General features: G+C 73.8%; 38 protein-coding genes, 1 tRNA gene and 1 riboswitch (2 of these 40 cut by a window edge). Of the genes, 19 read left to right on the top strand and 20 right to left on the bottom strand.

Going from position 1 to position 57,671, the window contains the following annotated elements; translation table 11 throughout:
- Positions 1-2,518, bottom strand: partial view of an FtsX-like permease family protein gene (locus tag ACZ5Y0_RS07665; RefSeq protein WP_469127703.1) — the 5' portion only. Its footprint begins 53 nt before the window's first position; only the first 2,518 of its 2,571 coding nucleotides appear in the window; the start codon lies at positions 2,516-2,518; its stop codon lies beyond the left edge, outside the window.
- Positions 2,518-3,297 carry an ABC transporter ATP-binding protein gene (locus ACZ5Y0_RS07660; protein ID WP_469127702.1) on the bottom strand — a complete coding sequence of 260 codons (780 nt, stop codon included), beginning with the start codon at positions 3,295-3,297 and terminating at the stop codon, positions 2,518-2,520. Before ACZ5Y0_RS07660 ends, ACZ5Y0_RS07665 begins: the two co-directional genes overlap by 1 nt.
- Before the next feature lie 270 nt (positions 3,298-3,567).
- Here ACZ5Y0_RS07660 and ACZ5Y0_RS07655 point away from each other — a divergent pair, with 270 nt between their 5' ends.
- The 3 genes from ACZ5Y0_RS07655 (at position 3,568) to ACZ5Y0_RS07645 (ending at position 7,299) form a co-directional block, all read left to right on the top strand.
- The gene (locus ACZ5Y0_RS07655) at positions 3,568-4,860 is read left to right on the top strand and encodes a sensor histidine kinase (RefSeq protein WP_469127701.1); all 1,293 of its coding nucleotides are present in this window, start codon (positions 3,568-3,570) and stop codon (positions 4,858-4,860) included.
- Positions 4,847-5,524 carry a response regulator gene (locus ACZ5Y0_RS07650; protein WP_469127700.1) on the top strand — a complete coding sequence of 226 codons (678 nt, stop codon included), beginning with the start codon at positions 4,847-4,849 and terminating at the stop codon, positions 5,522-5,524. Before ACZ5Y0_RS07655 ends, ACZ5Y0_RS07650 begins: the two co-directional genes overlap by 14 nt.
- A gap of 710 nt (positions 5,525-6,234) precedes the next feature.
- On the top strand, positions 6,235-7,299 hold the full coding sequence (locus ACZ5Y0_RS07645) for a DNA polymerase III subunit beta family protein (protein ID WP_469127699.1): 1,065 nt from the start codon (positions 6,235-6,237) through the stop codon (positions 7,297-7,299).
- 683 nt (positions 7,300-7,982) lie between these two features.
- Here the strand turns inward: ACZ5Y0_RS07645 and ACZ5Y0_RS07640 are convergent.
- Positions 7,983-9,866 (bottom strand): ABC transporter ATP-binding protein, encoded by a 1,884-nt coding sequence (locus ACZ5Y0_RS07640; protein WP_469128027.1) that lies wholly within the window; start codon positions 9,864-9,866, stop codon positions 7,983-7,985.
- Positions 9,867-10,055: 189 nt separating this feature from the next.
- On the opposite strand from ACZ5Y0_RS07640, the gene ACZ5Y0_RS07635 reads away from it, so the two are divergent.
- The gene (locus tag ACZ5Y0_RS07635; protein ID WP_469127698.1) at positions 10,056-11,441 is read left to right on the top strand and encodes a hypothetical protein; all 1,386 of its coding nucleotides are present in this window, start codon (positions 10,056-10,058) and stop codon (positions 11,439-11,441) included.
- Here ACZ5Y0_RS07635 and ACZ5Y0_RS07630 read toward each other — a convergent pair whose 3' ends face one another.
- The 3 genes from ACZ5Y0_RS07630 to ACZ5Y0_RS07620 form a co-directional block, all read right to left on the bottom strand.
- Positions 11,442-12,659: an NAD(P)/FAD-dependent oxidoreductase gene (locus tag ACZ5Y0_RS07630; RefSeq protein WP_469127697.1), complete on the bottom strand. Its 1,218-nt coding sequence runs from the start codon at positions 12,657-12,659 to the stop codon at positions 11,442-11,444. It lies immediately after the preceding gene.
- 142 nt (positions 12,660-12,801) lie between these two features.
- Positions 12,802-14,226, bottom strand: a complete 1,425-nt coding sequence (locus tag ACZ5Y0_RS07625) for an FAD-dependent oxidoreductase (RefSeq protein WP_469127696.1) — start codon at positions 14,224-14,226, stop codon at positions 12,802-12,804.
- Positions 14,223-15,662: an FGGY family carbohydrate kinase gene (locus tag ACZ5Y0_RS07620; RefSeq protein ID WP_469127695.1), complete on the bottom strand. Its 1,440-nt coding sequence runs from the start codon at positions 15,660-15,662 to the stop codon at positions 14,223-14,225. Before ACZ5Y0_RS07620 ends, ACZ5Y0_RS07625 begins: the two co-directional genes overlap by 4 nt.
- A 289-nt stretch (positions 15,663-15,951) precedes the next feature.
- Here ACZ5Y0_RS07620 and ACZ5Y0_RS07615 point away from each other — a divergent pair, with 289 nt between their 5' ends.
- The 5 genes from ACZ5Y0_RS07615 to ACZ5Y0_RS07595 all read left to right on the top strand — a co-directional run bounded on the left by ACZ5Y0_RS07615 (position 15,952) and on the right by ACZ5Y0_RS07595 (position 23,176).
- Positions 15,952-16,947: a hypothetical protein gene (locus tag ACZ5Y0_RS07615; RefSeq protein WP_469127694.1), complete on the top strand. Its 996-nt coding sequence runs from the start codon at positions 15,952-15,954 to the stop codon at positions 16,945-16,947.
- Between the two features lie 46 nt (positions 16,948-16,993).
- Positions 16,994-18,526, top strand: coding sequence for an amino acid permease (locus ACZ5Y0_RS07610; protein ID WP_469127693.1), 1,533 nt, complete (start codon positions 16,994-16,996; stop codon positions 18,524-18,526).
- A gap of 182 nt (positions 18,527-18,708) precedes the next feature.
- Positions 18,709-19,800: a mechanosensitive ion channel family protein gene (locus ACZ5Y0_RS07605; RefSeq protein WP_469127692.1), complete on the top strand. Its 1,092-nt coding sequence runs from the start codon at positions 18,709-18,711 to the stop codon at positions 19,798-19,800.
- 135 nt (positions 19,801-19,935) lie between these two features.
- Positions 19,936-22,155 carry an NADP-dependent isocitrate dehydrogenase gene (locus ACZ5Y0_RS07600; RefSeq protein WP_469127691.1) on the top strand — a complete coding sequence of 740 codons (2,220 nt, stop codon included), beginning with the start codon at positions 19,936-19,938 and terminating at the stop codon, positions 22,153-22,155.
- 223 nt (positions 22,156-22,378) lie between these two features.
- Positions 22,379-23,176, top strand: a complete 798-nt coding sequence (locus ACZ5Y0_RS07595; protein WP_469127690.1) for an N-formylglutamate amidohydrolase — start codon at positions 22,379-22,381, stop codon at positions 23,174-23,176.
- 113 nt (positions 23,177-23,289) lie between these two features.
- Here ACZ5Y0_RS07595 and ACZ5Y0_RS07590 read toward each other — a convergent pair whose 3' ends face one another.
- From ACZ5Y0_RS07590 to ACZ5Y0_RS07580, 3 genes are read right to left on the bottom strand one after another with little or no spacing between them, the layout of a single operon-like run.
- Positions 23,290-23,775, bottom strand: a complete 486-nt coding sequence (locus tag ACZ5Y0_RS07590) for a hypothetical protein (protein ID WP_469128026.1) — start codon at positions 23,773-23,775, stop codon at positions 23,290-23,292.
- 5 nt (positions 23,776-23,780) lie between these two features.
- Positions 23,781-24,419 carry an RNA polymerase sigma factor gene (locus ACZ5Y0_RS07585; RefSeq protein WP_469127689.1) on the bottom strand — a complete coding sequence of 213 codons (639 nt, stop codon included), beginning with the start codon at positions 24,417-24,419 and terminating at the stop codon, positions 23,781-23,783.
- 7 nt (positions 24,420-24,426) lie between these two features.
- Entirely contained in the window at positions 24,427-25,863 is a 1,437-nt protein-coding gene (locus ACZ5Y0_RS07580) for a S8/S53 family peptidase (RefSeq protein WP_469127688.1), read from the bottom strand.
- Between the two features lie 280 nt (positions 25,864-26,143).
- Here ACZ5Y0_RS07580 and ACZ5Y0_RS07575 point away from each other — a divergent pair, with 280 nt between their 5' ends.
- Positions 26,144-28,708, top strand: a complete 2,565-nt coding sequence (locus ACZ5Y0_RS07575) for a CHAT domain-containing protein (protein WP_469128025.1) — start codon at positions 26,144-26,146, stop codon at positions 28,706-28,708.
- Positions 28,709-28,726: 18 nt separating this feature from the next.
- On the opposite strand, the gene ACZ5Y0_RS07570 is transcribed toward ACZ5Y0_RS07575, so the two are convergent.
- Positions 28,727-30,682 (bottom strand): helix-turn-helix transcriptional regulator, encoded by a 1,956-nt coding sequence (locus ACZ5Y0_RS07570; RefSeq protein WP_469127687.1) that lies wholly within the window; start codon positions 30,680-30,682, stop codon positions 28,727-28,729.
- A gap of 71 nt (positions 30,683-30,753) precedes the next feature.
- On the opposite strand from ACZ5Y0_RS07570, the gene absR1 reads away from it, so the two are divergent.
- Positions 30,754-31,839: a beta-glucuronidase AbsR1 gene (gene absR1 / locus ACZ5Y0_RS07565; RefSeq protein ID WP_469128024.1), complete on the top strand. Its 1,086-nt coding sequence runs from the start codon at positions 30,754-30,756 to the stop codon at positions 31,837-31,839.
- A 157-nt stretch (positions 31,840-31,996) separates the two neighbouring features.
- On the opposite strand, the gene ACZ5Y0_RS07560 is transcribed toward absR1, so the two are convergent.
- From ACZ5Y0_RS07560 to ACZ5Y0_RS07515, 10 genes are all read right to left on the bottom strand, one after another.
- Positions 31,997-33,370: an NtaA/DmoA family FMN-dependent monooxygenase gene (locus tag ACZ5Y0_RS07560; RefSeq protein WP_469127686.1), complete on the bottom strand. Its 1,374-nt coding sequence runs from the start codon at positions 33,368-33,370 to the stop codon at positions 31,997-31,999.
- A 19-nt stretch (positions 33,371-33,389) separates the two neighbouring features.
- Positions 33,390-34,592: an LLM class flavin-dependent oxidoreductase gene (locus ACZ5Y0_RS07555; protein ID WP_469127685.1), complete on the bottom strand. Its 1,203-nt coding sequence runs from the start codon at positions 34,590-34,592 to the stop codon at positions 33,390-33,392.
- Positions 34,593-34,919: 327 nt separating this feature from the next.
- The gene (locus ACZ5Y0_RS07550; RefSeq protein WP_469127684.1) at positions 34,920-35,945 is read right to left on the bottom strand and encodes an ABC transporter substrate-binding protein; all 1,026 of its coding nucleotides are present in this window, start codon (positions 35,943-35,945) and stop codon (positions 34,920-34,922) included.
- A gap of 62 nt (positions 35,946-36,007) precedes the next feature.
- Positions 36,008-36,823 (bottom strand): amino acid ABC transporter ATP-binding protein, encoded by an 816-nt coding sequence (locus ACZ5Y0_RS07545; RefSeq protein ID WP_469127683.1) that lies wholly within the window; start codon positions 36,821-36,823, stop codon positions 36,008-36,010.
- On the bottom strand, positions 36,820-37,800 hold the full coding sequence (locus ACZ5Y0_RS07540; RefSeq protein ID WP_469127682.1) for an amino acid ABC transporter permease: 981 nt from the start codon (positions 37,798-37,800) through the stop codon (positions 36,820-36,822). The genes ACZ5Y0_RS07545 and ACZ5Y0_RS07540 overlap by 4 nt, the downstream gene beginning before the upstream one ends.
- Positions 37,801-38,006: 206 nt before the next feature.
- On the bottom strand, positions 38,007-38,156 hold the full coding sequence (locus ACZ5Y0_RS07535; RefSeq protein ID WP_469127681.1) for a hypothetical protein: 150 nt from the start codon (positions 38,154-38,156) through the stop codon (positions 38,007-38,009).
- A 32-nt stretch (positions 38,157-38,188) separates the two neighbouring features.
- Positions 38,189-38,322: riboswitch (SAM riboswitch) on the bottom strand.
- A gap of 67 nt (positions 38,323-38,389) precedes the next feature.
- A complete protein-coding gene (locus tag ACZ5Y0_RS07530) occupies positions 38,390-39,286 on the bottom strand; it encodes a glutathione S-transferase C-terminal domain-containing protein (protein ID WP_469127680.1) in 897 nt (298 codons plus the stop codon).
- Positions 39,287-39,426: 140 nt separating this feature from the next.
- Entirely contained in the window at positions 39,427-39,543 is a 117-nt protein-coding gene (locus tag ACZ5Y0_RS07525; protein ID WP_469127679.1) for a putative leader peptide, read from the bottom strand.
- Between the two features lie 226 nt (positions 39,544-39,769).
- Positions 39,770-40,525, bottom strand: coding sequence for a class I SAM-dependent methyltransferase (locus ACZ5Y0_RS07520; protein ID WP_469127678.1), 756 nt, complete (start codon positions 40,523-40,525; stop codon positions 39,770-39,772).
- 335 nt (positions 40,526-40,860) lie between these two features.
- A tRNA-Pro gene (locus tag ACZ5Y0_RS07515) sits at positions 40,861-40,934 on the bottom strand.
- Positions 40,935-41,301: 367 nt separating this feature from the next.
- Here ACZ5Y0_RS07515 and ACZ5Y0_RS07510 point away from each other — a divergent pair.
- The 8 genes from ACZ5Y0_RS07510 to ACZ5Y0_RS07475 form a co-directional block, all read left to right on the top strand.
- A complete protein-coding gene (locus ACZ5Y0_RS07510) occupies positions 41,302-41,460 on the top strand; it encodes a hypothetical protein (protein WP_469127677.1) in 159 nt (52 codons plus the stop codon).
- A 449-nt stretch (positions 41,461-41,909) separates the two neighbouring features.
- Positions 41,910-48,791 carry an SDR family oxidoreductase gene (locus ACZ5Y0_RS07505; protein ID WP_469127676.1) on the top strand — a complete coding sequence of 2,294 codons (6,882 nt, stop codon included), beginning with the start codon at positions 41,910-41,912 and terminating at the stop codon, positions 48,789-48,791.
- 8 nt (positions 48,792-48,799) lie between these two features.
- A complete protein-coding gene (locus ACZ5Y0_RS07500) occupies positions 48,800-53,248 on the top strand; it encodes a beta-ketoacyl synthase N-terminal-like domain-containing protein (RefSeq protein ID WP_469127675.1) in 4,449 nt (1,482 codons plus the stop codon).
- The gene (locus ACZ5Y0_RS07495; RefSeq protein WP_469127674.1) at positions 53,245-53,562 is read left to right on the top strand and encodes an acyl carrier protein; all 318 of its coding nucleotides are present in this window, start codon (positions 53,245-53,247) and stop codon (positions 53,560-53,562) included. The genes ACZ5Y0_RS07500 and ACZ5Y0_RS07495 overlap by 4 nt, the downstream gene beginning before the upstream one ends.
- A 2-nt stretch (positions 53,563-53,564) precedes the next feature.
- Positions 53,565-54,377 (top strand): alpha/beta fold hydrolase, encoded by an 813-nt coding sequence (locus ACZ5Y0_RS07490; RefSeq protein ID WP_469127673.1) that lies wholly within the window; start codon positions 53,565-53,567, stop codon positions 54,375-54,377.
- Positions 54,374-55,531 (top strand): glycosyltransferase, encoded by a 1,158-nt coding sequence (locus ACZ5Y0_RS07485; protein ID WP_469127672.1) that lies wholly within the window; start codon positions 54,374-54,376, stop codon positions 55,529-55,531. The genes ACZ5Y0_RS07490 and ACZ5Y0_RS07485 overlap by 4 nt, the downstream gene beginning before the upstream one ends.
- On the top strand, positions 55,531-56,643 hold the full coding sequence (locus ACZ5Y0_RS07480) for a class I SAM-dependent methyltransferase (protein ID WP_469127671.1): 1,113 nt from the start codon (positions 55,531-55,533) through the stop codon (positions 56,641-56,643). The genes ACZ5Y0_RS07485 and ACZ5Y0_RS07480 overlap by 1 nt, the downstream gene beginning before the upstream one ends.
- A gap of 144 nt (positions 56,644-56,787) precedes the next feature.
- Positions 56,788-57,671, top strand: the 5' portion of a protein-coding gene (locus ACZ5Y0_RS07475; RefSeq protein ID WP_469127670.1) for an alpha/beta hydrolase fold domain-containing protein. Its footprint extends 61 nt past the window's final position; the window shows 884 of its 945 coding nt (coding positions 1-884); it begins with the start codon at positions 56,788-56,790; its stop codon lies off the right edge, out of view.

Raw genomic sequence — 57,671 nt, 5'->3', positions numbered from 1 at the left:
CGGGCACCATCGCGCCGGCCGCGGCCAGCGCGGCCGTCAGGCCGACGATCGCCAGGTATCCGGGCACGGAGACGGACGGCCACATCGTCCCGTTCACGGCCGTCGCGACCAGCGCCAGGGGGAAGACCGACAGAGCGGTTCCGAGCAGGACTCCCACCACGGCCACCGTCAGGCTCTCGCGGCGCATCATGGCCATCACCTGACGACGAGTGGTTCCGCTCAGCCGCAGCAGGGCGAACTCACGGCGCCTGGTTGCGGTGTTCATGGCCTGGGTGTTGACCACCGTGATCGCCGTATAGGCGATGATCATGGCGACGACGAGATAGTTGACCCAGGCCGTCGCGCGCTGCTCGGCCACCTGCGCGTCGGTCGCCAGCCCGTCGTTCAGTGACGTGCCGGGATAGTCGGCGGCGAGCGCCGAGAGCGCTCCGGCCGGGTCCGGCCCTGCGGACTCCGACCGGACCAGCACGGACTGGTCGAGGCGGTCGGTGGTGTGCGCCAGCAGCAGGTCGTGGTCGAACGTGATGTCCGCGAACCCGAATCCCCGCTCGTAGACGGCGATCACCCGGCCGGTGAAGGCCGTACCGTCCCCGAGACGCAGCCGTGCCCGGTCTCCGACGCCGATGCCCAGCCAGGAGGCGGTGGTCGTGCTGACGGCCACCGTGCCGGAGGACAGCTGTGCCAGGTCCCCCCGCGTCACGCCCAGGTCCATGGTGGCGGCCGCGGCTCGCGGTTGGACGCCCTGGGCGCTCAGCGAGACCGCCTGCTCCTCTCCGAGCAGGGAGCCCACTCCCACCACCTTGGAGCGCACGATTCCGGTGGCCGCGCGCACCCCCGGCAAGTCGCCGGCCCGCCGGGCCACTTCGGGTGCAACGCCGGACGGCGCGGTCAGGACGTGGTCGGCGACGGTGCCGGCGTGGATCTGGTCGGCGGACTCCTTCAGCTGCGTGGTCTGGGTGAAGACCACCGTGGCCGCGAAGGCGACGACCAGCACGAGAGGGGTGACGGCCCCCGCGGTGCGGGTGGCCTGACTGCGCGCGTTCGCCGTGGCCAGCCAACCGGTGACGCCGGTCCCGCGCAGGGCTGGGGCCAGGATCCGGATCGCCGCGCGGGTGAGGGCCGGGCCGAGTACCGCCACCGCGATCACGAGCACGAGGACCAGGGAGTTGGCCAGCCCGACGAGGGTGAGGAAGTCGGTGCGCATGCCGAGACCGAGGCCGCTGACGGCGGCCGCCAGGGCCAGCAGCACGCAGCCGGTGACGGTGCGCCCGCGTCCCAGGCGCGTGGGCTCGGCCGCGGCCTCGCCGAGGGCTTCCGTCGGACGGATGCGGGTGGTGCGGCGGGAGGCGAAGAACACCGCTGTCAGCGCGGTCAGCACGGTCGCGGCGATCGCTGCGAGGAACGGCAGCGGCCCCAGGGTCGGCCGGAAGTCGGGAGGGACGATGCCGTGCCCGGCGAACTGGCCGCTGAGCCAGTGGACCGCTCCGGCGCCGGCCGGGCAGCCGGCGACTCCCGCGGCCAGGGCGACCACGACCGTTTCGGCGACGACCATGCGGCGCAGCTGACGCGGGGTGGTGCCGACGGCCCGCAGGAGCGCCAGTTCCCGGCGCCGGTGCAGGATGGCCAGCGAGATGGTGGCGTACAGGACGAAGACCGCCACGAGCAGTACGTTGCCGCCGATCGCGGTGGCGAGTTCGACGAGGTTGGCGGCGCCGACGGCGATGTCGTCGAACTCCGCCCTGCCGCGCCCCGCACCGGTCTCGACGACGGCCGGCTGCGCGGCGAGAGCCTTCTCGATGGCCGAGGCCACCTGCTCCGTGGGGGCGTCCGGCGAGGTCAGGACACCGAAGGCGCGGACGCCGTCGGAGGCGCCGCCGAGGCGGTCCATGGCGGCGTCGGTGACGAACAGCACCGACTGGCGGGGGGTGCGTCCGTCGTCGAGCGCGACCAGCCCGACGACGCCGTACGTACGCGGGGTGGAGGAGGTCATGAGTTTGACGGTGCCCCCGGGCCGGACGCCGGCTCTGGCGGCGAGGTCGGTGTCCAGGACGACCTCCCGGCTGCCTCGCGGCGCGCGTCCCTCGGTGAGGCGGAAGCCGCCCAGTGCGAGGCTCTCCCAGGTGTGCGCCTGGGGGGAGCCGCCGTTGCGGCCCGTGACGGCGTGTCCGTCGGCGAGCACGCGGACCGTGGCCCCGCGGTCCGCGACCACGGACCCGACCCCGTCGACGGCGGCTATCCGTTCCGCTGTCGATCGGGGGAGCAGGGCTCGCTCGGACAGCGGCTGCCCGCTCTCGTAGGCCGATCCGTCGGCGGACCTCACGTCGAATGTGACCTTCTGTTCGCCGGAGACGATCACCGCGGCCTTCTCGTACCGTTCGGGCGGCAGGGTGGAGCGGAGTCCGGATTCCAGGAGCACGCCGCAGGCACTGATCACCGTGGCGCCCAGGAACAGGGCGAGGAAGGTGGCGACGAAGGCTCCCCGACGTGCCCGCAGGGTCGACAGTCCCAGCCGCAGCATCACGAGGTCCTCCGCAGTCCGGACATGATGTGCCTGACCTGCTCGGCGGTCGGCCTGTCCAGATGCCGCACGATGCGTCCGTCCCGCAGGAACAGCACGTGGTCGCTGTGCTCCGCCGCCACGGGATCGTGGCTGACCATCACGACCGTCTGGTGCAGGTCGGTGACCGTCTGGCGCAGGAGCGACAGGATCTCCAGGGCGGTGTCGGGGTCCAGGGCCCCGGTCGGCTCGTCCGCGAACAGCACCTCCGGCCGGGTGACCAGGGCCCGTGCGATGGCCACGCGCTGCTGCTGCCCTCCCGACAGCTCCGCGGGCCTGCGCTTCAGCAACCCCGACAGCCCCACTCGCTCGGTGACGTCACGCACCCAGCCGTCGTCCGCGCGCGTCCCCGCCAGCCGGAGGGGGAGGGTGATGTTCTCGGCCGCGGTGAGGGACGGCAGCAGGTTGAACGCCTGGAAGACGAATCCGACGCGGGTCCGGCGCAGTTCCGTCAACTGCGTCTCGTCGAGCCCGGCCAGGTCCTGCCCGCCCAGTTGCACCGTGCCGGACGTGGGCCGGTCGAGACCGGCGGCGCAGTGCAGGAACGTGCTCTTGCCGGAACCGGAGGGCCCCATGACGGACGTGAAGGTACCGGGCATGATGCCGGCGCTGACCTGGTCCAGGGCCGCCACGCCGGAGGCCGCGCTCCCGTAGTACTTGGTGACCTGCGTCAGTCGTACGGCGCTTCCGGTGGTGACCGGAACGGCGGTCGGCTCGTCGCGGCTGTGCAGCCTGACCATGGAGTCCTCGCAGCGGGATGGGGTGTGAGAACTCCACTTCAGCCGAGGTGTCGGCCCGCGGCCTCCTTCCCCGCGGTGAAGTCCGCGCTCCTCCACCCGGGCGAGGCGGGCACGGGGGTCCTGCGTGCGGACGAGCGGGAGCGGTCGTGCCGCGGCACCCCCGCGCGCGGGTCTCCTCCTTGCGGAGGAGGTGGCGGGGAGGAGGTCTGCCCGGGCACATCCGCCTCGAGGCAGAGCCGCGGCCGACGAGGGGCCGTCTACGGTTGGGGCATGAAACTGATGGACTCGTTCGCAGGGCGTCGCATACCTGCCGCCCTGGCCGACACGAGTCTGGCGGCACTGGTGGCGGCGGGCTGTCTGGCCCTGCCCGGCGTGATTCCCGCGGACGGGCCGGAGCTGCGCGGCCCGGACGCCTGGTGGTTCGCGCTCATCCTGCTCTCCGCCCTGCCCATCGCCCTGCACCACCGCATCCCGTGGGCGAGTCCGCTGATCGTGGCGGCCACCACCAGCACCCTCCAGGGCCTGTCGTACATTCCCGACCTCTCCGGCCCCGACGGCACCTCGATCGGCCCGGCCTACCTCGGCGTGGCCACGGCCGTCTTCCTCACCTCCGTACGGTGCGAGCCGCGGGTCACGACGGCGACGGCCCTGCTCATTCCGGTGCACGCGTTCGTCGAAGCGCTGCTCGCCTCCGCCGGGGACCGCATCGCCACCTTCCTGGTGGACGCCCTGCTCCTGTTGACGGCATGGGCGCTGGGCCTTCTGGTGCGGGCCCGGACGGCGATGCGCAACGAGGCGGTGGAACGCGCCGCCGCCCTGGAACGGGAACAGACGGCCAACGCACGTGCGGCCGTGATGGCGGAGCGGGCCCGCATCGCCAGGGAGATGCACGACATCGTGGCGCACAACGTCAGCCTGATGGTCGTCCAGACCATCGCGGCCGACCGGGTCCAGGACCGCTCCCCCGAGAAGGCCCACGAACTGCACGCGACGATCGAACAGACGGGGCGGGACACCGTCACCGAGCTGCGCCGGCTGCTGAGTGTGCTGCGCACCGACGAGGACGCCGACGACGACCCCACGCGCCAACCGCCCCAGCCGACCGTCGACGCCCTTCCCGAGCTGATCGACTCGGTCCGTGCCACCGGCCTGGACGTCGACCACCGCACCACCGGGACTCCGGTCGTCCTGCCGGCGGGCGCGCACCTCACGGTGTACCGCGTGGTCCAGGAGGCACTGACCAACACCCTCAAGCACGCCGGCCCCACCCGCACGGGTGTGAGTCTCGACTGGGACGGGAGCGGTGGCCGGCTCGTCGTGCGGGTCTGCGACGACGGCCCCCGCGACGACGCCCGTCCGCACCGGCCGCCGACGGTGCCGGCCGGCGCCGGTCACGGCCTGCTGGGGATGCGTGAGCGCGTCTCCGCGGTCGGCGGCACCCTGTACACGGGCGCGCGGCCGGGGGGCGGCTACTGCGTGCACGCCACGCTGCCCCTGCCCCTGCCCGAGCCGGGCGACACCACCGCACAGCACGAGGGAAACCCACGGTATGCAGCCCATTAGCGTTCTGCTGGTCGACGACCAGCCCATGATCCGGACGGGGTTCCGGCTCATCCTCGAAGCGGAGCCCGACATCACCGTCCTCGGCGAGGCGTCCGACGGCCACGGCGCCGTCGAGGAAGCCCGTCGGCTGACCCCCGACATCGTGCTCATGGACATCCGGATGCCGCACATGGACGGTGTGGAGGCCACACGGCTGCTGTCGGAGTCGGGGTCGCCCAGCCGGGTCATCGTCCTGACCACGTTCGATCTCGACGCGCACGTCGTGGACGCGCTGCGGGCGGGCGCGAGCGGTTTCCTGGTCAAGGACGGCCCGGCCGATTCGCTGGTGGGCGCCATCCGTACGGTGGCGGCCGGCGACGCCGTGCTCGCCCCCCGGGTCACCCAACGGCTGCTGACGCGGTTCGCCGCGATGTCTTCGGAAGCCGAGCCGGCGGTGCCGGCGCGCCTGGACGCCCTGACCTCCCGGGAGCTCGACGTGCTGCGTGCCCTGAGCCGGGGCCTGTCGAACGCGGAGATCGCCCAGGCCCTGGGCATCGGGGAGACGACCGTCAAGACGCATGTGGCACACATCCTCGCCAAGTACGGTCTGCGCGACCGGATCCAGGCGGTGATCCTTGCCTACGACTGCGGGCTCGTGACCCCGGGCGCGGCGGGGAGGCCCTGAACCGCGGGCCGGGCCGGGGCCCCGCAGCGGGCCCGGCGCCCTGCCCGCCCGTCGGCACGGGCGGCGCACCGGTCGGGGCGGTTGCCCGGCGTTCGCGGGCCGTCACGGGACGGCCGACCCGTCGGCCCGTGTGGCGCCGGCCGACGCCGAGGACGTGCCAGGCCTGTCACCGCAGTGTCCACAGGCCCGGTCGGCCGCTGCTCCTCGACGAGGCGGTCACGTCCGCCGACCGCACCCGGACGGCCGGGGCGATGCCGAACTCCTCGTCCTGCCGAACGGTTCACGCGGGCCTTCGACTTCTTCGTCCCCGCCGCGGCCCCTCTGCGGCCCGCCCGGTCCGCCCGGGCGCGGACGGACCGGATGCCGACCGCCGCCCGACATGCGCGGTGAGGGCTCCGGTGCCGGCGGCGCCGCGTTCGCGTGCTCACATCAGGCACCTCGCCCGTCACGCGCGGGGCGCCGCGCCGGCCTGCGCGGCTCGGCTTCGCGGAGGGGGCACCGTCGTGCCGGAGCGCCTGACCGAGCTCGAAGACGCCGGACGCACCTTCAGCCACGAGTTGGCCGAACACCGCTTCCCCGTCCGTCGCAGCGTCTCCACGCTCCGCGTGCTGCCGGTGGTGGAAAGCGGTGAGGCGTTCGTCGGGTGGTGGTCCGGCCCGGTTGACCCTCGACATGGTCGAGGGGCGAGAGTCCCGGTTGTGGAGAGCGAGATGCGCAGTATCGGCGAGGTGGCCCGGGACAGCGGGCTGGGCGTGAGTGCCCTGAGGTTCTACGACCGTGCGGGTGTGCTGGTGCCGGCCTGGGTGGACCCGGTGAGCGGCTACCGCTGGTACGAACCCGAGCAGCTGGACGAGGCGCGGCTGCTGGTCCGCCTGCGGCGGGCCGGGATGCCGTTGGCGGACATCCGGCTGGTGCTGGCCGGCTGGTCCGGTGCGGACACCGGCCTCGTCCGAAAGCTCCTCGAGTCGCATCTGCGCCGCCTCGAACAGGGACTGTCAGACGCCCGCGGCGAGTTCTCCGCACTCCGAGCACAACTCGACGACAGGGAGAACCCCATGACCTCGCTCCGCGCCACCATCCGGCTGTCCGTCGCCGCGCCTCGACTGGCAGCCACCCTGGCCGCCGTCCGCTTCGCGGCGAGCACCGATCCGGAGCTGCCGATGCTCGGCGGCGTCCTGTTCGACATCGAGGGCGCACGGCTCCACGCCGTGGCGACCGACCGGTATCGCATGGCCGTGGCCCAGGTCGGCTTCACCGGGGACCACGCGAGTGCCGTGCAGGCCATCGTGCCCACGCCGGTCATCGACGCGATGCGGGCGCTACTGGACGGCGAGGACCCCGTGCGGCTCTCCGTCGACGGTGACCGCGTCACACTGGAGGCCGGGGACCGGCAGGTGGCCGGCCAGTGCCTCGACCACGACTTTCCCGATTATCGTCGTCTCCTCCCGCTGCCCGGCGGCCGCCGCGCCCTCGTGAACGTGGCGGCTTTGCGGAACGCCTTGGAGAACGGGCCCCTCCGCACCGCGGAGGCCGGCGGCCGGGACCTCAGCGTCCTCAGGGTGACGGACGACGGCACGGTCACCGTCTGTGCGGAGGGCGAAGAGGGCCCGGACCGGATCGCCGTCGACCGTCAATTCCTGCTGGAAGCGCTGACGGCCGGGGCCCGTGACGAACTGGTCCTGGAAGTCGACGCCCCCACCGCGCCGATCGCGATCCGCCGCCCCGACGACGAGGAGACGTTCTCGATCCTGATGCCGGTCCGCCTGGAGGAATGACTCGCCGCCGTGCTCCGCGGCATGCTGCGTGAACGCACCCCGGCACGTGCCTCAGCCGTCCCCTGGTACAACGCCGCCAGGCGTTCGATCGCGGGCCGGGTCGCCGGATGGGGGTCGTCGCGCCACCAGGCGAAGCGGCGGGCGACGGGTCCGGCGTCCCGGACCGGGCCGGTGGACGACTCCGGGCCGGGCGGAGGCGGCGGGGACCGGGCGATGGAGCCCACTCATGGCCGCGGCCATGAGTGGGCGCTCGACTGACCTGTTCACCGTGCGCCGGGTGTCGGCCCGGGCCTGCGGTCTGTTCATGGACGTCACCCCTTCCCCCGCCGCTCTCGTGGGGTGGATCGGGCTCGGGCAGCACCTCGAGCGGGCCGAGTGGGCGAGCATCGTCCGGTCGTCGCCGCCAACGGCCCGGGCATGACCGTCCGGCGCGGCCGAGGGGTCCGGCGCGGACTCGGTGTCCGGGCGCGGGCCGAGCCGTCCGGCGCGGCGAGGCAGAGTCACCCGGAGAAGCGCCGCATGAGACGGTCCCGCGCGGTTGAGCGGCCCGGCCCCGCCGAGCGACCGGGCACCCCGACTCGCCGGGCACCGTCGGGCGGCCCCGCGCCGCCAGCGCCGTCGGGCCCGCCCACACCGTCCGTCCGGGGCCCTGTCCACTCCGTCTCGTCCCTCCCCACGCCGCCTCACGCCGGCGTCGTCACCGCCGTCCCCGGCTTCTCGAACTGGGTCCGGTACAGCTCCGCGTACCGGCCGTTCGCCGCCAGCAGGTTCTCGTGCGTGCCGCGTTCCACGATCCGGCCGGACTCCACGACCAGGATCAGGTCGGCGGCCCGCACGGTGGACAGGCGGTGGGCGATGACGACGGCCGTACGGCCCTGGAGCGCCTCGGTGAGCGCCTCCTGGACGGCCGCCTCGGAGGTGTTGTCGAGGTGGGCGGTGGCCTCGTCGAGGATGACGATCCGCTGGCGGGCCAGCAGCAGGCGGGCGATGGTCATGCGCTGGCGTTCACCGCCGGACAGGCGGTAGCCGCGCTCGCCGACCACCGTGTCGAGGCCGTCGGGCAGGGAGCGGACCAGGTCGTCGAGGCGGGAGCGGCGCAGGGCGTCCCAGAGTTCCTCCTCGGTGGCCTCGGGACCGGCGAGGAGGAGGTTGGCGCGGACGGTGTCGTGGAAGAGGTGACCGTCCTGGGTGACCATGCCGATCGTCGCGCGCAGGGAACGGGCGCTCAGGTCGCGCACGTCGACGCCGCCGATGCGGACGGCGCCCTCGTCGACGTCGTAGAGGCGGGGCAGGAGTTGGGCGATCGTCGACTTGCCGGCGCCGGAGGAGCCGACGAGGGCGACCGTCCGGCCGGGTTCGGCGCGGAAGGAGACGCCGTGCAGGACTTCGGCGCCGTCGCGGGTGTCGAGGGTGGCGACCTCCTCCAGGGAGGCGAGGGAGACCTTGTCGGCCGACGGGTAGCCGAAGCGGACGTCGTCGAACTCGACGGAGACCGGGCCTTCTGGCACCTCACGGGCGTCGGGCTTCTCCTCGATGAGCGGCTCCAGGTCGAGCACCTCGAAGACACGTTCGAAGCTGACGAGTGCGCTCATCACCTCGACGCGGGCTCCGGCGAGCGCGGTGAGGGGGGCGTAGAGGCGGGTCAGGAGCAGGGCGAGGGCGACGACGGCGCCCGGGTCCAGGGCGCCGTCCAGGGCGAGTCGGCCGCCGAGGCCGTAGACGAGGGCGAGAGCGAGGGCCGAGACCAGGGTGAGGGCGGTGATGAACACCGACTGGGCGGTGGCGGTGCGGACGCCGATGTCGCGGACCTGGGCGGCGCGCGCGGCGAACTCGGCGGACTCCTGCTCGGGACGGCCGAACAGTTTCACCAGGGTGGCGCCGGGCGCGGAGAACCGTTCCGTCATGCGGGTGCCCATCACCGCGTTGAGCGTGGCCGCCTCGCGCTGCATCTCCGCCATCCGGCGGCCCATGCGGCGGGCGGGCACCACGAACACCGGCAGCAGTACGAGGGCGAGCAGGGTGACCTGCCAGGACAGGGTGAGCATGACGGCCAGGGTGAGAACCAGCGTGACCAGGTTGCTGACCACGCCGGACAGGGTGTTGCTGAAGGCGCGCTGGGCGCCGATCACGTCGTTGTTGAGCCGGGAGACGAGCGCCCCGGTACGGGTGCGGGTGAAGAAGGCGACCGGCATCCGCTGCACGTGGTCGAAGACCGTCGTGCGCAGATCGAGGATGAGCCCCTCCCCCAGCGTCGCCGAGAGTCTGCGGCCGAGGATGCCGAACACCGCCTCCAGCACGGCGATCAGCGCGATGAGCAGCGCCAGCCGGACGACGGTCGAGGACTCGCCGTGCTGCGACACGATCGTGTTGACGACCCTGCCCGCGAGGACGGGGGTGGCCACCGCGAACAGCGCGGTCACCACGCCGATCAGGACGAAGGCGGCGATGCGGCGGCGGTGCGGGCGGGCGAAGGCGCCGATGCGGCGCAACGTCGCGCGGTTGAAGGGGCGGCGTTCGTGCCGGGCGTTCATGACGCTGTACAGCTGCGTCCAGGCGGTGGTCTCCATGCTCATGAAGAGGACCGTAGGACCTCGACCAGAGTTGAGGTCAACATGACCGGGCGGTCCCACCGTGATCCACTGACGTTCGCACGGTGATCGGACGGACGGTCCGCTCCCCGCCGCCCTGCCCCGGCGCCGCACCCCCCCGTCAGGCACACTGTCCCCGCAGTCCGACGACGGGGGGAACCGACATCCATGGCGGCACGTGACGCGCTACCAGGCCTGGCCAGTAACCCGGCGGCTCCGGCGGCCGTCCTCCTGCGCCTGCTGAAACTCGACTACGACTGGTCCACGGTGGCCCGGCTGACCTGGCGCGCGTCGGTGCCCGACGAGGTGGCGGAGGCCCTCCTCGCGCATCCCGACCGGCGGGTGCGGGCCGCGCTGGCGGACAGCGCGGGCGCCGATCCCGCGCTGCGGGCCCGCCTCCTGGACGGCCCGGCCTCGGACGCGATCCTCGTCGCCTGCGGTCCGCAGCCGTACGCCACGACCGCGCCGCCGCTCCCCGACCGGGCCTACGAGCGGCTGCTGGCCCATGACGACACCAATGTCCGGTACGAGACGGCGAACGCGCCCTCCACACCCGCCCACGTCCTGCTGCCGCTCGCCGGTCACGAGGACCCGCGGTTCCGGCTCGCGGCCTGCCGCAGGATCTGGGACCAGCTGGCGCCGGAGGTGCGCGGGGCCCTGCTCGACGACCCGGACCCGCAGGTGCGTACGGCGGCCGCGCTCCAGGTCATGGCGGACGACGAGGAGCGCACCTCCTGGCTGGTCGAGTCACGCGAGGACCACTGTTGGCTCTGGGAGGTCCTCGCCCACGGCAGGCTGGAGCGCGGCCTCGCCGAACGTCTGCTCGCGGAGGGCACGCGTCTGGCGCGGCTCGTGGGCAATCCCACGTTCCCCGCCGACCTCGCCGCCACGCTGGCCCGGCACCAGGACCCGGCCGTACGCCTCGCGGTGTCCGCCCGCCCCGAACTCGACGAGGAGCAACGCGCGGCGATCGACTGGAAGGTGGCAGCGGAGGACCGGCTGGAGACGCTGGTGTGGGTGTGGCGGGGCCGTGCCGACGGGGAGTTGCTGCGCCGTTGCGCCCACTCGGCCCACACGTGGTTGCGCCGCAGTGCCGCGGCGTGCGCCGAACTGCCGGACGACTGCGTCGGGCTCCTCGCCGGGGACGAGGACTTCGCCGTACGACTGCTGCTCGCCGAGCGGCATCCGAAGGCGCCGCCGGAACTGCTGCTCGACCTGTACCTGCACGGCGCGCACCGGGCCGTCGGCATGCTGGTCGCGCGGCCCGGATTCCCCTCGGCGGGGCTGGCGGAGCGGTGCGCCGACGCGGCGGATCCACGCGAGCGCGCACTCGCGCTGCGTGACCCCTCGGCGACGCCCGAGCTGGTGGAGCGGCTGAGCCGGGACCCGGACGCGTTCGTCCGCGCGGCGGCGGCGTGGGACCGGAGGTTGCCGGTGGGCAGGCTCGTCGAGTTGCTGGACGACCCTCAGGCGGGCAGTGCCGCCGCCGCCAACCCCCTGTTGCCGGTCGCCGAGATGACGGCGCTGCTGGACCGGGCGGGCGCCCCCGCCTGATCAGCCGACCGCCACCCGGACCGGCCCGGCGGCGGGGTCGACGCGGTGGGTCCATGCGGCGGGCAGGCGCAGGGTGCGGTTCGGCTGTGCGGTCCGGAGCCGCTCACGGTGCAGGACACGGCCGTTCTGGGTGACGTACAGGACCGGGCGGGTGAGTTCCGTCGTCGTGCGCAGGACGTACGGGAGCCGGTCGGACGGGGTGACGCGGTTCGGGGCGATCCAGCGCAGGGGCGGGGCGACCGACAGGGGGACGGCGGGCGGGCGGGCGGTGCCCTCGAGGTGGTCCAGGACGGCGCGGGCCGCGTGGACGCCCTCGTGGGCCGCCGTCGCCGCGCTCTCCACGGGGTGCAGGAGGCTCCCGGCGGCGAAGAGGCCCGGACGAGAGGTGTGCAGGGCGCCGTCGACGGCGGGGCCGCGGGTGCCGGGGTCGAGGGTCAGGCCTGCGCGGCGGGCCAGTTCGTGGTCGGGGACGAAGTCGCCGGTGAACACGACGGTGTCGCAGGGCAGTACGGCCGTCCGGCCGTCCCGGCGCCGGACGCGTACGCCCGACAGGCGTCCGTGCCCGAGGAGTTCGGCGACCGTGGTGTCGGTGAGGAGCGGAACGCCGTGGCGCAGCCGGGAGCCGGCGGCGCGTGCCGGAGCGGTCTGCGGGCGGGTGTGCTCCGTCAGCATCGCCACCACGGTGGCGCCCGCCGCCCGGACGGTGCCGGCCGCCGTGTAGGAGACGTCCTCGGCGCCGACGACCACCGCGCGTGTGCCGATGTGCTGCCCGTGGAGGTGGACGGCCCGCTGGAGTTCGCCGGTGGTGTAGACGCCGGCCGGGCGGGTGCCGGGAACCAGGCGGGCGGCACGCGGGCGTTCACGCGCGCCGGTGGCGAGAACGACCGCGCGTGCGGTGAGGATCTCGGGGCCGTCGGGGCTCACGGTGTGCAGGGACAGGGGGCCGGCCCAGTCCGAGGCGGTGATTCCGGGGCGGACGGTGGCGCCGGCCCGAGCGGCCGCGGTGACCAGCAGGCGGGCGTACGCCGGGCCGGTCAGGGGATGCACAAGGGTGCCGTAGCCGCCGTGATCGCAGTGGCGGGGTACCCCGCCGGGCTCCGGTTCCCGGTCCAGTACCTCGACCCTGCCGGCTCCCGCCGCGGCGAGGCGGGCTGCGGCCGCGAGTCCGGCGGGGCCGGCGCCGACGATCAGGACGTCGACCTCACGCGCGACCGTCATACCCGCGACACCTTCCCCGGCAGGCACGCCGGCCCCGGCACCGGCGCCTCGGCCGACGCGACCCGGACAGCAGCCCCGCGACAGACACCCCGGCCGCCTCCGCCGACACCCGACCCCACGACACCGAAACCGCCCACCACCGTCATACCCCCCTCGCCTCCCCCACCAGGAGGGACGGCCTCGGCGCCGGCGCGTCCGCCAGGAGAGCACGGAGCGTGGGCCCGCAGAACGTGCCCTGGCAGCGGCCCGCGCCGGCGCGGGTGCGCCGGCGTAGGCCTTCGAGGGTACGGGCGGGGACCGGGCCGGTGAGGGCGTCGCGGATGTCGCCGCGTGAGACGTGCTCGCAGTGGCAGACGAGGTCGCCGTACTCGGGGTCGGCGGCGATGCGGTCGGCGCTCGGACGGGGATCGCGCATGCGAACCGGCGCCAGGGGCCGGGCGGGGCCGAGGTCGAGGCCGGTCTCGTCGGCCAGCAGGACGGTGACGTGGGCGGCGATGGCCAGGGACGCGGTGAGGCCGGTGGAGCGTATGCCGCCGACGGTGACGGATCCGTCGGCGGGGTGGGCGGTGATGCGGTAGTCCTCGTGTTCGGTGGCGGCGCGTAGGCCCGCGTAGACGGCGGTGACCTCCTCCTCGAGGAGATCGGGCAGGATGCGGGCGCCCTGGGCGCGCAGGGCGGTGAGGCCCTCGGCGGTGGATCCGGTGGCCCGTTTGTCGTCGAGGTCCTCGGCGGTGGGACCGAGCAGGACGTTGCCGTACACGGTGGGGGCCACGAGGACGCCCTTGCCGACGGCGGTGGGGACGGGCAGCAGGATGTGGCGGACGAGGTGGCGGGCGAGGGTGTCGAAGACGATGAGCTGGCCGCGGCGCGGGGTGACGGTGAAGTCGTCGTGGCCGAGCCGGCGGTCGAGGGTGTCGGCGTGCAGTCCGGCCGCGTTGACGAGGCGGCGGGCACGCAGGGGGCCCCGGCCGGTGCCGAGCGCGTGCACGCCGTCCCGCCGGCTCACCTGTTCCACGCGGGAGCCGAGGTGGAGGTCCACTCCGTGCCGGACCGCCTGGGTGGCGTACGCCAGCGGGGTCGTCCACGGGCAGACGACGCTCTCGCCGGGCACGTACAGGGCGCCGAGCGCGCCGGGCCCCAAGCGGGGTTCCCTTTCGTAGAGTTCGGCCGGGACGAGGAGGCGGGCGTCGCGGTACTCGTTGTGTTCGGCCTTCTCCGCGAGGCGGGGCAGGGCGGCGAGTTGTCCCGCGTCCCAGGCCACGAGGAGCGCGCCGACCGGGTCGACGGGGATGCCGGACTCGGCGGCGTACGCGGTGAGCAGGCGGGCGCCCTCGCGGACGAGCCTCGCCTCCAGGGAGCCGGGGACGGCGTCGAAGCCGGTGTGCAGGATCGCGGTGTTGGCCTTCGAGGTGCCCTGACCGATGTCGTCCTGGGCCTCGACGAGGGCCACCTTCAGGCGGGGGTAACGGGCCAGTTCGCGGGCGATGGCGCAGCCGACGACCCCGGCGCCGACGATCGCGACGTCGTAGGGGGCGGTGGGCAGGGGGCCGTCGGCGGTCACCGTCATGCCGGGGCGCCGTCCAGCAGGGCCGTGACCGCGGCGCGGAAGCGGCCGAGGCGGTCCGCCGCCTCGCCGGCCGTGACGCGGGGCTCGTACACCGCCGACGGCCTCCCCTCGGGGAGGGTTTCGGCGAGGGGTGTGCCGGGGGCGGCCCCGAGGCGGGCCAGGGCGCCGACGCCGAGGGCGGTGGCGTCGGGCAGGGCGGACACCTCGACGGGACGTTGCAGCAGGTCGGCCTGTGTCTGCATGAGCAGGGTGGAGCGGGTCAGCCCGCCGTCGACGCGCAGGAGGGTCACGGGGGTGCCCAGGTCGGCCGCCGCGGCCTCGGCCAGTTCCACCACCTGCGCGGCCAGTCCCTCGCACAGGGCGCGCACCAGGTGTCCGGGGGTGGTGTCCAGGCCGAGTCCGGTGAGGGAGCCACGCAGGTCGCCGCGCCACCAGGGGGCGGCGAGTCCCGCGAGGGCCGGGACGAAGGTGACGCCACCGCTGTCGGGGACGGTCGCGCCGACGGTGTCGAGGTCGGCGGCGCCGGCGATGACACCGAGGTCGGTGAGCCAGCGCACGGCGGAGGCGGCGGTGTACACCTGTCCGTCGAGGCAGTACTCGGTGCGTCCGGCGAGCCGCCAGGCGACGCAGCTGACCAGTCCGGAGGTGCCGCGCCGGGGGGTTTCGCCGGTCGGGGCGAGGAGGAACGCGCCCGTGCCGTAAGTGCACTTGGCGGTGCCGGGTGCGGTGACGCGCTGGGCGAGCAGGGCGGCCTGCTGGTCGACGGCGAGGCCGGTGAGGGGGATGTCGTACCCGAACTCACGGGTGACACCCACTGGTCGGGCGTTGTCGACGATCTCGGGGAGTCGTTCCGCGGACAGGCCGTACAGGTCGAGGGCGCGGGACGACCAGGTGGTCCGGTCGAGGTCGAGGAGCTGGGTGCGGCCGGCGGTCGCCGCGTCGGTGACACAGGCGCCGGTGAGGCGGTGCACGAGCCAGGCGTCGCTGGTGGTGACGACTCCCTCGGTGGTGAGGTGACGGCGGATCCAGGCCATTTTGGGGGCGGCGAAGTACGGGTCGACGGGCAGACCGGTCGCCTCCCGCAACTCCGCCGCGTACGGCGCGAGTTCCCGGCAGACGGTTTCGGCTCGGCGATCCTGCCAGACGAGGGCGTCGGTGAGCGGGCGGCCCGTCGCCGGGTCCCAGGCGAGGACGGTCTCGCCCTGGTTGGCGAGGCCGAGCGCCACGACGCGTTCACCGGCCTCGGCGAGCGCGTACCGGCCCGCGTCCAGTAACGAGGCGTACAGCGCGACCGGGTCCACCTCGACGCGGGCGCCGGGCAGATGGCGAGGGCGTACGGCCGCGAACCCCGTTCCCAGGATGCCGCGTTCGGGGCAGATCACCAGGGCCTTGGTGCCGGACGTGCCCTGGTCGACGGCGAGTACCGGACCCGTCATCACGCCCCTTCCTCGGTGATCGGCGGGCTCAGCCTGCCGTCGGGTCGGCCACCCCGTCAAGAGGACCCCACCTGCGCCGATCCGGCCACGGGGACACCGGCTGATCACCGGTCAGTTGCAGTATCGGCAAGCATGGTCGGATCGATCCGGAAACAGGTGTGGCGGGCAACGGCCGGGCCCTATAGTGACCGCCGAAACCGAGGCGATCTCCTCATCTGCCGCCCCGAGGAGGGCTGTTGTTACTCCACCCTGCCGTCACGCCCGATCCCCGACCAGGAGCGAGCGGCTGATGGCCAGAGACGGAGCACGCCCCGGCTACGACCCCGCGGGTCACGACGGCGAACTGCGGGCCGCCCTCCAGGAGGTCCGCACCGGCCGCTGGTTGTCGATGCGGACCCTGTTGGAGCGCACGACGCACTGGTGGCAGTGGACACAGCGCACCCAGGTGCTCGCCGCTGGAGCGGCCGGGACCGATGTGATCCGGGCCTGGCTCGCCGAGGAGCCGGACAGTGTGCCGGCCGCCGTGATGCGGGCCCGGGTCGCCGTCGAGCGAGCTCTGCGCGCACACCGCGAGCGACACCGCCGTACGCACGAGCTGTGGATCGAGGCCTGGGACATGAGCCAGGGCGCCGCCCGCGCCGCCCCGCCGGACCCGGTGCCGTGGGTGTGTCTGCTGGCCCTGGCCCAGCTGGACCACGAGCAGGCGTGGGAGGAGCACCGGGCGCCGCCGCCGGACCCGGCCCTGCCGCCCGGCCCGTGGGGGCTGCTGGCGGAGGCCGTCGAACGCGACCCGCACAACCGGGAGGCCCACCACCGCATGCTCCAGTTCCTGTACTCGCGAGCGGCGTCCGAGCGGCTGGCGGAGGCGGCCGGCTTCGCGTACCTGGCCGTCGCGGCCGCCCCGCCGGGCTCCGCGCTGCACGTCCTGCCGTTGTACGTCCGCGTGGAACGCTACCGGCGCGGCGGCGGACGGGAGGCCGCTCTCGACCTGCACTGGGTGGCCGAGGACGCCACCCGTGAGGCGCTGCACGCGCACACCTCCTGGTTCGAGCACAGTGCCGCCGCCGAGCGCTCCCCGCTCGACCTCAACCATCTCGCCCACGCCCTGTGGGGAGCACACCGATTCGCCGACGCCGCACGGGTGTTCGACGCGATCGGCCCGTACCGCATGCCCCTGCCCTGGGCGTACCGCACCGCCGTGCCCGGCGATCACGGCCAGGCCGCGCAGGTGTTCCTCCAGGCCCGCACCCGCAGTCACGCGGCCGCGCCGCCCGCCGGCGAGTGACGAACCGCCACCCCACCTCATCCGACGACCTTTCGGAGGCTTCCGCATGTCCGCCACTCCCGAACCACCGCTCCCCTCGCCCGTCCCGCGGACCGACGAGGAACAGCGGCTGCGCGAGCTGGGCTACCGGCCCGTGCTGGCCCGGCGTATGGGCGGCTTCGGCAACTTCGCGATCAGCTTCTCCGTCATCTCGATCCTCTCCGGCTGCATGACCCTGTACGGCTTCGGCATGGGGGCGGGCGGCCCCGCGGTGATGCTGTGGGGCTGGGCGGGCGTCGGCCTGTTCGTGCTGTGCGTGGGTCTCGCACTGGCCGAGGTCACCAGCGCGTACCCGACGTCCGGGGCTCTGTACTACATGGCCGACCGGCTCGGCGGACGCCGCTGGGGCTGGTACACGGGGTGGCTGAACCTGCTCGGGCTGCTCGGCGCGATCGCCGGCATCGACTACGGCGCCGCCCTGTTCGCGGGGGCATTCGCCAATCTCCAGTGGGGCTTCGAGCCGACACCGGAGAAGACCATGCTGATCTTCATGGCGATCCTGCTGCTGCACGCCGTGCTGAACCTGTTCGGTGTCCGCCTGGTCAGTGTCCTGAACTCGGTCTCCGTGTGGTGGCACCTCGCGGGCGTGGCGCTCATCGTCGGCGCGCTGGCGATCGTCCCCGACCACCACCGGTCGCCGTCCTTCGTCTTCGGCGAGTTCGTCAACGACACCGGCTGGGACAACCCGGTGTACGTGGCGGCGATCGGCCTGCTCCTCGCCCAGTACACGTTCTCCGGCTACGACGCCTCGGCGCACCTGTCGGAGGAGACCGCCAACGCGTCGGTGTCTGCGGCGCGCGGCATCGTCCGCTCCATCTGGGTGTCCTGGGCAGCGGGCTTCGTCCTCCTCGCGGGCCTCACCTTCGCCATCCAGGACTACGACGCCACCCGCGCCACCGAGACCGGCGTACCGCCCGCGCAGATCCTGCTGGACGGTCTCGGCACGGACGGGGCGAGCGCGCTGCTGCTCGTGGTGATCGTGGCCCAGTTGTTCTGCGGCAACGCCGAGGTCGCCGCCGCCAGCCGGATGGTGTTCGCGTTCAGCCGGGACGGCGCGCTGCCCGGCTCGCACCTGTGGCGCAAGGTCAGCGCCCGCACCCAGACCCCGGTCGCCGCGGTGTGGCTGTCGGTCGCCGTCGCCTGCGTCCTCGCCCTGCCCTCGCTGTACTCGGCGACCGCCTACGGCGCGGTCACGGCGATCAACGTCATCGGCATCACGCCCGCGTACGCCATCCCCGTCCTGCTGCGTCTGCGCGCCGGGGACCGTTTCCAGCCGGGTCCCTGGCACCTGGGCCGGTGGAGCAGGCCGATCGGGTGGATCGCCGTGGTGTGGGTGGCCTGTGTGACGGTGCTGTTCTGCCTGCCGCAGTCCTCGCCGGTGACGGGGGAGACGATGAACTACGCCTCCGTCGCCCTCGCCGTCGTGCTGGTCCTCGCCACGGTGTGGTGGTTCGTGGCCCGTCGTTCCTACGGCACGCCCACGGCGGCGGCGTACGGCTCGGACCGGGAGCAGGCGGAGCTGGCCGAAGGCATCGTCTGAGGCCGGGCGCGGGTACGAACTGCCGTCCCGGATACGGCAGGATGAGCGGTCGCGTCCGTGCACGGGACGGGCGCGACCGCACTTCGCACATCCCGGAATCGAGCAGGTGACCACGTGACGACACTTCACATCGGGCCCCCGGCGTTCCTCTTCGCCGCGGACCGTCCCTCCGGAGGCCACCGGTGAACCGCGCGCTGACCCTCGACGACGCCGTCCTCGCCGGAACAGCTCTCGCCACGGGCCTGTTGGTGGCGTTCCTGTCGCGGACGCTGTTGCTCTGGCTGGCCAAGCACGCCAAGCGCACCAAGTGGAGCGGCGACGACGTCGTCGTGGACGCGCTGCGCACGGTCGTGCCGTGGGCGGCGCTCGTGGGCGGCGGGGCGGCGGCGGCGGCCGTACTGCCGCTGACCGAGCCGGTCCAGCACACCGTCAACCAGAGCCTGACCGTCCTGCTGATCTTCGCGGTCACGGTGTCGGCGGCCCGGGTGATCGCCGGGCTGGTGCAGAGCGTCACCCACGCACGCTCCGGCGTCGCCGGATCCGCGACGATCTTCGTCAACATCACGCGGGTGCTGGTCCTGGCGCTCGGTTTCCTGGTCGCGCTTCAGAGCCTCGGCATCTCGATAGCGCCGATGCTGACCGCCCTCGGCGTCGGCGGTCTGGCCGTCGCGCTGGCCCTCCAGGACACCCTCGCCAACCTCTTCGCGGGCATCCACATCCTCGCCTCCAAGACCGTGCAGCGCGGCGACTACATCCGGCTCAGCAGCGGCGAGGAGGGCTACGTCGAGGACATCAACTGGCGGCAGACGACCGTGCGTGCCCTCTCCAACAACCTCGTCGTCATCCCCAACGGGCAGCTCGCCAAGTCGAACATGACCAACTTCATGCGCCCGGAGCAGCAGCTGACCATCCTGGTGCAGGTCGGTGTCGCCTACGACAGCGATCTGGAGCAGGTCGAGCGGGTCACCTGCGAGGTCGTCACCGAGGTGATGACCGAGATCACCGGCGCGGTGCCCGACCACGAGCCGCTGGTCCGCTTCCACACCTTCGGCGACTCCCGGATCGGCTTCACGGTGATCCTGGGCGTCGGCGAGTTCAGCGACCAGTTCCGGATCAAGCACGAGTTCATCAAGCGCCTGCACCGCCGCTACCGCGCCGAGGGCATCCGCATCCCGGCGCCCGCCCGGACCGTGTCGCTCCAGCAGGGCGCGGTGGTCATCCCGCAGCAGCGCACGGGCGACGACCTGGCGCCGCCCGCGGCCCTGCACGACTGATCCGGCCCGACCGCCCCGGGCGCGGCGGCCGGTCCGGCCGGAACGGAACGGCCGCCGTGGGGTCCTGTCGAGTCCGGTTCGGTCACGAGATATCTTGATGTCGAGCAATGTTGCAGACGTGGAGCGGAGCACCCGGTGACTGACTCGACCATCATCTATACGCACACTGACGAGGCCCCGGCCCTGGCGACGTATTCCTTCCTGCCGGTGGTCCAGGCCTACGCCTCGCAGGCCGGTGTCTCCGTGGAGACGCGGGACATCTCGCTGGCCGGGCGCATCCTCGCCGTGTTCCCGGAGTACCTCACCGAGGACCAGCGGGTCGCGGACGCCCTGCACGAACTGGGCGAACTGGCCAAGACGCCCGAGGCGAACATCATCAAGCTGCCGAACATCTCGGCGTCGATCCCGCAGCTCAAGGCCGCGATCGCCGAGCTCCAGGCGCAGGGCTACGCGCTGCCCAACTATCCGGACGACCCGAAGACCGACGAGGAGCGGGACGTCCAGTCCCGCTACGACAAGGTCAAGGGCTCGGCCGTGAACCCGGTCCTGCGCGAGGGCAACTCCGACCGCCGCGCCCCCGCGTCGGTCAAGAACTACGCCAAGACCCACCCGCACCGCATGGGCGCCTGGTCGTCGGACTCCAAGACCAACGTCGCGACCATGGGTGAGAACGACTTCCGCTCCACCGAGAAGTCCGCCGTGATCTCCGAGGCCGGTTCCCTGCGCATCGAGCTGGTCGGCGAGGACGGCACCACCACCGTCCTGCGCGAGTCCGTACCGGTCCTCGAGGGCGAGGTCGTCGACGCCTCCGTGCTGCACGCGGCCGCGCTGCGCGAGTTCCTCACCGCGCAGATCGCCCGCGCCAAGGCCGACGGCGTGCTCTTCTCGGTGCACCTCAAGGCGACGATGATGAAGGTCTCCGACCCGATCATCTTCGGTCACGTGGTGCGCGCCTTCTTCCCGAAGACCTTCGAGCGGTACGGCGCGGCCCTGGCCGCAGCCGGCCTGACGCCGAACGACGGTCTCGGCGGCATCCTCAAGGGTCTGGAGGCCCTGCCCGAGGGCGACGCGATCAAGGCCTCCTTCGAGGCCGAGCTGGCCGAGGGGCCGGCCCTGGCGATGGTCGACTCCGACAAGGGCATCACCAACCTGCACGTGCCGTCGGACGTGATCGTCGACGCCTCGATGCCGGCGATGATCCGCACCTCCGGCCACATGTGGGGCCCGGACGGCGAGGAGGCCGACACCCTCGCGGTGCTGCCGGACTCCTCCTACTCCGGCGTCTACCAGGCCGTCATCGAGGACTGCCGCGCCCACGGCGCCTACGACCCGTCGACCATGGGCTCCGTCCCGAACGTCGGCCTGATGGCGCAGAAGGCCGAGGAGTACGGCTCCCACGACAAGACCTTCGAGGTCAAGGCCGCCGGCACGGTCCGCCTGGTCGACTCGGCCGGCAACGTCGTCCTGGAGCAGCCGGTCGCCGAGGGCGACATCTTCCGCGCCTGCCAGACCAAGGACGCCCCGATCCGCGACTGGGTCAAGCTGGCCGTCACCCGCGCCCGCGCCACCGGCAGCCCGGCGGTGTTCTGGCTCGACGAGACCCGCGCCCACGACGCCCAGCTGATCGCCAAGGTCAGGACGTACCTGTCGGAGCACGACACCGAGGGCCTGGACATCCGGATCCTCGACCCGGTCGAGGCCACCAAGCTGTCGGTGGAGCGCATCCGCCGGGGCGAGGACACGATCTCGGTCACGGGCAACGTCCTGCGCGACTACCTCACCGACCTGTTCCCCATCCTGGAGCTGGGCACCAGCGCCAAGATGCTGTCGGTGGTCCCGCTGATGGCGGGCGGCGGCCTCTTCGAGACGGGCGCCGGCGGTTCCGCGCCGAAGCACGTCCAGCAGCTGGTCAAGGAGAACTACCTGCGCTGGGACTCCCTCGGTGAGTTCTTCGCGCTCGTCCCGTCGCTGGAGCAGTACGCCGACTTCACGGGCAACTCCCGCGCGAAGGTCCTCGCCGACACCCTCGACCGTGCAACGGCGACGTTCCTCGACGAGGACAAGTCCCCGACCCGTCGCGTCGGCGGCATCGACAACCGCGGCAGCCACTTCTACCTGTCCCTGTACTGGGCGCAGGAGCTGGCGCGGCAGACCGACGACGCCGACCTCGCGAAGGCCTTCGCCTCGTTCGCCGAGTCCCTCGCGGCGAACGAGCAGAAGATCGTCGAGGAGCTGAACGCCGTCCAGGGCCAGCCGGCCGACATCGGCGGCTACTACCAGCCCGACCCGGCGAAGGCGGCGGCGGTCATGCGCCCGTCGGCCACCTGGAACGAGCTGCTCGGCTCCCTGAGCTGACGCCCACCCGCTGGACCTCCGCCCCGACCTGTGCACCCTCCGGCCGGGGCGGAGGTGCGTGACGGGGCGGAGGTGCGTGACGGGGCGGAGGCGGCGATGCGGGGCCGAGGTGCGTGACAGGACCGAAGTGCCCGACAGGACCGAAGTGCCTGAGGGGGCGGAGGCCGCGATGTGGCACCGTGATCGGGCGACTTCGCAGCCGATCCGTTCCGGGAGCCCTCGTATGACCCCTGCCGAACCGTCCTTCACCGTCCTGTCCGGTGCCGGTGCCTCGCCGGTGATCCTGCACGTCCCGCACTCGGCGCGGGAGATACCCCCCGCGGTGCGGGCGGGGATCGTGCTGGACGACGTGGCGCTGGAGCGGGAGCTGGACCACATCACCGACGCGCACACGGCGGAGATCGCCGAGACGGCGGCGCGGCGGGCCGGGGTGACGCCGTGGCGGTTCGTCAACGGGCTGTCGCGGCTGGTCGTCGACCCGGAGCGATTCCCCGACGAGCGCGAGGAGATGCTTTCGGTGGGGATGGGCGCGGTGTACACGCGGACCACGCACCGGGACCCCCTACGGGGCGCGGACACCGACCCCGAGCCGCTGATCGCCCGGTACTTCCGGCCGTACGCGGCGGCGATGACCGAGGCCGTGACCGAGCGGCTGGCGTCCGTCGGCCGGGTCGTGATCATCGACGTGCACTCCTACCCCGCCGCCCCGCTCCCCTACGAGCTGCACGGCGGGGGCCCACGCCCGCCGGTCTGCCTCGGCACCGACGCCTTCCACACCCCGCCCGAGCTGCTCACCGCCGCGCGTGAGGCGTTCGGGGGAATCGGGGAGACGGGACTCGACAGCCCGTTCGGCGGGGCGTACGTGCCCCTGGAGTACTACGGGAGGGACCCACGGGTCTCCGCGCTGATGGTGGAGATCCGCAGGGACACCTACATGACCGAACCGGGCGGCCCGGCGGGTCCGGGGCTGCCCCGGCTCGCCGCGGCACTGGCGGAACTGGTCGACGCGGTCTCCGGCTGACCTGTGCATGGCGCCTCGGCGGATGGGACAGGGGGCGTCGGCCGGACGTGGCTCCAGCCCGGGGCACGGGCTCGTCGGGCCGGCCGGTCACGCCGCGGACGGTGTCCGGCGGGTCAGGCGCGCATCCACTCCGTGACCACGACCTCACCGCCCGCGCGCAGGCGCAGGGCGAAAGGGCCGGTGGGCCGGGCTTCGCTGGTGAAGCGGCCCATGTCGTCCGCGGTGAGGGCCGCTCCGGCGCGAGGGCCGTCGAGCACCTCGATCGACGCGGCCTGCGGGGGCAGCAGCTGGCCCATGATGCCGCGGGGTGTCACCTCGACGTCGACGGTCAGCCCGCCGGTGTGGAAGGTGAGCATCCGCGGTACGTCCACCGCTCCTCTGACCGGGATGGCGTCGACCAGCGAGTCGAAGGTCAGCTCGGCGATCTTCGCGTCGAGGTCGTGCAGCGCGTAGGCCTCGACGGCGAGCAGGCGCAGCTCGGCCGGCACCGGGTCCAGGATCGCGGCGGCCTCGCGGAGTTCCGCCTCCAGGCCCACCTGGTCCAACCCCTCGTCGGGGGAGGAGCCGTCGAAGGCGTCGTCGTCCATGTCGTCGTCCATGTGGCTCACAGGGCTTCCCGTGCGTCGAGTCGGGCCCTCAGGCGGCGCAGGCATCGCTGGCGCATCGGTCCGATGCTGCCCACGGCGATGCCCAGGGCGGCCGAGACCTCCTGGTAACTGGGCGGCGGCGAGGAGATCAGCACCCGCAGCAACTGCCGGCAGCGCTCACCGAGCGCCTCGAACTCCTGCCACAGGTGGCGCACGCGCTCACTCTGCGCGGCCGCCTCCTCCGAGTCCAGCACCGACTGCTCCGGCGTACGGTCCTCGCTGACCCGGTCCAGCAGCTGGGGATCGTCCGTCGGGGTGAGCCGGCGCAGGCTCTTGATCACTTTCAGGCACTCGTTGCGCGCGGTGCTCGCCAGCCAGGAACCCGCCTTGTCCGGTTCGCGGATCCGCCCGAGGTGCTGGGCGAACCGGAACCACACGGTCTGGTACACCTCGTGCCCGTCGGCGTCGGAGAGCCGATGCGCTCGCACGACGGACCACACCAGCGGGCTCAGCCCCTCCACGATCGCCTTCCAGGCCGCCGTGTCGCCGTCGACGGCGGACCGGACGAGTGCGCCGACTTCACTACGGTCCACGGTCCCACCCCTTGTGTACGGCAAGTCATCGTACGCCGTGACGGGGCCGGCCTCGGACCTCATGACGCCCTCACGCCGGGACGGCCGGCTGCCCGACGGCCACCGGGGTCCAGGTGGCCGGCAGCAGCGTCGGCACATGGGCTCCGCGCACCTCGGCCGATTCGGCGCTCTCGGCGAGCAGTTCACGGGCGGCGGCGCGCGGGTCGGTCAGGCTGTTGGCCGTCATGTGCGCGGCGACGAGGGCTGCGACGACGGGCGTCGCGAAAGAGGTGCCGCTCCATGAGGCCAGCCCCTCGAACATGACCTGGTCCGGCTTGCCCGCGGTGACCGCCCGCTCCTCGCTCAGCACCCCGGTGTGGCGCGGCGACTGGCAGGTGCACGAGTAGGTGAAGCCGTAGCGGCAGGTGTCGTAGGTGGAGTGCTGGTACACGTAGGGGACGGGGCTGGCGAAGCCGGTGAGGGCGCTGGTGAGACGCTCGCCGGGCGCGTAGACCCGCACCCAGGGCCCGTGGTTGCTGAAGCAGGCGCCGAACTCGCCGTCTCCGCGCAGCGCGCCGACCGACAGCACCGCGTCAGCGTACTCGGGCAGGGCGGCGTAGGCGGCGGGCCAGAAGGGCGTGGCGCTGGCGTTGTTGCCCGCGGCGGCCACCAACAGGGTGTGCTGCGCACGGAGTTCCTCCATGAAGGCGGCCACGCCGAGCAGGCCGTCCACGCGGCCGTTGGAGGTGCCGGCGGAGAGGGTGAGGATGTCGGGCCAGCCGCCCTGCTCGACGGCCTCGAACAGCTTGTCGCCGAAGTCGTACTCCAGGATCGCGCCGGCGTCGTTGAGGGTGTTGCGCACGGTGATGTCGGTGTTGGGGGCGACGGCCGCCACCAGCCCGGCGATGAACGTGCCGTGGCCGACGTACTGCTGGAGGACACCGCTCTCGTCGGTCTCCCGGATCTGCGCGTCGCCCTCGGTGTGGGCGAGGAGCGGGTAGGAGCGGTAGTCGTGCATCAGACCGGTGTCGACGACGAGCACGCCGACGGCGCCGGCCGGGTCGTGGGCGGCCTGCGCCGCGGCCGGGTTGGGCGTCGCGTTGTAGGCGGCGGGCACCGGCTCGTCGCCGGGACAGGCGTTGACCGCGATGGACACCACGTGGTTGCGGCTGACCAGGCGGCGGCCCGTGCGGCCCTCGGCGCCCCGCAGGGCGCGCAGGGCACTCGCGACGGCGCGGTCCGTGCCGGACACGCCCTGGCCGGGATCGGCGACCTGGATCCGGGTGATGCCGGAGCGGTTGGCCTGCGGCCCGGCCCGGCGCACATGGTCGGGGGTGAGGTCGGGGGCCTCGGTGAAGTGCGTACGGACGGCGTCCTCGACGACCTGGGCCTCCTCGCCGTCGCGCGCGAGGACGACACCCTTCTCGTAGATGAACTCGGCGGAGTCGTCCGGGCCCATCGCCAACGGCACGCCGGGCAGCGCGCGTTGGATGTGATCGAACTGCTCGTGGAATCTCTGTGGTGCCATGTGTCCTCCCCTGAACCCGATGGTCGTCTATCAGACCCGCGGGACCCTCCTCTGATACAGGTGGTGCGACGACAGAGGTGGGTGGTGCGGTTGCGACCGCGCGCCCTCGGCGTAGGCGGACGTGCGCCTCGGGACGTCCGCCCGGCGGGGTCCGCGTCCCGTCGACGGGGCGTCCCCTTGATACGACCTGAAACGACTCCGGCCCTGTGTGGCATGCGACCGGAGCACTACCATCCGTGGGGTGACAGCGGGAAACGACGCGGTTCTCGAACTGCTGCCCATGGTGTTCGCCGCCCCCAACGACGCCCTGGCCCGCGCGGAGGGAGTGCTCCACACCGACCCCCCGCCCCTGCACGCCTCCGTCGCCCACCAGGTGATCGGCATCTGGCAGCGGGACTGGGGCGACATGCGCCTCGCCCTGGACCATCTGCGGCGCGCCCGCGCGCTGGCGGCGCGCGCGGACTCCGCCGAGCGGGAGGCGGACGTCCTGGCCACGCTCGGCGTGGCCCTGGTCCACGCGGGCCGCACCCGGCAGGGACTCGCCGCGTTCGAGCGGGGCATCGAGCGCGGCACGGGGCACACCCGCGCGCGCGTGCGCTACCGGCGTGCCTACTCCTGGTGGGTGCTGGGACATCACCGCGAGGCGCTGGACGACCTGCGCCGGGCGATCACCGTGCTGCGGCAGGCGGAGGACGTCATCTGGACGGCACGCGCCCTCACCCTGCGCGCCACCGTGCACCTGGCACTCGGCGCGGTGGACCGGGCCGACGCCGACTTCACGGCGGCGGAGACCCTGTGGGACACCACCGGCCAGGAGCACGACAAGGCCGACGCGGTGGAGAGCCGGGGGCTGGCCGCGTTCCGGTCGGGGGACGTCCCGGCGGCGCTGCGGCTGCTGGACGAGGCCGAGGAGCGGTACGCGAAACTGGGTACGCCCACCTTCATGCTCGACATCCGGCGCTGCGAGGTGCTGATGGCCGCCGGACTGGCGCCCGAGGCTCTCGCCGAGGCGGACGCGGCGATCACGGTCCTCGACGGGATCGGCGGACAGTCCACCCGCAAGGCGGAACTGCTGCTGGCAGCGGCGCGGGCGGCCCGGCTGGCGGGGGATCCGGGGACGGCGACCGCGCGGGCGGCGCTGGCCGTGCGGCTGTTCGCCGGACAGCGGCGCACCTGGTGGGAGGCGCACGCCCAACTGGTGCTGATCGAGGCGCGGGTGGCGACCGGGCGGAGTTCGGGGAGACTGGTCGCGGACGCGGTCCGGGTGGCGGAACGGCTGTCCTCGTTCGGGGCGCCCGCCGCTCCGGAGGGCTGGCTGCTGGCGGGCCGGATCGCGCTGGACCTGCACTGGACCGAGGACGCCGAGCGCTATCTGGCGGTCGCCGCGCGCAGCCGTCACGGGGGGCCGCCGCTGGCGCGGATGACGGGCTGGGCGGCGCAGGCGCTGTGGGCGCGGGCGACCGGATCGGCGCGCGGTGTCCTGGAGGCCTGCCGGCGCGGACTCGACGTCCTCGACGACCACCGCACCACGCTGGGCGCCTCCGAGCTGCGGGCGCGCGCCACCGCGCAGGGGGCCGAACTCGCTTCCCTCGCCCAGCAGGTGAGCCTGGAGCGGGGCGGGCCGCGGCAACTGCTGGTGTGGAGCGAGCGCTGGCGGGCCACCGTCCTGTCGGCGCCGCCCACCCGGCCGCCCGCCGATCCGGCGCTGCTCAGCGGGCTGACCGCCTACCGCGAGATCGCCGCCCGCGCGGAGGGCGCGCGGATGGACGGCCGCCCGGTGCCGACGCTGGAACGCGAGCAGCGCCGGCTGGAGCGGGAGATCCGCTCCCGCACCCTGCACATCCGCGGCGAGTCCCCCGGGGACGGCCACCGGTTCGACGTGGGCCGGCTGCTGGAACGGCTCGGCGACGGACGGCTGGTCGAGATCGCCGTACTGGACGGGCGGGTGCAGGTGCTGCTGTGCGGGGGCGGCCGGGTACGGAGGTTCGCGGGCGGGCCGGTGGCCGAGGCGGAGCGGGAGGCCGAGCATGTGCAGGCCGGGCTGCGGCGGCTGGCGCACCCCGGTGCCGACGCGCGGCTGCCGGTGGTCGAGGCGGCCGGCCGGCGACTGGAGAACCTCCTGCTGGGGGAGGCCGCCTCGCAGCTGGGCCCCGGCCCGGTCGTGATCGTGCCCCCGGCCCGGCTGCATCAGGTGCCGTGGGCGCTGCTGCCGTCGCTGCGGGAGCGGGTGCTCAGTGTGTCGCCGTCGGCGAGCAGCTGGCTGCGCGCGCGGGAGACCGAGCCCACACCGGGCGGGCGGCATGTGCTGGTGCGGGGGCCGGGCCTGGCGACCGGGGGCGCCGAGGTGCCGGAGGTGGCGGGCCGCTACGGCAGGCCGACGGTGCTGGAACAGGAGGACGCGCGCGTGCCGCGGGTACTGGAGGAACTGGACGGGGCCGCGCTGGCCCACATCGCCGCCCATGGCACGTTCCGGGCCGACAGCCCGATGTTCTCGTCCCTGCGGATGGCCGACGGTCCCCTGATCGTGCACGACTTCGAGCGCCTCGCCCGCAGCCCGTACCGGATCATCCTGTCCAGCTGCGACACCGCCCGCCTCGCCTCGGTGGGCGCCGACGAACTCCTGGGCCTGGTCACGGCGTTGCTGCCGCTCGGCACGGCCGGGGTGGTGGCGAGCAGCGCACCCGTCAACGACGAGGCGGTGGTCTCGCTGATGCTGGCCCTGCACAAGGGGGTCAGTGCCGGTCTGTCGCTGGCGGAGGCGCTGCGGGACGCCCGCGCCGCCCTGCCCGGGGACGCCCTGCACCAGGCGACGGGGTGGGCTTTCACCGCGTTCGGCGCCGCCTGAACGCCCGCACCCGGCGCATCAGGCCGTCCGGTTGTCCGGCAGCGCCACGAGCGACGGCAGCGCCGCGCGGTCGCTCGCGCCGAGTCGGGTGTACGCGCCGTACAGGTGATTGCCGACCGTACGGACGGACAGCGTCAGCCGCTCGGCGATCTGCCGGTTGCTGAGGCCGGCCGCCGCGAGAGTGACGATCTGGCGCTGCCGGGCGGTGAGTTCACCCAGCACCAGCCCCGCCAGCGCGGGAGTGCGGGCGCCCTGGCAGCGGCGGGCCAGGGCGACGGCACGGGTACGGGCGGTACGGGCCGCGCGCGGGTCCCGGAGCAGTCGCGCGGCGTGCGCGTGCGCCTCGGCCGCGCACAGGAGGAACCCGCGCTGCTCGAACTCCGTCGCGACCGCGTCGAGTCCGGGCCCGTCCCCACGGGCGAGGGCATCGGCGTGCCGCGCGAAGACCCCGTCCTCGGGAGCACCTCGCCGTACGGCGTCGTGGGCGGTCACCCGGTCCTGCGCGTGCGGGGACACCCCCCTTTCTCCCGCCCACGGGTCTCCGTTTCCCAGGCTCGGCCGCGCTCGCGCGGGGACGCCCCCGTCCCGAGCCGGGGGGACAGCAGGCGACGGTCGCGTCGACCCGGCCCGTCCGGCCTGTGCGGACGAGGCCCCTCCAGGGCCGACAGCGGGGGCCAGGAAGCGGTGGCCCGCGGAAACGGGCCGGAACGAGGCCGCGAGGGGTGACTCCCCCAACTGCGCCGCCGCACATTCCCGTTCGGCCAGACACCCCGCATCGTCCGGCGTCCCCGCCAACCCTTCTCGCGCCCAGGCCACAGCCTCCCGCGGCTCCCCCCGCAACCGGGCGAACCGTGCCCGCACCGCCGCATATTCGGCCGGAACCGTCTTCCCCTCCCCGACCAGCCACTCCCCCACGGGCGCCACCGCCGACCGGACATCCGCCCCGTCGATCCGCCGGAGCAGTTCCTCCGCCTCCGCCTCCAGCGCCGCGCCCCACGGCGGCCGGCCGGCCGCCAGCCGCCGAGCCCGCAACCGCCCCGCGACGGCCCGCAGCAAGGGCCCGTGCAGCGGGTGGGCGAGCCGAACCGTCGCGCCGTCGTCGGCCTGGACGAGCCCGTCACCCTCCAGCCTCTCCAGGACACCCGGCTCCAGCCCCTCCACCGTCGACGGCAACGGCTCCGCGAAGGCGAGCCGGTCCAGGATCTCCCGCTCCTCGGGGCAGGACCGTCCGAGGACGGCGGCCGCCCGTTCGCGCAGGGCAGGTGTCGGCGGAACCGGCCCGCGCCACCTCCACTCCTCACTGTCGGCACTCCGGTCGGGCAACCCCTGACCCCGCAGGGCGTCCAGCAGGTCACGCAGCAGCCCGAGGTCGCCCCCGGCCAGCCGGTGCAGCCGGTTGGCGGTGAGCGGCTCCGGACGGACTCCGGCGGCGGCGGTCAGCAACCGGACGGTGTCCTCACGGGGCAGCGGCTCCAGAGCCAGCCGCGGCAGGAGGTCACCCGAGCGCAGGCGGGCCACGGCACCCGGCGCGGGTGCGTCGTCCGCGGCGAGGATCAGCAAGGTGCGTCCCTGGACGGCGAGCTGATGGACGAGCGCGGCGGAGTCGTCGTCCAGCAGGTGGGCGTCGTCGACCAGCAACAGCCGCACCCGGCACAGCAGTCGGACCGCTCGGTGCAGGGTGACGTCCTCGGGCAGGAGATGGGCGAACGCGGCGAACGCGGTGCCGCGGGTCTCGGGCGTGCCGGCCACCCGTACGCACTCCGTGCCGCGCACGGCCTCCGCGGCCAGCCGACCGCGGCCGCAGCCGGGCGGCCCGGTCACCACGATGCCGGGCCGTCCGGCCCGCAACGCACGCCGCACCAGCTCCAGTTCCTCCTCGCGGCCGGTGAACGGCCACGGCGGCGACGGGAGCGGCCGTAGGGTCCTCGCGTCACGTGCGGAAGTCGTCACATCTACAGGAGTCCGCATACTCATGCCTGATACAGGGCGACTTGAGTAGCCCCCGACTCACGCCCCGGCCGGAGTTGCGGGGCAGCCTGGAGTCCATGACCGCCCGTTACTGCTCGCTCGCGCGGCAGCCACCCCCCACGTTCGCTCCGGGGCTGGCCGCCGAGCGGCTCGGCGCGCTCATGGGCGGTCGCCGGATGTGGGTCAACGGCACCGTGCTGCACTACTGCTTCCTCGACGGCGAGGCCGACGGATCGGTCATCCCGGTGCCGGGTTCCGGGGGGACCCGGTGGGTGTCGTGGGCCGGGGACAAGACCCAGCGGGACGTGGTGCGCGACGCCTTCCGCGAGTGGCGGGAGCTGGGCATCGGGGTGTCGTTCGTCGAGATCGACGACCGCTCGGAGGCCGAGCTGCGCATCGGGTTCCAGCAGGGCGACGGTTCCTGGTCCGCGGTGGGCCGGGACGCGTTGCGGGCGGGCCTGAACGAGCGCACCATGAACTTCGGCTGGGATCTGACCGCGCCCGGGGAGCGTGCGACGGCCCTGCACGAGATCGGGCACGCGCTCGGCATGCAGCACGAGCACCAGAGTCCGTTCGCCGGCATCCACTGGGACGACGAGGCCGTGTACGCCGACCTGGCGGGCCCGCCGAACTTCTGGAGCCGGGACCGCACGTACGTCAACGTCCTGCGCAAGCTGGACCCGGCCGAGGTCAACGGCTCGGTGTGGGACCCGCAGTCCGTGATGGAGTATCCGTTCCCGGCGGGGCTGATCCTGGAACCGGCCCAGTTCCGCGGGGGTGTGCACCCGCCCGGCGCGCTGTCGCCGCGGGACAGGGAGTTCGTGCTGCGCTGGTATCCGCCGCTCGACGCGCCGCGTCCGCCCCCGCTGGTGCCGTTCCGCTCGGTGCCGCTGTCGCTGGCGGCGGGCGGGCAGGCCGATTTCGCGGTCGAGCCCCCGGAGACCCGCGAGTACACCTTCGGCACCTTCGGGGACGGTGACTCGGTCGTCGTGGTCTTCGAGGAGCGGGACGGCGTGCCCCGCTTCCTGGCCGGCCGGGACGACGGGGGTACTGCGGACAACGCCACGATCAGGGTCCGGCTCGTGAAGGGCCGCCGCTACCTCGTCCGGGTCCGGCTGTACTGCGGCTGGGGTGCGGGAGAGACCGCCGTCATGTGCTGGTGACGGCACGGGAGGGCACCGTACGCGCACACGGACCACAGTCCGGCGCCGGGGGAAAGGCCGGCGTCCGTCACCTTCTGGGGAGGAAGACGGGCGCCGGCCGCACCCGGCGCGGTCGCGACGGTGGGCGGTCGCGGCGGTCAGGGGACCGCCGGGAATCTCACGAGGCCCGCCGAGCCGCCCCCCTGTCGTCCGGGTGGGCGAGGCCGAGGTGGTCGCGCAGGGTGGCGCCCTCGTACTCCGCGCGGAAGACGCCCCGTTCCTGGAGGAGGGGGACGACCTGGTCGGCGAACTCGTCGAGACCGCCGGGGGTGAGGTACGGAACGAGGATGAAGCCGTCGGCGGCGTCCGCCTGGACGTAGTCGTTGATGGTCCTGGCGACGGTGGCCGGGGAGCCGACGAAGCTCTGCCGGTTGCCGGTCTCGATGACCAGGTCGCGGATGGACCAGTTGTTCGCGGTGGCCAGCTCCCGCCACTCGCGGGCGACGGCCGCCGGGTCCCGGTACATGCGGACCTGGGCCCGGCCGCGGGCGATGTGGTTCTCGCCGGGGTCGGGGTCGATGTCGGGGAGGGGGCCGTCTGGGTCGTAGGCGGAGAGGTCGCGGTTCCAGACGAACTCCAGGTGTTTGATCGCGGTGGCGCCGCTGACCTGCCGGCGTCGGACCTCGTGGGCGATCTCCTCGGCCTCGGCGTCGGTGTCGCCGAGGACGAAGCCCGCGGCGGGCAGGATGAGCAACTGGTCGGGGCGGCGGCCGTACCTGGCGAGGCGGGACTTCACGTCCGTGTAGAAGGCCTGGCCGGTGTCGAGGGCGGCGTACCGGCTGAAGATGGCGTCCGCGCTCGACGCGGCGAACTCACGGCCCTCGTCGGAGTCACCGGCCTGGAAGACGACCGGGCGGCCCTGGGGGCTGCGCGGGACGTTGAAACGGCCGTGGATGTCGAAGTGCCGGCCCTCGTGGACGAAGGCGCCGGCCTTGGCGTCGCTGAGGAAGGTGCCGGTGGCCTGGTCGGCGATGATCTCGTCACCGCGCCAGGAGTCGAACAGTTCGTTGGCCGTCGCGAGGAACTCCTCGGCGCGGGAGTAGCGCTCCTCCTGCGGGAGGAAGCCGCCGCGGCGGAAGTTCTCACCGGTGAAGGCGTCCCACGAGGTGACGACGTTCCACGCGGAGCGGCCGTCGGAGAGGTGGTCGAGACTGGCGAACTGACGGGCCACCTCGTAGGGCTCGTTGAAGGTGGTGTTGATGGTGCCGGTCAGGCCGAGGCGGTCGGTGACGGCGGCGAGCGCGGCGAGGACGGTGAAGGTGTCGGGGCGGCCGACGACGTCCAGGTCGTAGATGTGGCCGCCCTGTTCGCGCAGTCTGAGTCCCTCGGCGAGGAACAGGAAGTCGAACTTGGCGCGTTCGGCGGTCCTCGCGAAGTGGACGAAGGAGCTGAACTCGATGTGGCTGCCGGCCCTCGGGTCGCTCCACACGGTGGTGTTGTTGACGCCGGGGAAGTGGGCGGCGAGGTGGATCTGCTTCTGGGGCTTGCTCATGTCGGGTGTCCCCTCCGGCTCAGGCGGCGGCGTAGCGGTTGGCGGGGCGGGGCAGGCCCAGCAGCCCGCGCAGGGTGCCGGCTTCGTAGGCGCGGCGGAAGGCGTCGCGGCGCTGGAGTTCGGGGACGAGACCGCGGGTGATCGCCGGCAGGTCGTGGCCCACGACGGCGGGGCGCAGCCGGAACCCGGTCAGGCCCGTCTCCCGCAGTTCCAGAAGGAGGTCCGCGAGTTGTGCGGGCGTGCCGGTGAAGATCCGGGCGTCGCCGCGGTACTCCCCTCCGGCGAGGGTGTCGAGGCGGTCGCGGCGGGCGGCGGCATCGGCCGGGTCGTCGTCGAGGAGGACCACCAGGTCGGCGAAGACGTGCAGCCGCTCCTCGGCACGACCCGCCGCCTCCTGCTCGGCGCGGATCTCGGTGAGGATCGCGCGGGCCTGCGCGGTGTCGTGCGGCGTGGTGTAGGCGACGTCGGCGGCGCGGGCGACCAGGCGGTAGGGGACGGTGTCGTGTGCGAGGGCGGTCACCAGGGGCTGGCCCTGCGGCGGGCGGGGGGTGATGGAGGGGCCCTTGACGCTGAAGTGGCGGCCCTCGAAATCGATGTGGTGCAGTTTGTCCCGGTCGATGAAGCGACCGGTGCTGACGTCCCGGATCTCGGCGTCGTCCTCCCAGCTGTCCCAGAGGCGGCGTACGACCTCGACGTGGTCACCGGCCTCGTCGAAGAGGTCGGCCACCAGTTCCCGAGCGGCCGGGGCGTCGTAGGCCTCGATGCGGGCAATGGTGCGGCGGCCGAAGTGGGCGGCCTCGGTGGGCCGGGCGGTGATCTGGACCCGCAGGCCCGCACGGCCGCCGCTGACGTGGTCGAGGGTGGCGACGGCCTTGGAGATGTGGAACGGCTCCGTGTGGGTGGCCACCACCGTCGGCACCAGGCCGATGTGGCGGGAGAGCGGGGCGATCCGGGAGGCGATCAGGACCGCGTCGAGCCGGCCCCGGACCTGGTCGGTGCGCTCGTCCGGATCCAGGAAGTGGGAGGACTGCGGGCCGAGGCCGTCCTCGATCGTGACGAAGTCGAGCAGGCCGCGCTCGGCCTCGGCGACCTGGTCGGCCCAGTAGCCGGCGGTGAACAGTTCACGGGGGCGGGCGACCGGCTCGCGCCAGGAGGCGGGGTGCCAGCCGGTGCCGTCGAGGGCGACGGCGAGATGCAGGGGCGCAACGGGAATCGAGGACACGGAGGTGCCTTCCTGGAGGTCGGTGGGAGAGCCGGGCCCGGCGGGGGTTCAGCGGGCGCGGGGGCGGGGCGAGGGGGTCAGCAGCGACAGAGGGCGCCCGCCCCGCGCCGGAGTTCGATGTGGGGCCGGGAGCGGAGAGGCGGGGAGCGGAGCGGATCGGGAACGCCGGTGCGCCGCGCTGCCGTGGTGTCCCTCAGGTGCGTCCCGTCCGCCCTCCGCGGTCGGCGGCCGGGGCTCCGCCGCCGTGGAGGGGGGTCGGACGACGGTTTACGGAGGCGAAGCCCTTCCTCCGGCGACGGGCGTGCGGCGCGGCTCACCGACGGATCCTCAGGAGTCGGTCAGCGGCAGGCCGGGCGGGTTGACCTCGGACTCGGCGACGGCCTCGTGGGAGAGGTTCCACGCGGCGAGCCACTTGCCGTACTGGCCGTTGTCGATCAGGTGGTTGATGGCGGCGGCGAGGGGCTCGGCGAGGCCGCTGTCCTTCTTGGCGGTCGCCGCGATCAGACCCTGGAGGCTCTCCCCCGCCCCCGAGAACCTGCCCGCGATACGGGTCTCCGCGGGCGTGCCGGCCGACTGGGCGACGTGGTAGGAGAGGTTGGGGTTCGGGCCGAAGTAGGCGTCGATCCTGCCGCTGTTCAGCGCCAGGTAGGTGCTGTTGGTGTCCTGGAAGTACTTGACGGTGAGCTGCTTGCCCTCGCTCGCCAGCTTCTTCTTCCACGCGAGCAGGATCCGCTCCTGGTTGGTGCCGGCGCCGACCGAGACGGTCTTGCCGGCCAGCGCCTCGGGGTCGCCGTCGAACGTCCAGGTGCTCGACTTCGGTGTCTCCAGGGCCAGGTCGTCCTTGCGGTAGGAGGCGAACTCGTACTTCCGCTTGCGCTCCTCGGTGACGGTGACGTTGGTGAGGGCGACGTCGACCTTGCCGCTGTCGATGCCGACGAAGAGGTTCTCCCAGGTGAAGCGCCTGATCTCGGGTTTGAGGCCCAGCACCGCGGCCACCAGGCGGCCGAGGTCGGGCTCGGAGCCGGTGAGGGTCTTCTGGTCGCCGCCCACGTAGCCCAGCGGCGCGGAGCCGGACGGCAGGGTGCCGCTGCCGATCACCAGCCTGCCGCTCCTCCGCACGGCCTCGGGCAGCCGGGCACTGATCGACTTCACCTCGGACACCTCGAGGGTGGTCTCCTTCGCGGCGCCGTTGGACAGCCGGCCGACGGTCACGGTCCCCGAGGCGGCGGCGTCGGCCGTGGTGGCGGCGTCGCTGTCACCACCGCAGGCGGCGAGCCCGGTGGCCAGGGTGGCGACGGCGGTCGCCGCGGTGATGCCGCGTATCAGGCTGCGTCGGGTGATGTGGGTGGGCATGGCCGTCCTTCGTTGCTGGTGGCTGTGATGAGAGGAGAGAGGCAGGGGGCGGCGCGGGGCTGTCAGAGAACCTTGCCGAGGAAGTCCCGTGTCCGTTCGTGCCGCGGGTGGTCCAGGACCTCGGCGGGCGGGCCCTGTTCGACGATCTTTCCGCCGTCGATGAAGACGACCCGGTCGGCCACCTCGCGGGCGAAGCCGATCTCGTGGGTGACGATGACGAGGGTGGCGCCGCTGGTCGCCAGGTTCTTGATGACGGCGAGGACTTCACCGACGAGTTCGGGGTCGAGGGCGGAGGTGGGCTCGTCGAAGAGGATGACTCCGGGGCGCTGGGCGAGGGCGCGGGCGATGGCGACGCGCTGCTGCTGGCCGCCGGACAGCTGTCGGGGGTAGGCGGAGGCCTTGTCGGCGAGGCCGACCCGGTCGAGGAGTTCGCGGGCCAGCTCGTGCGCCTCGGGCTTGCCGAGCCGGCCGGTCGCCACGGGGGCGGCGGCCACGTTGTCGAGGACGGTCAGGTGCGGGAAGAGGTTGAGGTTCTGGAAGACGAACCCGATGCGGCTGCGCTGCGCGAGGATCGCCCGTTCGCTCAGCTCGCGCAGCCGGTCGCCGTGCCGGCGGACGCCGATGGGCTCACCGTTGACGCTGACGTAGCCGATCTCGGGCTTCTCCAGGTGGTTGATGACCCGCAGCAGGGTGGACTTGCCGGAGCCGGACGGGCCGATGATGACGGTGACCTCGCCGGGCCCCACGGTCAGGTCGACACCGTCCAGGACCCGGTGGGCGCCGTACCACTTGTGCACGCCGTGCACCTCCACGGCGGCGGGCAGTGCTTCGGCCGGCTCGGCGGCCTTGGTGGTCACGGCGACGGTCTCGGTGGTCATACGGCTGCCTCCCTGCGCGCACGCTCCCGCAGGTCCCGCAGGTCGGTGCGCAGCTTCTGCAACGGGGTCGGCGGCAGGGAGCGGGTGGCGCCCCGCGCGTAGTACCGCTCGACGTAGAACTGGATGACGGACACGAGGCTCGTGAGGATCAGGTACCAGACGGTGACGACCAGCAGCAGGGGCACGATGTCGCCGGGGTAGGTGGACCCCATCGACTGGGCGGTGCCGAACAGGTCGAGCAGCGACACGTAGAAGACCAGCGAGGTGCTCTTGATCAGGCCGATCAGCTGGTTGACGTAGTTGGGGGTGATCGACCGCAGAGCCTGCGGGAAGACGATCCGCCGGAACTGGTGCCCCTTGGGCAGGCCCAGGGCGGACGCCGCCTCGTGCTGGCCCTGGTCGACGGAGAGGATGCCGCCGCGGACCACCTCGGCGGCGTAGGCGGCCTCGTTGAGGCTGAGGCCGATCACGGCGATCGCCATGTCGGTGGCGAGCCGGGACTCGTCGAAGGTGAGGAAGGCCGGCCCGAAGGGGACACCGACGCTCAGCGTCTTGTACAGGGCGCTGAAGTTGTACAGGAACAGCAGCACGACGATCAGCGGGACGGAGCGCAGCGCCCAGACGTAGGTCCAGCTCGCGGCGCGCAGCACCGGGCTCCGGGAGAGCCGGGCCAGGGCGAGCAGGATGCCGCCGACGAGGCCCGACACGGCGCTCCAAGCGGTGACTTCCAGGGTGATCAGCAGTCCGTCGAGGATCGCCGGGCGCAGAAACCAGTAGCCGAAGCGGTCCCACTGGTAGAAGGGGTTCGTCACCAGGCCGTGGACGAACTGGGCGACCAGGACCAGCACGACCGCGGTGGCGATCCATCGTCCGGGCCGGCGCAGTGGCTGGACGCGCTGCGCGGTGGGCCGTTGCCGCGGCCGGGAGTCGGCGGGTGGCGCCTCGGTGAGGGTCACGGCACCTGGGGATTCACTCATGAGGGGCTCCGGCGGGAGTCGGGGCACCCCGGATCACTGCGGGCGTGGGTGGCGGCGCGGCGTCACGGGGCGGCGGGGCCGCTCCGTGACGGGCCGGCGCGGCACGGCGCGCGGATGCGTACGGGGAACCGAGGTGGGGCGGACAACGGCACACCGCCGGGGCGGTGTTCGTCAGGAACGCGGTGACGGGGCGAAGGGTGTGAGGTTCAGCCCCGACAGCGGGCACGGCCCGGTGCGGTACACAGTGCGCTGTTCACGCGCAGGAGATCGACGGTGCGGTCGGCGACGAGGATGTCGAGGTACGGCCGTACGCAGCCACGGAGGCGGCGGGGCGCCGTCCGGAGAGCTGCGTACATGTCCGTCACCGTCACTGTCCGGCCCCGTGGGGCCCTCGCGCTTACCGAAACGTCTGGAGAAAGGTCTGGAGAAACGTCATCCGGTCCGGTCGTCACCCGGGGCACCTCACCGCCGGGCGGGGGTGGCCGGTCAGCAAGCCAGGGCTTGTCGCTGACGCTCATGACCGTTCCGGGCCGTCAGTTAAGACAGTTGCCCGACTGAATGTCAACGCCGGTCCAGGTAGTGGACCCGGTCAGGGGCGCCCGACCTGCGCTTCCGCTTCCCCGGCGGGGGTCGCGTGAGTCGCCCAGTCCAGGATCTGGACTGCGGAACCGGCGGCCTCCAGGCCCTGACAGCGGGCGTGGTGGCGCCGGTTGACGCCGTCGAGGTCGAGTGCGCCCCCGAAGGCGGGGTGGGCGGCCAGTCGGCGGGCGTACGTCCACAGGGCGCGGTGTCCGGCGACGCGGCGCACGGCGTCCGCGTCGAGGTGGTGGCGGTGCACCGTGTCGAGCTGGACCAGCGTCACCCACAACTCCACGTCGGCAGCCGTGATCCGATTCCCCATCAGATAGGGGCGCGCCCGAAGGCCTCGTTCGAGTTCATGGAGCGTGCCGAGCAGCGTGTCCAGGGCCGCGGTGCGCTCCGCCGTCTCGGCGCCGGCCGCTCCGGCGCGCTGTGCGGCCCCCTCGATGCCGTGGACGCACATCCGCTCGACGGCCTCGATCTCGGGCTCCCTGCCGCACGGGTACAGCAAGGTCCGGCCGCCACCGAAGTGCCGGGCGAGGTCGCGGGCGATGTCGGAGCCGTGCGTGGAGACGATCCGTCCGGACCAGTCGTCACTGAGGACCGGCGCGAGGGCGGGCCCGGCGTAGTGGTGCGCGCTGGCCTCGTACAGGGGACGCAGCGCCGAGTGGCCGCCGTCCGGACAGTCCGGGACGGCGGGCAGGAAGGTCACGGGACAGACGCGGTCCAGGCCGAGCAGGCCGTGGACGACGGCGATGCGCAGCCCGTCGGGGTCCGCCACCGAGAGGTGGAGCCGGTAGCGGCGCGGCACGGCGTAGTGGCCGCTGCGCGCGTCGCGGCCGATCCGGCCCCGGAAGGCGGGGGCCGGTCGGGCGGACGGGTGGGCGGCCGACGGTGTGACGGACATGACTCTCCCCGGGGGCGGGCGCGTGGACGGATGCGCGGCGGATGTGCGTCGGACGGGAGGGCGCGGCCGGGAACCCGCGCGCCGCGCCGGGACGGTGTCGGACACCGCCGAAGTGCTCGGCGCAGGGGGGACGGGCCGGTTCAGCTCCGGGACATCGCGCTACAGACGCGCAGCAGATCGATGTGGCGACGGGAGGTGAGGAGGGGGGACACCCACGCCGTGCGGCTCACTCGGCCGGCGACCGTCTCACGCCCCATGCTTCCCTACCTGTTCACTAGGATTTCCGGTTCGAGTGTCGATCCGCCACCGGTCTTCGTCAAGGGGGCGTCCACCAGGCGAGCTGGAGGAAGTCCATGCCGGGCCGTACCGGGGCCCGCGCCGGGAGTTCCTACCGAAGTCCGTGCCGGGCCGCAGGGAAGCCCGCGCCGAGGACCGCGCCGTGGTTCGACGCCGAAGACCAATCCTCCGGACCTGTGCGGCGGTTCACGTCACGGTGGCGGGCTCCGGCAGCCGGTACACCGACACGTGGGACCGCGACTCGGCGGTGAACTCGGCGCCGCTCCAGTCCGCATGCCGGGACTCCAGCTCGAAGCCGGCCAGCCGGGCCATGAGGTCGAGTTCGGCAGGCCAGATGTAACGGTGCGGGCTGCGGTCCAGCCGGGTCCGACGGCCGCTCTCCTCGAACCTGAAGTGGTGCGAGACGACGTGCTGGCGCAGGACGTCGTAGGTGTCCAGCCCGATGTAGCCGGGCTCGGAGTGCCAGACGGTCGCCTCCTGCCCCGGCGGGAGCCTGCGCAGTTCGGGAACCCACAGCTCGACGACGAACCGCCCGCCGGGTCCGAGGTGCCGGGCGGCGTTGCGGAAGCACGCGAGCTGCTCCTCCTGGGTGAGCAGGTTGGAGATCGTGTTGTAGACGAGGTAGACGAGCGTGTACTCGCCCGGTGCGTGTGCCGTCGCCATGTCTCCGACGACCACCGGGATCACCGACTCGTCCGCTTTGGCCCGCAGTTGCTCGATCATCGCAGGGGACAACTCGACACCGGTCACCGGAACCCCTCGCCCGGCGAGCGGCACCGCCACCCGCCCGGTCCCGATGGCGAACTCCAACGCCCGTCCCCCCTCCGCGAGTTCGACGAGCAGGTCGACGGCAGGGTCGAGCACGTCGGATGCGAACATGCCGGTGCCGGGAGTGTCGTAGCGGCGGGCGATGTCGGCGTCCCGGATTCGCTGTTGATCCATGCGTCCCGACGATGGTCAGCGCCGCCGGAGTTGTCCACCCGATTCTCGGCCGGGTGGCCTCACGCCCGCTGCCTCCCGCTCCCGCGAACCCGTCGACGGCGGTGGCGGTGGCGAGGACGAAGTCCCCGCGGTCGCTGCCGAATCCCGGCGCGGCCAGGGCCGCCGCGGCGCAGCCCAGGACGGCGACCGACCTGCCCGGGTGTGGGGCCGAGGGCCACGCCCCGCGGATAGCCGGTCGAGAACGCGTCACCGCACCCGCTGACGTCCACGACGTCGAGGAACGGCGGAGGCCGCCTTCTCACCCGAGAAGACGGCCTCCGACCACCTCGCACCGGTCGGGACGACAGGATTTGAACCTGCGACCCCTTGACCCCCAGTCAAGTGCGCTACCAAGCTGCGCCACGTCCCGTCGCGTCCCGCGCCGGTGAACCGGGGGAACGCGCAGGTAGACACTACCGTACGCGTCTCGATGCCGGCGCGGCCGGACGGGGCGACGGGCCCGACGGGACGACGCACCCGACGCGCGAGCGGTGCGGCGGACGGGGACCGGCGGGGCGGCGAGGGCCGCGCCGAGGCGGAGCGGCGCCTGCGGGGCGAAGCCGCCGCAGCGGACTCCTCGAGTCGACGGAGTCGAAGTGGATGGCCTTCCCGGAGAAGGGGCGGGCCGGAGGCCGGAAATGGCTGGCCGGCCGGAGGCGGAGGTGGTGGGCGGGCCGGAGGCCGGAGATGACGGGCGGGCCGGAGGCCGGAGATGACGGGCGGGCCGGAGGCCGGAGATGACGGGCGGCCAGGCCACCGGTGGCGGCGGCGCCGGTCGACTCTCCCCCGGCCTGTCGGGGACGGTCGCGGACATCATGGTGACCGCCTGCGCGGACGACGCACGGCGTGCGCGCGTCCCGGCCATCATCCGGGACGGGGTGGGCGCCGAACACTGAACGGCGAGCGTGCCCGCCCCCTGCGGGACGGGCGGATCCGGGCCCTTCCTGGTCACTCGCCTGCGACGCGTGGATTTCCCTCGGGGGCCGCGTCCGGCCCGACCTTTCGACGCCCGTTCCGGACATGCGATCCAAAGGATCCCATTTCCTCGGGTCGTGCGCGTTTCAACAATGCGTCGACCCGAGGAACCGGGTCGGCGAGAAAAGCAATAGATCCGTTTTCCTACGCCGTAACCTTTTCTCCGAGGGTGACCGAATCAATACGGCAGGAAACCAGGGGGTCGTTCAAACGTTGACTGGCGAGTAATAAGACCACTACCTTTCAACGCGCTTCGAACAAGCGCTCTTCACGGCCTTCCGCGGTGATCGTTTCCCGCCGGAATCCCGGTGCACGCCTTTGCTGTCCCGAACCCCCCACCGTGCAGCTTCACCCTTGATTCGGAGAATCAATGACGTCCACTGTGCGCTCCGAGGACATGATCATCGGCATCACCCCTTTCGGCGAACCCGATGCCGGGCTCGCCCTCGCGGTCGGCAGGGCCGGCGGCCTCGGTGTGCTCGATCTCGGCGACGGCGGCCGAAGATCGCGCGAGGCGCTGGCCCGTTTGCGGCGCTCGGCGCCGGGCGGGTTCGGGGTCAGGATCGGACCGCACTGCCGGCTGTCCGCCGCCGACCTCCGAACCGACGGCCCGCACACGGTGGTCCTGGCCGCCGACTCGTCCTGGAGGCTCACCGGTCTCACCGCACGGCACCGAGTCCTGGTCGAGGTCACCGATCTGCCCTCCGCGCGGGAGGCCGCTCACGCCGGGGCACACGGACTGATCGCGCGGGGCGGCGAGTGCGGCGGCCGGACCGGCTCGCTGAGCACCTTCGTGCTCCTTCAACAGCTGCTGTACGCAACCGAGTTGGATCTCCCGGTGTGGGCCTGCGGGGGCATCGGGCCGGGCACGGCCGCCGCCGCGGTGGCCGGCGGGGCGGCCGGGGTCGTCCTCGACGGACAGCTCGCGTTGCTGGCCGAGTCCGCCCTCCCCGAGGCCGCCGCCGCCGCGCTGCGCCCCCTGGACGGCTCGGAGACCGTCGTCGTGGCCGGTCATCGGGTGCTGCTGCGCCGTGGCCCCGACGCCCCGCGCCTCCCGCGGGACGCCGGACCGGAGGAGGTCGCGGCGCTGCTCGGCGCGCGGGACCCGCGCACCCAGTTGCTGCCGGTGGGTCAGGACGGCTTCCTCGCCGCCCGGTTCGCCGACCGCTGGGGGGACGTACGGCGGACCGTGCGGGCGGTGCGGGACGCGGTGCGCGCTGCGGTGGCCGACGACGGGACCGTACGGGCGCTGGCGGACGGGTCGCCGATGAGCCGGGCGCTGGGCACCCGGCTGCCGGTCGCGCAGGGGCCGATGACGCGGGTCAGCGACGGCGCCGCGTTCGCCGCGGCGGTCGCCGCGGACGGGGCGCTGCCGTTCCTGGCGCTGGCGCTGGCGGACGGCGACCGGGCGCGGACGATGCTGGCCGGCACGCGGGACGCGGTGGCCGGCCGACCCTGGGGTGTCGGTGTGCTCGGCTTCGCGCCCGAGGACGTACGGGCCGCCCAGCTGGAAGCCGTACGGGAACTGCGGCCGACGCACGCCGTCATCGCGGGCGGGCGGCCCGCGCAGGCGCAGGCCCTGGAGCGGGACGGGATCCGGACCTTTCTGCACGTGCCGTCGCCGGGGCTGCTGCGGCAGTTCCTCCAGGCGGGTGCGCGCCGGTTCGTGTTCGAGGGCTCGGAGTGCGGCGGGCATGTCGGACCGCGCGCGAGCTTCCCCCTGTGGGAGGCCCAACTGGCTGTGCTGGAGGACTATTTCGAGAGCGGCGGTGATGGGGCCGGCATCGAGGTGTTCTTCGCGGGCGGAGTGCACGACGAGCGGTCGGCCGCGATGGTGGCCGCACTGGCCGCGCCGCTGACCGCGCGCGGGGCGGCCGTCGGTGTGCTCATGGGCACGGCGTACCTGTTCACCGAGGAGGCGGTGGCGCACGGCGCGATCCGGCCGCTGTTCCAGCGGCAGGTGCTGGCCGCCGACCGCACCACGCTCCTGGAGTCGGCGCCGGGGCACGCCACGCGCTGCGTGCCCAGCCCGTTCGCCGCCGGCTACCGGGCGGAGGAGGCCCGGCTGCGCGCCGAGGGCGTCCCCGACCGGCGGATCTGGGACGAACTGGAGCGGCTCAACGTCGGCCGGCTGCGCCTCGCGAGCAAGGGGGTGACGCGGGAGGCGGACGGGGCCCTCGCGCCCGTCGACGAGCGACGGCAGCTCGCCGAGGGGATGTTCATGGCCGGCGAGGTGGCCGTGCTGCGCTCGGCGACCACGACGGTGGCCGCGCTGCACACGTCCGTGACGACGGGAGCGGCCGCGTTCCTGTCCCGTCGGGCCTCCGAACTCGGGGTGCGGGAGGCGCCCCGCCCCGAGGCGCCCGCGCCGCTCGACGTCGCCGTCGTCGGCATGGCCTGCATGTTCCCGCAGGCACCGGATCTGCCCACGTTCTGGGCGAACGTCGTCGGCGGCGTGGACGCGGTCACCGAGGTCCCGGCCGACCGCTGGGACCCGGCCGTGCACCACGGGGGGTCCACCCCGTCGAAGTGGGGCGGCTTCCTGCCGCCGATCCCCTTCGACCCGCTGCGCTACGGCATCCCGCCCGCCTCCCTCGGCCATATCGAGCCGGTCCAGCTGCTGTCCCTGGAAGCGGCCCGGCGGGCCCTGGAGGACGCCGGATACGGCGACGGCGTAAGGGAGTTCGACCGCTCCCGCACCTCGGTGGTGTTCGGTGCGGAGGCCGGCAGCGACCTCTCGAACGCGGCCACTCTGCGGGCCGTGCTGCCGTCCTACTACGGGAAGGTGCCGCGGGGGCTGGACGAGCAGCTTCCGCGGCTCACCGAGGACTCGTTCCCCGGCATGCTCGCCAACGTCATCTCCGGCCGGATCGCCAACCGGCTCGATCTCGGCGGCGCCAACTACACCGTGGACGCCGCCTGCGCCTCCTCGCTGGCCGCGGTCGACGTCGCCTGCAAGGAACTCCTCGGCGGCACGAGCGACATCGTGCTGTGCGGCGGCGCCGACCTGCACAACGGCATCAACGACTACGTCCTCTTCTCCTCCGTGCACGCCCTGTCCCCCACCGGCCGCTCCCGCGCCTTCGACGGCTCGGCCGACGGCATCGCCCTCGGCGAGGGCGTGGCCTGCGTGGTCCTCAAACGGCTCGCGGACGCCGAGCGCGACGGCGACCGGATCTACGGCGTCATCAAGGGGCTCGGCTCCTCCAGCGACGGCCGTTCCCTCGGACTGACCGCGCCCCGTCCCGAGGGCCAGCGGTCCGCTCTGGAGCGGGCCTACGCGAGCGCGGGTGTCTCCCCGGCCCAGGTCGGGCTCGTCGAGGCGCACGGCACCGGCACGGTGGTCGGCGACCGCACCGAACTCGCCATCCTCGGCGAGGTGTTCGGCGAGGCGGGCGCCGCGGCGGGCGGCTGTGTGATCGGCTCGGTCAAGTCGCAGATCGGGCACACCAAGTGCGCCGCCGGGCTGGCCGGCCTGATCAAGGCGGCACTCGCGCTGTACACGGGCGTCCGGCCGCCGACGCTGCACGTCGAGACGCCCAACGCCGCCTGGGAAGCGGACCGCAGCCCGTTCGCCTTCCACACCGAGGCCCGACCGTGGGCCGCGCCCGCCGGTGGACGCTTCGCCGGGGTCAGTGCGTTCGGATTCGGCGGCACCAACTTCCACGTGGTGCTGGGAGCGCACGCCGACGGGGTGCCGCCGACGCGCGGACTGGACGCCTGGCCGGCCGAACTGTTCGTGTTCCGCGGCCGGGACGAGAAGTCGGCCCGTCGCGCGGTCGAGGACCTCCTGGGGACCGCGGAGGCGGACGGCCGCCCGTGGCGGCTGCGCGACCTGGCGCTCGCCTCGGCGCGGCGCTCGGACACGAGCACCGAGCCGGTGCGGATCGCCGTCGTCGCGAACGATGTGGACGACCTCACGGAGAAGCTGCGGACCGTCCTCCGCGGCCGGGCCGACGCCGACCCCGCACGTGGCATCCACCTGGCCGGCCCCGAGTCCGCCATCGGCGGCAAGGTCGCCTTCCTCTTCCCCGGGCAGGGCAGCCAGCGCACCGGCATGCTGGCCGAACTGTTCGTCGCGCTACCGGAGTTGCGCCCCTACCTGGAGCTCGGGCGCGAGTACGCCGACGCGCTGTACCCGCCGGCCGCCTTCGACGACGCCGCCCGGGAGCGGCAGCGGGCCGCGCTCACCGACACCCGGGTGGCGCAGCCGGCCCTCGGCATCGCCGGGCTCGCCGCGCACGCCCTGCTCACGGCCGCCGGCGTGGAACCGGACATGGCCGCCGGGCACAGCTACGGCGAGCTGGTCGCCCTCTGCGCCGCCGGCGCCCTCGCCCCCGAGACGCTGCTGGAGCTGAGCGGCGAGCGGGCGGCGGCGATCCTCGGGGCCGCCGGGGACGATCCGGGGACCATGGCCGCGGTCGCCGCCGGCGCGGCGGAGGTCGAGCAGGCCCTCAAGGCGGCGGGCGCACCGGACACCGTCGTCGTCGCCAATCGCAACTCCCCCCGCCAGACGGTCGTCTCCGGTCCGACGGACGCGGTCGCCGAAGCCGTACGGCTGCTGCGCGAGAAGGGTCTCGGCGCCCAGCGGATCCCGGTGGCGTGCGCCTTCCACAGCCCTCTGGTCGCCGGGGCCGGTGACCGCTTCGCCGAGGCGCTCGCGGCCCGTCCGGTGCACGCCCCGGAGATCCCGGTGTGGTCCAACCGCACCGCCGCGCCCTACGCCGCCGACCCGGACGCGGTGCGGGGAGAACTGGCCGCGCAGATCGGCGCACCGGTCTCCTTCGTCGAGCAGATCGAGGCGATGTACGAGGCGGGCGCGCGGGTCTTCGTCGAGGCCGGTCCCGGTTCGGTGCTGACCCGGCTGGTCGGACAGATCCTGGGCGATCGCCCGCACACCGTCGTCGCGTGCGAACCCCGCCCCGGCGGCGGCCTGCGCGACTGGCTCGACGCCCTCGCCCGGCTCTCCGTGGCGGGGCTGCCGGTGCGCACCGGGCGGCTGCTGCGCGGCCGGGACGCCGTCGACGCGGTACGCACCCCGGCGCCCGGGGTTCCCGGCTGGACGGTGGACGGGCACCTCGTCCGTACCGCCGCCGGCGCCCTCCTGCCCGGTGCCCTCGCACCGGCCCGACGTGTCGTGGACACCTTGGAGACGACTGTGACGACCAACCCCCCGCACGGCGTCCCGTCCGACCGGGAGGCGCTCATCTCCGAGTTCCTGCGCACCAGCCGGGAGATGATCGCCGCCCAACGGGACGTGCTGCTCACCTACTTCGGCGGTCCGCCCGGTGCGCCGCCGGCCGGCCCGGTCGCCGCTCCCGCCCATGTGGAGGCGCCGCTGCCCGCCGTCGAAACCGTGCCGCGGACGCCCGGCCTCCCGGTCGCGGCACCACCGCCGGTGGCGGAGCCCGCGCCGGAGGCCAGCGGGCCCGTCGACGTCCAGCGGACGGTCCTGGAGATCATCAGCGAACGCACCGGCTATCCGGTCGACATGATCGAACCCGACCTCGATCTGGAGGCCGACCTCAGCATCGATTCCATCAAGCGGGCCGAGATCGCCGGTGAACTGGCCAGGCGGCTGGGCGCCGGGGGCGGCGCGGACCTCACCTCGATGGACGACGCGGAGCTGGAGGAGCTGGCGAAGGCGCGTACGGCGGCGGCGGTGACCGGCTGGCTCACGGCCCGGCTGGGCACACCGGAGAAGCCTGCGGCACCGGAGACGTCGGCGGCACCGGAGACGTCGGCGGCACCGGACCGGTCGGCCCTCGTGGAGTCGCCTGCCTCACAGGCGGTGACCGGTGAGCCGCCCCGGCGGCACGTCCTGCGTCCGGTGCTGCTCGACGGCCCCGGCGGCACCGACCCCGCCGGACTGTTCCCCGGCACCCGCTGGGTCCTCCTCGGCTGCGCGCCCGAAGTGGCCTCCCATGTGCGGGAGCTGGGCGCCGAGGTCGTCGTACGCGACCATGACCATGAGCTGGGTGACGGGGACGGGCCGGTGGACGGGGTGCTGTACCTCGGGGCGCTCGCGGACGACGGCACCACCGTGCTGCCGGACGCGTTCCCGGTGCTGAAGGCGGCCCTGGCGTGCGGGCCGCGGTGGCTGCTGGCCGTCCGGCCGTCCGGCGGCGGGACACGGTCGGCGGGCCTGCGTGGCCTGTTCCGCACGGTGGCCCGCGAGTACCCGGAGACCGTGGCGCGGGTCGTCGACCTCGCCGACGTCTCGCCCGCCGCCGTGGCAGGCGCGGTGGCCGCGGAGGCCGCCGCACCGGACCGTACGCCGGTCGTCGTGCGGTCGGCTGCCGGGCGGTACGGGTTCGAGCTGGTGGAGGCCCCGCTCGGCGCGCTCGGCGGCACAGGCGCCGGACCGGCCGGGGACGGTGCGGCCGAGGCCGCCGCGCTGGGCCTGGACCGGGATTCGGTGGTGGTGCTGGCGGGCGGGGCGCGGGGCATCACCGCGCAGTTCGCCGCCGCGCTCGCCGGTGCGGCCCGCTGCCGTCTGGAACTGCTCGGCCGCACCCCCGCGCCGGACGGACCCGAGGACGCGGACACCGCGGCCGCCCGCACCCCGGCCCAGCTGCGCGCCGCGCTCGCCGCGCGCGGCGGGTCGAAGCCGGCCGAGATCAACCGCGCCGCCGACCTGCTGCTGGCCCAGCGGGAGATCAGGGCGACCCTGGCGGAACTCGCCGCGCTCGGCGGCCAGGCCCGCTACCGCTCGGTGGACTTCCGCGAGCCGGACGCCGTGCGCCAGGCCGTGAAGGAGATCCACGCCGAGCACGGCCGGCTCGACGGCGTGGTCCACGCGGCCGGCGTGATCGAGGACCGGCTCATCGCCGAGAAGAGCGCCGAGTCCTTCCAGCGGGTCTACGGCACGAAGGCCACCGGCGCCCTGGCACTGCTCACGGCGTTGGAGGAACTGCCCGCCGCGCCCGCGTTCACGGTGCTGTTCGGCAGCGTCTCCGCCGTCCTCGGCAACCGGGGCCAGGCGGACTACGCGGCGGCCAACGACGCCCTGGAGACCCTCGGTGCCGCCTTCGCCGCCCGCACCGGCCGTCGCGCGCTGACCGTGCACTGGGGTCCGTGGGCGCCCGCGACCGGGCACACCGGCATGGTGGGCGCGGAGCTGGCCCGCGAGTACGCCCGCCGCGGGATCCGGCTGATCGACCCCGAGGAGGGCACCGCGGCGCTGCTGCGGGAGCTGGCCTGGGGCGACGAGGCCGCGACCGCCGTCGTCCACACCGCCTCGGGGTGGTGACCGGCGCCGTGACTTCTCGTCAAGTCCCGGTCGCGGTCGTCGGAATGGCCGTGCTGCTGCCGGGCGCACCCGACCTGGACACGTACTGGCGGAATGTGCGGGACGGCGTGGACGCCGTCGGGGAGGTGCCGGACGGGCGCTGGGACGCGGACTACTACCGTCCCGGCACCGCCCCCGAGCCGGCCGTCGCGGACCGGGTGTACGCCCGGCGGGGCGGGTTCGTCGACGGGCTCGCGCAGGTCGAGGTCACCCGGTTCGGGATCATGCCGAACTCGGTGGCCGGGACCGAGCCCGACCAGCTCATCGCGCTGCACGTGGCCGCCGCCGCCCTCGACGACGCCGGTGGCACGGACCGCCTCCCGGACCGGGGCCGGGTCGGTGTCGTCCTCGGCCGGGGCGGCTACCTCACGCCGGGCCTGGTCCGGCTCGACCAGCGGGTGCGCACCGCCGGCCAGCTCGTCCGCACCCTGGGCGAACTGCTGCCGGATCTGACGCCGGATCAACTTGACCGCGTACGTTCGGCTTTCACGGACCGGCTGGGGTCCGACAGCCCCGAGTCGGCGATCGGCCTGGTGCCCAATCTGGCCGCCTCCCGGGTCGCCAACCGGCTCGACCTGCGCGGACCGGCCTACACGGTGGACGCGGCCTGCGCCTCCTCGTTGGTCGCCGTCGACCAGGCGGTGCGCGAACTCACCGGCGGGCGGTGCGACCTGATGCTCGCGGGAGGTGTCCACCACTGCCACGACATCACGTTGTGGAGCGTCTTCTCCCAACTGCGCGCCCTCTCCCCCAGCCAGCGCATCCGGCCCTTCCACCGGGACGCCGACGGCCTCCTGATCGGCGAGGGAACGGGGGTGGTCGTTCTCAAGCGGCTCGCCGACGCCGAACGCGACGGCGACCGGATCTACGCCGTCGTCCGGGGCACCGGTGTGGCCAGCGACGGCCGTGCCGCCGGGCTCGTCAACCCCGATCCGGGCGGCCAGGCAGAGGCCGTACGGCAGGCGTGGCGGGCCGCCGGGCTCGATCCGGCGGCGCCCGGTTCGATCGGCCTCCTGGAGGCGCACGGCACCGCCACCCCGGCCGGTGACCAGGCCGAACTTGCCACAATGGCAGAGGTGTTCGGGCCCGGCGACGGCGAGGCCGTGCTGGGCTCGGTCAAGTCGATGATCGGGCACACCATGCCGGCCGCCGGGGTCGCCGGACTGGTCAAGGCCGCCCTCGCCGTCCACCACGCGACGCTGTTGCCGACCCTGCACTGCGACGACCCGCACCCCGCGCTGACCCGCACCCGCTTCCGCACCCTGGAGAAGGCCGCCCCGTGGGAGACCACCCCCGGTCAGCCGGTACGGCGGGCCGCGGTCAACGCGTTCGGGTTCGGCGGGATCAACGCGCACGTGGTGCTGGAGGAACCGCCGGGGGCCCGCGGACCCGCCCCCGCCGCGCAGGTCACCGAGCCCGAACCGGTGCTCCTCCTGGCCGCCGGCTCCCCCGCGGGCCTCACCGCCCTGCTGGACGCCGACGACGGCGCCGTACGCGCCGCCGGACTCGATCCGAGCCGTCCGCACCCGGAGGCCGGGCCGGTCCGGCTGGGCATCGTCGGACCGACCGGCAGAGGCCTCGCCCTGGCCCGCCGCGCGGTCGCCAAGGGGCGGGCCTGGCACGGCCGCAGCGACGTCTGGTTCCGGCCGGGCCCCCTTCTCGGCGCGGGCGGCGGAAAGCTGGCCTTCCTCTTCCCCGGCCTGGAGGGCGACTTCACCCCCCGGGTGGACGATGTCGCCGCCCACTTCGGACTGTCCGCGCTCGCGGTCACCGGGGACGGGGTCGGTGACCTCGGCCGGCACGGGCTGGGCGTCGTCGCCGTCGGCCGTCTCCTCGACACGGCGCTGCGCCGGACCGGCGTCGTGCCGGACACGGTCGCCGGGCACAGCCTGGGCGAATGGACCGCGATGGCGGCGGGCGGGCTGTACCGCGGGGACGAGGTCGACGCCTTCATGGCGGCCTTCGACCCGGACGCACTCACCGTGCCGGGCCTCGCCTTCGGGGCGTTGGGCGCGCCCGCCGAGCGGGTGCTGGCCGCGCTGCGGGAGGAGGAGTGGGCCGGGGCGGGCCTTGTTCTCTCGCACGACAACGCGCCCGGTCAGTCGATGGTGTGCGGCCCCGACGCGGCCGTCGACGAGTTCGTGCGGGCCTTCCGCGCCCGAGGGGTGCTGAGCCAGGTGCTGCCGTTCCGCTCCGGCTTCCACACGCCGATGCTGGAACCGCACCTCGGCCCGATCAAGGAGGCCGCCGAACGGTTCCGGCTGCGTCCGCCGCACACCCCCGTATGGTCGGGCACGACCGCCGCGCCCTTCCCCGAGGACGAGGCGAGGGTGCGGGAGCTGTTCGTCCGGCACCTGCTGGAGCCGGTCCGCTTCCGGCAACTGACCGAGGCCCTGCACGCAGCGGGCCACCGGGTGTTCGTCCAGGTGGGTCCCGGTCAGCTCGGCTCCCTCGTCGGCGACACCCTCGGGGGCCACGACCATCTGGTCGTCGCCGCCAATTCCCCGCACCGCACGGGCCTCGCCCAGCTCCGCCGGGTGGCGACCGCGCTGTGGGCGGCGGGCGCGGAGGTGGCCCCGGCCCTGACACCGGTGGCCGTCCGCACCGGGAACGCACGGCCGCGCCCCCAGCCGGTCCAGCTGGACCTGGGCGGCGCCCTGGTGTCCCTCGCTCCCGAGCGACTCTCCGCGCTACGGGCGCAGTTGAGGACGACGGCACGTCCCGCGGCCCCCGCTCTCGACGCGCTCGTGCCCGGCTCCCCGATCGCCGCCGAGCTGTCCGCACTGATCCGGGACACGGCGGACACGGCGGCCGCCCTCCTGACGGCACCGGTGCGCACCCCGGTCGCCGCGGAGCAGCCGCCGGCCCCGTACAGCGCCACCGTCCGGGTCTCGCCCGACACGATGCCGTACCTGCTGGACCACTGCTTCTTCCCGCAGCGGCCCGGCTGGCCAGACGTGTCCGACCGGTGGCCGGTGGTCCCGGCGACGACGATCGTGCAGCACATCATGGACACCGCGCGACGGGCAGCGCCCGGCCGGGTGCCGGTCGCCGTGCACAGGGCCCGTTTCGAGGAGTGGCTCACCGCCACCCCCGCCGTCGACGTCCCGGTCAGCGCGGTCCCCGAGGGCCCGGACCGGCTGGCCGTCTCCTTCGGTCCGCGGGCCCGCGCCACCGTCGAACTCGCCGCCGCCCACCCGGCCCCACCCGCCCCCTGGCCGGCCGGTCCCGCCGCCGAACGCGTCCCCGATCACACCGCCGCACAGCTCTACGCCGAGCGCTGGATGTTCCACGGTCCGGCTTTCCAGGGCGTCACGGATCTCACGGCGATCGGCGACCGACACGTCCGGGGCGTGATCACCACCCCGGCCGCGCCCGGCGCCCTCCTGGACAACGTCGGCCAGATCCTCGGCTACTGGATCATGGCGACCCGCAGCACCCGGACCGTCGTGTTCCCGGTCGGCATGCGCGAGATGCGCTTCCACGGACCGCACCCGGCGCCCGGGACCGAGGTGGGGTGCCTGGTGCGGATCACCTCGCTCACCGACACGCTTCTGGAGGCCGACGTCCAGCTGACGGTCGACGGCACGGTGTGGGCGGAGCTGTACGGCTGGCAGGACCGGCGCTTCGACAACGACCCCGAAACCCGTCCCGTCGAGCGCTTTCCGGAGCGCAACACGCTCTCCGAGGCCCGCCCTGGCGGCTGGTCGCTGCTCCACGAGCGCTGGCCCGATCTGGCGTCCCGCGAGCTGATCATGCGCAACTCTCTCGCCGGGCCGGAACGCGCCCAGTACGCGCAGCACGCCCCGCGCGGCCGCCGGCAGTGGCTGCTGGGCCGGATCGCCGTCAAGGACGCCGTACGGCGGTGGCTGTGGGACCGGGGTGAGGGGCCGGTCTTCCCGGCCGAGCTGCGGGTGCACAACGACGAGGCGGGCCGGCCGTACGTCACCGGCGTGCACGGCCGCGTGCTGCCGTCGCTGGACGTGTCCCTGGCGCACCGCGCGGAGGCGGCCGTGGCGATCGTGCGGCCCCACACGCCGGGACCGGGCCCCGGTATCGACATCGAGGAGGTCACGGACCGGACGCCGCAGACCCTGGCCGCCGTCCTCGGCCCGGACGAGCTGCGACTGCTGCGCGCCCTGGTGGCCGACGGGTCCCAGGCGCTGTGGTTCACCCGCTTCTGGACGGCGAAGGAGGCCGTCGCCAAGGCGGAGGGCACCGGGTTCGGCGGGCGACCACGGGACTTCGCCGTCCTCGACGCCGCCCCGGCCGGCGACCGGCTGACGGTCGCCGGCCGTCTCGAACGCGCGTACACCGTGCACTGCGCGCCGGCCGCCAACCCGCCCCACCTGCCGGCCCGCACCTATGTCGTGGCCTGGACGACGGGTCCCGTCGAAGCGAAGGAGTACCACCGATGACCCCCCACACCCCCGTCACCGCCGACGAGGAGACCGTCCTCGCCGACCTCACGGAGATGCTCGCCCGGCTCATGGAGGACGAGTACGGCCTCGACGACGTCGAGATCGGCCCGCGCACCACCTTCAACCGCGACCTGGAGCTGGAGAGCATCGACCTGGTCACGCTGGCCGGGCTGCTCCAGGAGCGGTACGGCGACCGCGTGAACTTCGCCGAGTTCCTGGCCGGCATGGAGTTCGACGAGATCATCGAGCTGACCGTCGGACGGCTCGTCGAGTACGTCGTGACGGGCCTGAAGGCCGCGGAGGCGAACTGATCATGGCCATGGTCGACACCGGCGCCGTCCGGTTGCACGTCCAGAGGATCGGTCCCCGCGACGGCCGACCGGCCACCGCCACCGTGGTGCTGGTGCACGGCCTGCTCACCGACAGCCTGGCCAGCTACTACTTCACCGTGGCCCCCGCGTTCGCCGCCGCGGGCCTGGACGTCGTCATGTACGACCTGCGCGGCCACGGCCGCAGCGAACGCCCCGCCGACGGCTACACCCTCGACGACAGCGTCGACGACCTGGAGGCGCTCCTCGACCGCGTCGCGGTGACCGGCCCGGTGCATCTGGTCGGCAACTCCTACGGCGGGACGGTCGCGTTCGGTTACGCGGCCCGGCATCCGCGGCGGGCGGCGAGCGTCGCCCTCATCGAGTCCGAACCGGCCACCGCCGCCTGGGCGGTGAAGCTGGGCGGCATCCTGGACCGGGTGGTGACACAGCTGGCGCACAACGAGCCCGACGCCATCGCCTGGATCACCGCGCACCGCGGCCACAACACCGCCCGCCTGGCCAGGGGCGCGGCCCGACTGGCCCGCGACACCACCCTGGGCAGGGACATCCCGGCCAGTCGGGTGCTGACGGAGGAGGAGATCAGGGCGGTGCGCTGCCCGGTGCTCGGCGTGTACGGCGGCGACTCCGACCTCGCCCGACTGGCGCCCTGGCTCCGGCAGTCGCTGCCGGACTGCCGGACCGTGGTGATTCCCGGGCACGAGCACTCGGTGCTGGTGGAGGCGTCCGCTGCGGTGGGCGGCGAGGTGCTGGCGCTGGTGCGGCAGGCCCAGTCGGTGGGGGCCGAGGTCCGGTGAGCCGGTTCCTGTTCGTGGTGCCGCCGTTGACCGGGCACATCAACCCGGCCGTGGGCGTGGCGGCCGAACTCGCCGGGCGGGGACACCGGGTGGCGTGGGCGTGCTCCGATCCCGCGCTGGTCCGGCGGCTCGCGGGGGTGGGCACCGAGGTGTTCGGGTGTGCCGGGGCGCCGGACGGGAGCAGGCCGCCCGAGCTGCGCGGACCGGAGGCGCTGAGGTTCCTGTGGGAGTGGTTCCTGCTGCCGCTCGCCGAGGCGATGGCGCCGGGGGTGCGGGCGGCTGTCGGGGAGTTCCGGCCGGACGTGGTGGTCGCCGACCAGCAGGCGTTCGCGGGCGCGCTGGTCGCGGAGGCGCTCGGCGTGCCGTGGGCGACCTCGGCGACCACCTCCGCCGAGTTCACCGATCCGCTGGCGGGGTTGCCGAAGGTCCGGGAGTGGCTGGCGGAACGGCTCGCGCGGCTGCGGGCCTCGGTCGGGGGCCGGGCCGGCGCTGCCGACCCGCGGTTCTCCCCGCATCTCGTCCTCGCCTTCAGCACACCGGAGTTGGCGGGTCCCGCCGAGGGCGTCCGCTGGGTGGGCCCGTCGGTGGCGGCCCGCCCCGCCGCGGACGGCTTCCCCTGGGAGTGGCTCGACGCGGGACGCGGGACCGTGCTGGTGACGCTCGGCACCGCGAACACCGACGTCGGCGACCGCTTCCTCGACGTGTGCGTGGAGGTGCTGCGCGAACGGGCGGACCGGGTGCAGGGGGTGGTCGTCGCCCCCGGCGGCACGCCGCGGGTGCCGGGCGACGACAAGGACGTACGGGTCGTGCCGTACGTTCCCCAGCTCGCTCTGCTGGAGCGGGGAGTGGCCGCGGTGATCTGCCATGCCGGGCACAACACGGTGTGCGAGGCGTTGTGGCACGGCGTACCGCTGGTGGTGGCCCCCATCCGCGACGACCAGCCGGTGGTGGCCGCGCAGGTCGCGCACGCGGGGGCCGGGGTGCGGGTGCGGTTCGGCCGGGTCGGCGCGCGACGGCTGGGCGCGGCCCTGGACGCCGTACTGGACGAGCCCGGCTACCGGGCGGCGGCCGAGCGGATCGGTGCCGCCTTCCGGGCGGCCGGCGGGACGTCCGCCGCCGCGAACCATCTTGAAGAACTCGCCAGGGAGTTGTGATGAGCGACGAGACCGGGGCCGCCGAGCGGGACGAGACCGGGGCCACCACGGGCGGGACCCGGACCGGCGAACGGATCGCGGCGCTGCGACCGGCCTACCGGGCCGATCTCGCGGCGGGCGTGGACCGCTTCTTCGAGCCCCGCCGCACCGACTGCCCCTGGTGCGGCTCCGACCGGCTGACCACGCGGCTGCGCACCACGGACCTGCTCCAGCACAAGCCGGGCCGCTTCGTCCTGGACCGCTGCGAGGGCTGCGGGCACACCTTCCAGAACCCCCGGCTCAGCGCGGCCGGGCTGGAGTTCTACTACCGGGACTTCTACGACGGGCTCGGCGAGAAGAAGCTCGGCGACACCTTCGGCGGGCGCACGAAGATGTACCGGGGGCGTGCCGAGTCGATGCTGCCGCACGACGGCGGGCCGAAGACCTGGCTGGACGTCGGCACCGGGCACGGGCACTTCTGCGAGGTCGCCAAGGAGGTGTTGCCGGAAACGGCTTTCGACGGGCTGGACTTCACCGACGGCGTCGAACTCGCCGAACGGGAAGGGCGCGTGGACCGCGGTCACCGTGGCGCGTTCCGCGACCTCGCGCCCGAACTGGCCGCCCGTTACGACGTGGTGAGCATGTTCCACTACCTGGAGCACAGCACCGACCCCGACCGTGAACTGCGCGCCGCGCGGGAGGCCGTCCGGCCCGGCGGGCATCTCCTCATCGAGGTCCCGGACCCGCAGAGCCGTTATGCCCGCCTCCTCGGCCGCTGGTGGCTGCCGTGGCTACAGCCGCAGCACCTGCACTTCGTGCCGGTGGCCAATCTGCGGCAACGGCTCACGGACCTCGGGTTCACGGTGGTCGCGGAGCAGCACGCCGAACCGCACGACCCGGTGGATCTGCTGGCCGCCGTATGGCTGGCGCTGGATCACGCGGCGCCGCGCGAGGACGCGCCCTGGCTGCCGGAGCCGCCGAACGCGCCGCGCCGGGCGCTGCGGGCCGCCCTGTTCCTCGCCGGCATACCGGCGCTGATCGCGGGCACCCTCCTCGACCGGTTCGCGGTCCGGCCGCTGGCGCACCGGCTGGGGGTGTCGAACGCCTACCGGATCGTGGCCCGGCGCGACTGAACGCGGGGAGGGGAGAACGGGACCGGGGGGTGTGGGCGGGCCGGCAGCGTGCTACTTTCAGCCCGGACGATCGCCAGGATTCCTGTCAATGATTGATGCTCAGGACCTGGCGGTCGACGGCATGGCCGAACGAACGGAAAGCCCATGTCCCTCCTGGCCAGACCCGCGGTGGCGGCCCGCGCCGCCAAGACGATGCAGGGCCTCACCCGGCTGGCGGGCCGCCGTTCCGGCGGCCCCGGTTCCACCGCCGCCCGGCAGGCCCGCTTCCCCGAACACCCGCGGGCCGTCCACGAGTCGACGGTGCCGACGTCCGTCACCCCGGCCCCGGTCACGATCTACGCACCGCCCGCCGGGACGGCGACGCGGCCGCCCGTCCACGTCAACTTCCACGGCGGCGGCTATGTCATGTCGATGCCGGAGATGGACGACGCGCTCTGCCGGATCCTCGCCGTCGAGGCGGGGGTGATCGTGGTCAACGTACGGTACGTCGTCGCCCCGCAGCACCCCTTCCCGGCCCCGCCGACGCAGGCGTACGACGTCGTCAGCTGGGTCGCCGAGCACGGTGCGGAACACGGCTGGGACGGCGGCCGGCTCAGTGTGGGCGGTCAGAGCGCGGGCGGCGGGCTCGCCGCCGCCGTGGCCCGCCAGGCACTGGAGCGGGAGGGACCCACCATCGGGCTCCAGGTGCTGCACTATCCCCCGCTGGATCTCGCGACCAGCGCCCGCGACAAGAAGGCCGCCGTCGCCAGGCCGCTGCTGCGCCCCTGGATGGCGGAGGTCTTCGACACCTCGTACGTGCCGGATCCGCGACGGCGTGCCGACCGGCTGGTCTCGCCCGCCGGCGCCTCGGACACCGCCGACCTGCGGGGCATCGCCCCGGCGCTGGTCATCACGGCGGAGTACGACCTGCTGCGCGCCGAGGCGGCACGCTACGCCGGGCGCCTGGCCGCGGCCGGCGCCCTGGTCGCCCATCACGAGGTCGCGGGCGCCGACCACGGCTATGACGCCAAGGACGACGAGAAGGCCCG

This window comes from Streptomyces sp. NPDC033216, from assembly GCF_055577115.1.
Note: the sequence above shows the minus strand (reverse complement) of the source record. Positions and strands in the feature narration are given on the sequence as shown.

Excerpts from the sequence above, each read along its gene's own strand:
- ACZ5Y0_RS07660 (WP_469127702.1), bottom strand. The coding sequence starts at position 3,297 with ATGGTCAGGCTGCACAGCCGCGACGAGCCGACCGCCGTTCCGGTCACC.
- ACZ5Y0_RS07655 (WP_469127701.1), top strand. The coding sequence starts at position 3,568 with ATGAAACTGATGGACTCGTTCGCAGGGCGTCGCATACCTGCCGCCCTG.
- ACZ5Y0_RS07650 (WP_469127700.1), top strand. The coding sequence starts at position 4,847 with ATGCAGCCCATTAGCGTTCTGCTGGTCGACGACCAGCCCATGATCCGG.
- ACZ5Y0_RS07645 (WP_469127699.1), top strand. The coding sequence starts at position 6,235 with ATGCGCAGTATCGGCGAGGTGGCCCGGGACAGCGGGCTGGGCGTGAGT.
- ACZ5Y0_RS07640 (WP_469128027.1), bottom strand. The coding sequence starts at position 9,866 with ATGGAGACCACCGCCTGGACGCAGCTGTACAGCGTCATGAACGCCCGG.
- ACZ5Y0_RS07635 (WP_469127698.1), top strand. The coding sequence starts at position 10,056 with ATGGCGGCACGTGACGCGCTACCAGGCCTGGCCAGTAACCCGGCGGCT.
- ACZ5Y0_RS07630 (WP_469127697.1), bottom strand. The coding sequence starts at position 12,659 with ATGACGGTCGCGCGTGAGGTCGACGTCCTGATCGTCGGCGCCGGCCCC.
- ACZ5Y0_RS07625 (WP_469127696.1), bottom strand. The coding sequence starts at position 14,226 with ATGACGGTGACCGCCGACGGCCCCCTGCCCACCGCCCCCTACGACGTC.
- ACZ5Y0_RS07620 (WP_469127695.1), bottom strand. The coding sequence starts at position 15,662 with ATGACGGGTCCGGTACTCGCCGTCGACCAGGGCACGTCCGGCACCAAG.
- ACZ5Y0_RS07615 (WP_469127694.1), top strand. The coding sequence starts at position 15,952 with ATGGCCAGAGACGGAGCACGCCCCGGCTACGACCCCGCGGGTCACGAC.
- ACZ5Y0_RS07610 (WP_469127693.1), top strand. The coding sequence starts at position 16,994 with ATGTCCGCCACTCCCGAACCACCGCTCCCCTCGCCCGTCCCGCGGACC.
- ACZ5Y0_RS07595 (WP_469127690.1), top strand. The coding sequence starts at position 22,379 with ATGACCCCTGCCGAACCGTCCTTCACCGTCCTGTCCGGTGCCGGTGCC.
- ACZ5Y0_RS07590 (WP_469128026.1), bottom strand. The coding sequence starts at position 23,775 with ATGGACGACGACATGGACGACGACGCCTTCGACGGCTCCTCCCCCGAC.
- ACZ5Y0_RS07585 (WP_469127689.1), bottom strand. The coding sequence starts at position 24,419 with ATGAGGTCCGAGGCCGGCCCCGTCACGGCGTACGATGACTTGCCGTAC.
- ACZ5Y0_RS07580 (WP_469127688.1), bottom strand. The coding sequence starts at position 25,863 with ATGGCACCACAGAGATTCCACGAGCAGTTCGATCACATCCAACGCGCG.
- ACZ5Y0_RS07575 (WP_469128025.1), top strand. The coding sequence starts at position 26,144 with ATGGTGTTCGCCGCCCCCAACGACGCCCTGGCCCGCGCGGAGGGAGTG.
- ACZ5Y0_RS07570 (WP_469127687.1), bottom strand. The coding sequence starts at position 30,682 with ATGAGTATGCGGACTCCTGTAGATGTGACGACTTCCGCACGTGACGCG.
- absR1 (WP_469128024.1), top strand. The coding sequence starts at position 30,754 with ATGACCGCCCGTTACTGCTCGCTCGCGCGGCAGCCACCCCCCACGTTC.
- ACZ5Y0_RS07560 (WP_469127686.1), bottom strand. The coding sequence starts at position 33,370 with ATGAGCAAGCCCCAGAAGCAGATCCACCTCGCCGCCCACTTCCCCGGC.
- ACZ5Y0_RS07550 (WP_469127684.1), bottom strand. The coding sequence starts at position 35,945 with ATGCCCACCCACATCACCCGACGCAGCCTGATACGCGGCATCACCGCG.
- ACZ5Y0_RS07545 (WP_469127683.1), bottom strand. The coding sequence starts at position 36,823 with ATGACCACCGAGACCGTCGCCGTGACCACCAAGGCCGCCGAGCCGGCC.
- ACZ5Y0_RS07540 (WP_469127682.1), bottom strand. The coding sequence starts at position 37,800 with ATGAGTGAATCCCCAGGTGCCGTGACCCTCACCGAGGCGCCACCCGCC.
- ACZ5Y0_RS07535 (WP_469127681.1), bottom strand. The coding sequence starts at position 38,156 with ATGTACGCAGCTCTCCGGACGGCGCCCCGCCGCCTCCGTGGCTGCGTA.
- ACZ5Y0_RS07530 (WP_469127680.1), bottom strand. The coding sequence starts at position 39,286 with ATGTCCGTCACACCGTCGGCCGCCCACCCGTCCGCCCGACCGGCCCCC.
- ACZ5Y0_RS07525 (WP_469127679.1), bottom strand. The coding sequence starts at position 39,543 with ATGGGGCGTGAGACGGTCGCCGGCCGAGTGAGCCGCACGGCGTGGGTG.
- ACZ5Y0_RS07520 (WP_469127678.1), bottom strand. The coding sequence starts at position 40,525 with ATGGATCAACAGCGAATCCGGGACGCCGACATCGCCCGCCGCTACGAC.
- ACZ5Y0_RS07510 (WP_469127677.1), top strand. The coding sequence starts at position 41,302 with ATGACGGGCGGCCAGGCCACCGGTGGCGGCGGCGCCGGTCGACTCTCC.
- ACZ5Y0_RS07505 (WP_469127676.1), top strand. The coding sequence starts at position 41,910 with ATGACGTCCACTGTGCGCTCCGAGGACATGATCATCGGCATCACCCCT.
- ACZ5Y0_RS07495 (WP_469127674.1), top strand. The coding sequence starts at position 53,245 with ATGACCCCCCACACCCCCGTCACCGCCGACGAGGAGACCGTCCTCGCC.
- ACZ5Y0_RS07490 (WP_469127673.1), top strand. The coding sequence starts at position 53,565 with ATGGCCATGGTCGACACCGGCGCCGTCCGGTTGCACGTCCAGAGGATC.
- ACZ5Y0_RS07480 (WP_469127671.1), top strand. The coding sequence starts at position 55,531 with ATGAGCGACGAGACCGGGGCCGCCGAGCGGGACGAGACCGGGGCCACC.